The sequence below is a fragment of the Agrobacterium sp. LEGMi-208b genome, assembly GCF_059511785.1.
Genome location: NZ_CM183445.1, coordinates 2,676,945 through 2,732,366, shown reverse-complemented (window position 1 = coordinate 2,732,366; position 55,422 = coordinate 2,676,945). Strand labels below are relative to the sequence as shown.

56 protein-coding genes and 1 riboswitch (2 of these 57 running past the window's edge) are annotated in these 55,422 nt (G+C 60.8%); of the genes, 20 read left to right on the top strand and 36 right to left on the bottom strand.

Annotation, left to right across the window (positions count from 1 at the left end):
- Both AC5YUO_RS13350 and AC5YUO_RS13345 read right to left on the bottom strand, forming a co-directional pair.
- Positions 1-483, bottom strand: the 5' portion of a protein-coding gene (locus tag AC5YUO_RS13350; RefSeq protein ID WP_496153630.1) for an RNA methyltransferase. It extends 351 nt beyond the left edge of the window; only the first 483 of its 834 coding nucleotides appear in the window; its start codon is at positions 481-483; the stop codon falls past the left edge of the window.
- Between the two features lie 278 nt (positions 484-761).
- A complete protein-coding gene (locus AC5YUO_RS13345) occupies positions 762-1,292 on the bottom strand; it encodes a hypothetical protein (RefSeq protein ID WP_496153629.1) in 531 nt (176 codons plus the stop codon).
- 215 nt (positions 1,293-1,507) lie between these two features.
- On the opposite strand from AC5YUO_RS13345, the gene AC5YUO_RS13340 reads away from it, so the two are divergent.
- Positions 1,508-2,722, top strand: coding sequence for an NADP-dependent isocitrate dehydrogenase (locus AC5YUO_RS13340; RefSeq protein WP_400816867.1), 1,215 nt, complete (start codon positions 1,508-1,510; stop codon positions 2,720-2,722).
- A gap of 19 nt (positions 2,723-2,741) precedes the next feature.
- Here AC5YUO_RS13340 and AC5YUO_RS13335 read toward each other — a convergent pair whose 3' ends face one another.
- The gene (locus AC5YUO_RS13335; protein ID WP_496153628.1) at positions 2,742-3,365 is read right to left on the bottom strand and encodes a TetR/AcrR family transcriptional regulator; all 624 of its coding nucleotides are present in this window, start codon (positions 3,363-3,365) and stop codon (positions 2,742-2,744) included.
- Positions 3,366-3,445: 80 nt separating this feature from the next.
- Between AC5YUO_RS13335 and AC5YUO_RS13330 the strand changes: the two genes are divergently transcribed.
- Entirely contained in the window at positions 3,446-3,982 is a 537-nt protein-coding gene (locus AC5YUO_RS13330; RefSeq protein WP_496153627.1) for an anthrone oxygenase family protein, read from the top strand.
- 374 nt (positions 3,983-4,356) lie between these two features.
- On the top strand, positions 4,357-4,986 hold the full coding sequence (locus tag AC5YUO_RS13325) for a glutathione S-transferase family protein (RefSeq protein ID WP_496153626.1): 630 nt from the start codon (positions 4,357-4,359) through the stop codon (positions 4,984-4,986).
- Positions 4,987-5,007: 21 nt separating this feature from the next.
- Here AC5YUO_RS13325 and AC5YUO_RS13320 read toward each other — a convergent pair whose 3' ends face one another.
- The 3 genes from AC5YUO_RS13320 to recA all read right to left on the bottom strand — a co-directional run bounded on the left by AC5YUO_RS13320 (position 5,008) and on the right by recA (position 10,015).
- Positions 5,008-5,859: an AraC family transcriptional regulator gene (locus AC5YUO_RS13320; protein WP_496153625.1), complete on the bottom strand. Its 852-nt coding sequence runs from the start codon at positions 5,857-5,859 to the stop codon at positions 5,008-5,010.
- A 170-nt stretch (positions 5,860-6,029) separates the two neighbouring features.
- Positions 6,030-8,693: an alanine--tRNA ligase gene (alaS, locus tag AC5YUO_RS13315; protein ID WP_496153624.1), complete on the bottom strand. Its 2,664-nt coding sequence runs from the start codon at positions 8,691-8,693 to the stop codon at positions 6,030-6,032.
- A 230-nt stretch (positions 8,694-8,923) separates the two neighbouring features.
- The gene (gene recA, locus AC5YUO_RS13310; protein WP_269340932.1) at positions 8,924-10,015 is read right to left on the bottom strand and encodes a recombinase RecA; all 1,092 of its coding nucleotides are present in this window, start codon (positions 10,013-10,015) and stop codon (positions 8,924-8,926) included.
- Positions 10,016-10,261: 246 nt separating this feature from the next.
- Here recA and AC5YUO_RS13305 point away from each other — a divergent pair, with 246 nt between their 5' ends.
- A complete protein-coding gene (locus tag AC5YUO_RS13305) occupies positions 10,262-11,203 on the top strand; it encodes a carbohydrate kinase family protein (protein WP_496153623.1) in 942 nt (313 codons plus the stop codon).
- A 29-nt stretch (positions 11,204-11,232) separates the two neighbouring features.
- A complete protein-coding gene (locus AC5YUO_RS13300; protein WP_496153622.1) occupies positions 11,233-12,156 on the top strand; it encodes a pseudouridine-5'-phosphate glycosidase in 924 nt (307 codons plus the stop codon).
- Between the two features lie 287 nt (positions 12,157-12,443).
- On the opposite strand, the gene AC5YUO_RS13295 is transcribed toward AC5YUO_RS13300, so the two are convergent.
- Positions 12,444-14,714 carry an OmpA family protein gene (locus AC5YUO_RS13295; protein WP_496153621.1) on the bottom strand — a complete coding sequence of 757 codons (2,271 nt, stop codon included), beginning with the start codon at positions 14,712-14,714 and terminating at the stop codon, positions 12,444-12,446.
- A gap of 336 nt (positions 14,715-15,050) precedes the next feature.
- On the opposite strand from AC5YUO_RS13295, the gene AC5YUO_RS13290 reads away from it, so the two are divergent.
- The 5 genes from AC5YUO_RS13290 (at position 15,051) to AC5YUO_RS13270 (ending at position 18,911) form a co-directional block, all read left to right on the top strand.
- A complete protein-coding gene (locus AC5YUO_RS13290; protein ID WP_309591659.1) occupies positions 15,051-15,824 on the top strand; it encodes an ABC transporter substrate-binding protein in 774 nt (257 codons plus the stop codon).
- Between the two features lie 112 nt (positions 15,825-15,936).
- Positions 15,937-16,740 (top strand): ABC transporter permease, encoded by an 804-nt coding sequence (locus AC5YUO_RS13285; RefSeq protein WP_400816885.1) that lies wholly within the window; start codon positions 15,937-15,939, stop codon positions 16,738-16,740.
- Complete coding sequence (locus AC5YUO_RS13280; protein WP_400816887.1) at positions 16,737-17,567, top strand: ABC transporter permease; 831 nt, start codon at positions 16,737-16,739, stop codon at positions 17,565-17,567. Before AC5YUO_RS13285 ends, AC5YUO_RS13280 begins: the two co-directional genes overlap by 4 nt.
- 168 nt (positions 17,568-17,735) lie before the next feature.
- Positions 17,736-18,002: an usg protein gene (locus tag AC5YUO_RS13275; RefSeq protein WP_400816959.1), complete on the top strand. Its 267-nt coding sequence runs from the start codon at positions 17,736-17,738 to the stop codon at positions 18,000-18,002.
- Positions 18,003-18,086: 84 nt separating this feature from the next.
- Complete coding sequence (locus AC5YUO_RS13270; RefSeq protein ID WP_496153620.1) at positions 18,087-18,911, top strand: class I SAM-dependent methyltransferase; 825 nt, start codon at positions 18,087-18,089, stop codon at positions 18,909-18,911.
- 244 nt (positions 18,912-19,155) lie between these two features.
- Here AC5YUO_RS13270 and AC5YUO_RS13265 read toward each other — a convergent pair whose 3' ends face one another.
- From AC5YUO_RS13265 to AC5YUO_RS13250, 4 genes are all read right to left on the bottom strand, one after another.
- Positions 19,156-20,121 (bottom strand): aliphatic sulfonate ABC transporter substrate-binding protein, encoded by a 966-nt coding sequence (locus AC5YUO_RS13265; RefSeq protein WP_496153619.1) that lies wholly within the window; start codon positions 20,119-20,121, stop codon positions 19,156-19,158.
- A 285-nt stretch (positions 20,122-20,406) separates the two neighbouring features.
- A complete protein-coding gene (locus tag AC5YUO_RS13260; protein ID WP_003507846.1) occupies positions 20,407-20,895 on the bottom strand; it encodes an Lrp/AsnC family transcriptional regulator in 489 nt (162 codons plus the stop codon).
- Between the two features lie 70 nt (positions 20,896-20,965).
- Entirely contained in the window at positions 20,966-21,619 is a 654-nt protein-coding gene (locus AC5YUO_RS13255) for a uracil-DNA glycosylase family protein (protein WP_496153618.1), read from the bottom strand.
- Positions 21,612-22,205 carry a thermonuclease family protein gene (locus AC5YUO_RS13250; RefSeq protein WP_496153617.1) on the bottom strand — a complete coding sequence of 198 codons (594 nt, stop codon included), beginning with the start codon at positions 22,203-22,205 and terminating at the stop codon, positions 21,612-21,614. Before AC5YUO_RS13250 ends, AC5YUO_RS13255 begins: the two co-directional genes overlap by 8 nt.
- 108 nt (positions 22,206-22,313) lie before the next feature.
- Here AC5YUO_RS13250 and pdhS2 point away from each other — a divergent pair, with 108 nt between their 5' ends.
- Positions 22,314-23,849, top strand: coding sequence for a two-component system sensor histidine kinase PdhS2 (gene pdhS2 / locus AC5YUO_RS13245; protein ID WP_496153616.1), 1,536 nt, complete (start codon positions 22,314-22,316; stop codon positions 23,847-23,849).
- Between the two features lie 60 nt (positions 23,850-23,909).
- On the opposite strand, the gene AC5YUO_RS13240 is transcribed toward pdhS2, so the two are convergent.
- Positions 23,910-24,314 (bottom strand): diacylglycerol kinase, encoded by a 405-nt coding sequence (locus AC5YUO_RS13240; RefSeq protein WP_496153615.1) that lies wholly within the window; start codon positions 24,312-24,314, stop codon positions 23,910-23,912.
- An 8-nt stretch (positions 24,315-24,322) separates the two neighbouring features.
- Positions 24,323-25,357, bottom strand: coding sequence for a nicotinate-nucleotide--dimethylbenzimidazole phosphoribosyltransferase (gene cobT / locus AC5YUO_RS13235; protein ID WP_400816900.1), 1,035 nt, complete (start codon positions 25,355-25,357; stop codon positions 24,323-24,325).
- Between the two features lie 152 nt (positions 25,358-25,509).
- Here cobT and AC5YUO_RS13230 point away from each other — a divergent pair, with 152 nt between their 5' ends.
- The 4 genes from AC5YUO_RS13230 (at position 25,510) to ribB (ending at position 28,284) form a co-directional block, all read left to right on the top strand.
- On the top strand, positions 25,510-26,295 hold the full coding sequence (locus tag AC5YUO_RS13230; protein WP_496153614.1) for an adenosylcobinamide-GDP ribazoletransferase: 786 nt from the start codon (positions 25,510-25,512) through the stop codon (positions 26,293-26,295).
- A gap of 19 nt (positions 26,296-26,314) precedes the next feature.
- Positions 26,315-26,506 (top strand): DUF1289 domain-containing protein, encoded by a 192-nt coding sequence (locus AC5YUO_RS13225; protein WP_496153613.1) that lies wholly within the window; start codon positions 26,315-26,317, stop codon positions 26,504-26,506.
- Positions 26,503-27,210 (top strand): TIGR02281 family clan AA aspartic protease, encoded by a 708-nt coding sequence (locus tag AC5YUO_RS13220; RefSeq protein WP_496153612.1) that lies wholly within the window; start codon positions 26,503-26,505, stop codon positions 27,208-27,210. The genes AC5YUO_RS13225 and AC5YUO_RS13220 overlap by 4 nt, the downstream gene beginning before the upstream one ends.
- A 161-nt stretch (positions 27,211-27,371) precedes the next feature.
- Positions 27,372-27,521, top strand: a riboswitch (FMN riboswitch).
- Positions 27,522-27,642: 121 nt separating this feature from the next.
- Positions 27,643-28,284, top strand: coding sequence for a 3,4-dihydroxy-2-butanone-4-phosphate synthase (ribB, locus tag AC5YUO_RS13215; protein WP_080816685.1), 642 nt, complete (start codon positions 27,643-27,645; stop codon positions 28,282-28,284).
- A gap of 274 nt (positions 28,285-28,558) precedes the next feature.
- Here the strand turns inward: ribB and AC5YUO_RS13210 are convergent, their stop codons facing one another.
- The 4 genes from AC5YUO_RS13210 to AC5YUO_RS13195 form a co-directional block, all read right to left on the bottom strand.
- Positions 28,559-29,347, bottom strand: coding sequence for an SDR family oxidoreductase (locus tag AC5YUO_RS13210; RefSeq protein ID WP_496153611.1), 789 nt, complete (start codon positions 29,345-29,347; stop codon positions 28,559-28,561).
- Between the two features lie 14 nt (positions 29,348-29,361).
- Positions 29,362-30,840 (bottom strand): sugar ABC transporter ATP-binding protein, encoded by a 1,479-nt coding sequence (locus AC5YUO_RS13205; protein WP_496153610.1) that lies wholly within the window; start codon positions 30,838-30,840, stop codon positions 29,362-29,364.
- A 117-nt stretch (positions 30,841-30,957) separates the two neighbouring features.
- Complete coding sequence (locus AC5YUO_RS13200; RefSeq protein WP_065115989.1) at positions 30,958-31,887, bottom strand: sugar ABC transporter substrate-binding protein; 930 nt, start codon at positions 31,885-31,887, stop codon at positions 30,958-30,960.
- Between the two features lie 132 nt (positions 31,888-32,019).
- Positions 32,020-33,000 carry an ABC transporter permease gene (locus AC5YUO_RS13195; protein WP_404498339.1) on the bottom strand — a complete coding sequence of 327 codons (981 nt, stop codon included), beginning with the start codon at positions 32,998-33,000 and terminating at the stop codon, positions 32,020-32,022.
- A gap of 440 nt (positions 33,001-33,440) precedes the next feature.
- Here AC5YUO_RS13195 and AC5YUO_RS13190 point away from each other — a divergent pair, with 440 nt between their 5' ends.
- The 5 genes from AC5YUO_RS13190 (at position 33,441) to AC5YUO_RS13170 (ending at position 38,580) form a co-directional block, all read left to right on the top strand.
- Positions 33,441-34,250 (top strand): transketolase, encoded by an 810-nt coding sequence (locus tag AC5YUO_RS13190; RefSeq protein WP_496153609.1) that lies wholly within the window; start codon positions 33,441-33,443, stop codon positions 34,248-34,250.
- Positions 34,250-35,206: a transketolase family protein gene (locus tag AC5YUO_RS13185; RefSeq protein ID WP_496153608.1), complete on the top strand. Its 957-nt coding sequence runs from the start codon at positions 34,250-34,252 to the stop codon at positions 35,204-35,206. Before AC5YUO_RS13190 ends, AC5YUO_RS13185 begins: the two co-directional genes overlap by 1 nt.
- A 115-nt stretch (positions 35,207-35,321) precedes the next feature.
- On the top strand, positions 35,322-36,791 hold the full coding sequence (locus AC5YUO_RS13180; protein ID WP_496153607.1) for an FGGY family carbohydrate kinase: 1,470 nt from the start codon (positions 35,322-35,324) through the stop codon (positions 36,789-36,791).
- A gap of 20 nt (positions 36,792-36,811) precedes the next feature.
- Positions 36,812-37,771 carry a sugar-binding transcriptional regulator gene (locus tag AC5YUO_RS13175; RefSeq protein WP_404498346.1) on the top strand — a complete coding sequence of 320 codons (960 nt, stop codon included), beginning with the start codon at positions 36,812-36,814 and terminating at the stop codon, positions 37,769-37,771.
- A gap of 23 nt (positions 37,772-37,794) precedes the next feature.
- The gene (locus AC5YUO_RS13170; protein ID WP_496153606.1) at positions 37,795-38,580 is read left to right on the top strand and encodes an SDR family oxidoreductase; all 786 of its coding nucleotides are present in this window, start codon (positions 37,795-37,797) and stop codon (positions 38,578-38,580) included.
- Between the two features lie 169 nt (positions 38,581-38,749).
- Here the strand turns inward: AC5YUO_RS13170 and AC5YUO_RS13165 are convergent, their stop codons facing one another.
- The 19 genes from AC5YUO_RS13165 to AC5YUO_RS13075 all read right to left on the bottom strand — a co-directional run.
- Positions 38,750-39,511, bottom strand: coding sequence for an ABC transporter permease (locus AC5YUO_RS13165; protein ID WP_496153605.1), 762 nt, complete (start codon positions 39,509-39,511; stop codon positions 38,750-38,752).
- A complete protein-coding gene (locus AC5YUO_RS13160) occupies positions 39,508-40,434 on the bottom strand; it encodes an ABC transporter ATP-binding protein (protein ID WP_496153604.1) in 927 nt (308 codons plus the stop codon). Before AC5YUO_RS13160 ends, AC5YUO_RS13165 begins: the two co-directional genes overlap by 4 nt.
- 104 nt (positions 40,435-40,538) lie before the next feature.
- Positions 40,539-41,360: a sulfite exporter TauE/SafE family protein gene (locus tag AC5YUO_RS13155; RefSeq protein WP_496153603.1), complete on the bottom strand. Its 822-nt coding sequence runs from the start codon at positions 41,358-41,360 to the stop codon at positions 40,539-40,541.
- A gap of 413 nt (positions 41,361-41,773) precedes the next feature.
- Entirely contained in the window at positions 41,774-42,286 is a 513-nt protein-coding gene (locus AC5YUO_RS13150) for a hypothetical protein (protein WP_496153602.1), read from the bottom strand.
- 82 nt (positions 42,287-42,368) lie between these two features.
- The gene (locus AC5YUO_RS13145) at positions 42,369-43,787 is read right to left on the bottom strand and encodes an SGNH/GDSL hydrolase family protein (protein WP_496153601.1); all 1,419 of its coding nucleotides are present in this window, start codon (positions 43,785-43,787) and stop codon (positions 42,369-42,371) included.
- A complete protein-coding gene (locus tag AC5YUO_RS13140) occupies positions 43,787-44,053 on the bottom strand; it encodes a hypothetical protein (RefSeq protein WP_496153600.1) in 267 nt (88 codons plus the stop codon). The genes AC5YUO_RS13145 and AC5YUO_RS13140 overlap by 1 nt, the downstream gene beginning before the upstream one ends.
- The gene (locus AC5YUO_RS13135; RefSeq protein WP_496153599.1) at positions 44,050-44,637 is read right to left on the bottom strand and encodes a DUF4376 domain-containing protein; all 588 of its coding nucleotides are present in this window, start codon (positions 44,635-44,637) and stop codon (positions 44,050-44,052) included. Before AC5YUO_RS13135 ends, AC5YUO_RS13140 begins: the two co-directional genes overlap by 4 nt.
- 9 nt (positions 44,638-44,646) lie before the next feature.
- Positions 44,647-46,194 (bottom strand): DUF2793 domain-containing protein, encoded by a 1,548-nt coding sequence (locus AC5YUO_RS13130; RefSeq protein WP_496153598.1) that lies wholly within the window; start codon positions 46,192-46,194, stop codon positions 44,647-44,649.
- The gene (locus tag AC5YUO_RS13125) at positions 46,194-46,790 is read right to left on the bottom strand and encodes a YmfQ family protein (protein WP_496153597.1); all 597 of its coding nucleotides are present in this window, start codon (positions 46,788-46,790) and stop codon (positions 46,194-46,196) included. Before AC5YUO_RS13125 ends, AC5YUO_RS13130 begins: the two co-directional genes overlap by 1 nt.
- Before the next feature lie 14 nt (positions 46,791-46,804).
- Positions 46,805-47,944 (bottom strand): baseplate J/gp47 family protein, encoded by a 1,140-nt coding sequence (locus tag AC5YUO_RS13120; protein WP_496153596.1) that lies wholly within the window; start codon positions 47,942-47,944, stop codon positions 46,805-46,807.
- Positions 47,944-48,408: a phage GP46 family protein gene (locus tag AC5YUO_RS13115; RefSeq protein ID WP_496153595.1), complete on the bottom strand. Its 465-nt coding sequence runs from the start codon at positions 48,406-48,408 to the stop codon at positions 47,944-47,946. Before AC5YUO_RS13115 ends, AC5YUO_RS13120 begins: the two co-directional genes overlap by 1 nt.
- 55 nt (positions 48,409-48,463) lie before the next feature.
- Positions 48,464-48,979 carry a phage baseplate assembly protein domain-containing protein gene (locus tag AC5YUO_RS13110; protein ID WP_496153594.1) on the bottom strand — a complete coding sequence of 172 codons (516 nt, stop codon included), beginning with the start codon at positions 48,977-48,979 and terminating at the stop codon, positions 48,464-48,466.
- Positions 48,976-50,175 (bottom strand): phage baseplate assembly protein, encoded by a 1,200-nt coding sequence (locus AC5YUO_RS13105; protein WP_496153593.1) that lies wholly within the window; start codon positions 50,173-50,175, stop codon positions 48,976-48,978. Before AC5YUO_RS13105 ends, AC5YUO_RS13110 begins: the two co-directional genes overlap by 4 nt.
- Entirely contained in the window at positions 50,175-51,419 is a 1,245-nt protein-coding gene (locus AC5YUO_RS13100) for a DNA circularization N-terminal domain-containing protein (RefSeq protein WP_496154860.1), read from the bottom strand. The genes AC5YUO_RS13105 and AC5YUO_RS13100 overlap by 1 nt, the downstream gene beginning before the upstream one ends.
- Positions 51,419-53,848 (bottom strand): phage tail tape measure protein, encoded by a 2,430-nt coding sequence (locus AC5YUO_RS13095; RefSeq protein WP_496153592.1) that lies wholly within the window; start codon positions 53,846-53,848, stop codon positions 51,419-51,421. Before AC5YUO_RS13095 ends, AC5YUO_RS13100 begins: the two co-directional genes overlap by 1 nt.
- Positions 53,849-53,929: 81 nt before the next feature.
- Entirely contained in the window at positions 53,930-54,064 is a 135-nt protein-coding gene (locus tag AC5YUO_RS13090; protein ID WP_496153591.1) for a hypothetical protein, read from the bottom strand.
- Entirely contained in the window at positions 54,064-54,522 is a 459-nt protein-coding gene (locus AC5YUO_RS13085; RefSeq protein ID WP_496153590.1) for a hypothetical protein, read from the bottom strand. Before AC5YUO_RS13085 ends, AC5YUO_RS13090 begins: the two co-directional genes overlap by 1 nt.
- Positions 54,522-54,884, bottom strand: coding sequence for a phage tail tube protein (locus tag AC5YUO_RS13080; RefSeq protein WP_496153589.1), 363 nt, complete (start codon positions 54,882-54,884; stop codon positions 54,522-54,524). The genes AC5YUO_RS13085 and AC5YUO_RS13080 overlap by 1 nt, the downstream gene beginning before the upstream one ends.
- A gap of 15 nt (positions 54,885-54,899) precedes the next feature.
- A protein-coding gene (locus AC5YUO_RS13075) for a phage tail protein (RefSeq protein WP_496153588.1) crosses the window boundary here: on the bottom strand, positions 54,900-55,422 show its 3' portion. 965 nt of this gene lie beyond the right edge of the window; 523 of the gene's 1,488 nt are visible here — the last part of the coding sequence; its start codon lies beyond the right edge, outside the window; its stop codon occupies positions 54,900-54,902.

Here is a 55,422-nt window from a genome sequence, read left to right as displayed (position 1 = left end):
CACGGCCTGGGCGATGTTGAGCGAGGCAAAGGCGGGATTGACCGGGAAAGTCACGATCTCGTCGGCCAGCGCCACTTCTTCATTGGTCAGCCCCCAGCGCTCACGTCCGAACAGGATGCCGGTTCTTTCGCCCGCTTTGAACCTGGCGCGCAGCGTCTCGGCGGCGGTGACGGGCGCCCGCACCGGCTTGAAACCGTAACGCTCGCGCGCGGTCGTCGCGTAAACGAAGTTCAGATCCTTGATCGCCTCTTCCAGTGTCCCGAACACCTTCGTGGCATCGATGACGTGATCGGCTTTGGAGGCAGCAGCCCGCGCCTTTTCGCTCGGCCAGCCATCGCGCGGGTTGACGAGGCGCAACTCGGCAAGACCGAAATTGGCCATGGCCCGCGCCACCATGCCGATATTTTCGCCGAGCTGCGGTTCGACCAGAATGATCGCCGGGCCTTCCGCCAGAAGTTCAAGCTCGCTGTTTGTGCCTGCCATCGTTGTTTGTCCGTTTTTTAAAGCGCGGCATCGATTTTTGAACCGATGCCCATAAAGCGCGCCTCACTGGCACAGATCAGCGCGAAAATCAAAGCCGGAGCGGGGGAATGCGGCCCCTCGAGACGGATGCCAACTCCAGACTCTTGCTCCGCGTCATCCTCGGGCTTGACCCGAGGATCCACAACCCGTTGAAATCAATGGACCCTCGGGTCGAGCCCGAGGATGACGCGGAGTGTGGCGAAAGCCTTGCCGGCACTCTCGTCTCACCAAAACCGCTGTCACTCCCCCTTGATGATCGTCGCCATCTCTTCGCGCAGCGAATCCCTGCCCTCATCGCCAACGCGATGAATATCGCTGATGACCGGCCGGCCGTCCTCCTCGACGACGTCGAAATGCACTTCGTCAACGGTCGCCTTCATCTCCGCCTCGTCCATGCAGGCCCAGAGCTTGAATTTCGCCGTCACGTCAGTCACGCCGTCCTTCGCAGCACCTGGCGTCACCGAAACATCGGCCAGCGGGCAGCCATCCTGGGAGTTCGTCACCACATCGTAACCGAAGGGATCACCCTTCTCGCCGCTTTCCGCCTCGTAAGCCGGCTTCTTGGATGCTTCGCGATATTGCGCGACGAAATCCTTGCTGAACAGGCTGGTCAGCATGTCCTCATCGAAAATATACTTCCAGTTCTCGGCATCGCCAGACCAGTTCTTGACGGTGATATCCATCACCTTCTGGACGGGATCGGCGGGCCCGGCCGCAAGGGCGCTGTGGGAAAAGAGGACGGCGGCAGTCAGAAGCAGAATATTCCGCATGATGTGATCCCGGGATAGGCCCGACGAGGGGGCGAAGCGATTCGCCTGACTGTATTCCGGCATTGTGGTTTGGCAATGCGCAAAGCGTTATTGCGCTGCGCCAAAAAAGCGCCCCCCATGGCTTTGCCTCAGGCGCGTGCGATGCTATAGCCGCACCGGATATTTTTCCGGATACCGGCGTCATCAGGCGCCACAGCTTCGAAGGTGAGGAATTCATGGCAAAGATCAAGGTAGCCAATCCGGTCGTCGATCTCGACGGCGACGAAATGACCCGTATCATCTGGCAGCTCATCAAGGACAAGCTGATCCTGCCTTACCTCGATCTCGACATCGAATATTACGACCTCTCGGTTGAAAACCGCGACGCCACCAACGACCAGGTGACCGTCGATGCGGCCCACGCCATCAAGAAGCACGGCGTCGGCATCAAGTGCGCGACCATCACCCCGGATGAAGCCCGCGTCGAGGAATTCGGCCTGAAGCAGATGTGGAAGAGCCCGAACGGCACGATCCGCAACATTCTGGGCGGCGTCATCTTCCGCGAGCCGATCATCTGCAAGAACGTTCCGCGCCTCGTTCCCGGCTGGACGAAGCCGATCGTCGTCGGCCGTCACGCCTTCGGCGACCAGTACAAGGCGACCGACTTCAAGTTCCCCGGCAAGGGCAAGCTGACGATCAAGTTCGTCGGTGAAGACGGTCAGGTCATCGAGAAGGACGTCTTCGACGCCCCGAGCGCCGGCGTGGCGCTTGCCATGTACAACCTCGACGAATCCATCCGCGAATTCGCCCGCGCCTCCATGAACTATGGCCTGATGCGCAAGTGGCCGGTTTACCTCTCCACGAAGAACACCATCCTCAAGGCCTATGACGGCCGCTTCAAGGATATCTTCGAAGAAGTCTACCAGACCGAATTCAAAAAGCAGTTCGATGAAGCCGGCATCACCTATGAGCACCGCCTGATCGACGACATGGTCGCTTCCGCGCTGAAGTGGTCCGGCGGCTACATCTGGGCCTGCAAGAACTACGATGGCGACGTGCAGTCCGACACGGTTGCTCAAGGCTTCGGCTCGCTCGGCCTGATGACCTCCGTTCTCCTGTCTCCCGATGGCCGCACGGTCGAAGCCGAAGCCGCACACGGCACGGTTACGCGCCACTACCGCCAGCACCAGAAGGGTCAGGAAACCTCGACCAACTCGATCGCCTCGATCTTCGCCTGGACCCGTGGCCTCGCTCACCGCGCCAAGCTGGACGACAATGCCGAACTCGCAAAGTTCGCGGCAACGCTCGAAACCGTCTGCGTCGATACCGTCGAAAGCGGTTACATGACCAAGGACCTCGCGCTCCTCATCGGACCGGACCAGCCCTGGCTCTCCACCACCGCCTTCCTCGACAAGATCGACGAAAACCTCAAGAAGGCAATGGCGGCTTAAACCGACCTTCTCAGCGACTTCAAAACCCGGCCTCAGCGCCGGGTTTTTCATTGACGCCATACAGACGAAATATGAGTTCCGCGGCGCGTGTCGAGCGTGCCTGCATTTCCTCTTCCGTCGGAAGGCCAATCGCCCCCGTCGCACGCCTGATCTGCAAATCCCCTGCCAGAAGCGACAGCCAGATTTCCGCAGGCTCTTCCGCTGTCGCCATCCCCATGACGCCCCGTTTCGCCAGCGCCTGAAAATACGTCGCAAGCTTCGGCATGACGTGCTCACGACCCTTTTGCGCCAGAAGCGTGCCGAGTGCAGCATCAACGCCGGCTTCCGCCGCGGCGACCCGATTGAGCAGAACCGCCCGCTCCCCCAGCAGCATCGACAATAGTTCAGCCCCGAAACGGGAAAGCTCCTTCACGCCGTCGGCCGCTTCCGCCGACGGCAATACCAGCCTTGCGGCATTTTCTTCGACCATCGCTTCGTAAAGCCCGGCCTTGCCGCCGAACCAGCCATAGAGCGTTTCCTTGGATGACCTGCTCACCTTCGCCAGCGCCTGCATGGAAAAGGCCGCATACCCATCCCGGGCAAGCATGGCGAAGGCATGTTCGACAATCTCCCGCCGACGCAATTCCCTGCTTTCGTTTCGCATCCACATTTCCTTGACAATAACCGTACATGTGCGTACGGATGTGCCGTACACATATGTACGGTTATTTGATGGAGATTTTCATGTCCAGCTCATTTCTGCACGAGATTAGAACAAGACATTTTCCTGCGCTGGCCGCGGTAAGAAAACCGGCAATCTCGACCTTGCGCATCGCCGCACCCTTGAGCCTCGGTATCATGGCCGGGTTCTTTTTTGCCTTCAGCAATCCCGTGATGATGGCTTTCCCGCAGCTTGATGCGGAAGTTTTTATTGCAGCGTTCAACAGCATAAATTTCAGTGTCCGAAATGGCATATTTTATGCCGCCTTCTTCTCTCCGCTGGCGATCCTTTTCGCCGCCGCACTGGTCGACAGGCACAACCGCCTGATATGGCTGTTGGCCTTGGTCATCTACGCTGTTGTCGTGATCCAGACGCGAATGGTCAATGTTCCCATCAACGAGTTCTTCAAAACCGTTTCAACCGAAATACCGCCGGACTGGCAGGAATTACGCGATCGCTGGGCGCTTTCCAATCTTATCCGCACCCTGCTGACCACTCTTGCCTTTTTCCTCGCACTGCTGGCCGCGACGCGGCAGGCGGGAAAGAGGACGGACGGCTAGACCGCGGCAAGGGCTACCTCAGGGCTGCGATATCAGACGATAACGATAGCCGGCTAGCTTCATGCGCCATCATGGGATGGAACCCGGCCGCAACGCCGGGTTTTCTTTTTTGTTCACAGTATCTTGATTAGCCGTTGTACTAGGCGCAGACTTCGATTCCGTGTGCCACGGCCAGTACAACAATAAGACAAAGCTGAAACAGCATCTACTTGCACATAACTTGCCCGGCACAGTCAAACGTTCATCGGAGCATCGGCGCGATCTTTAGGGAATACGCGAATGATGCTGCGAACTGTTAAAAAGCGAAGCGCGAGTGCGAAATCCCTACCGGTTTTCCCATGATGCTTCGCCGATTTTGCTTGGGGAGGCAAAGCATGAGTGAATTGATCTTCTACACCAACCCCATGTCGCGCGGACGTATCGCGCGATGGATGCTTGAGGAAGTGGGCGTTCCATACCGCACGGAAATACTGGGCTTCGAGACCTCGATGAAATCGCCCGCCTACCGGCTGATAAACCCGATGGCAAAGGTGCCCGCCATCAAACATGGCGATACCATCGTCACCGAGGCCGCGGCGATCTGTGCCTATCTCGCCGATGCCTTTCCCGGCGCGAACCTTGCGCCCACGCCCAAGGCACGCGGGCTCTATTACCGCTGGATGTTCTTTGCCGCGGGTCCGCTGGAAATGGCGGCGAGCATGAAGGCCATGGGTTTCGAAGTGCCCAAGGAGAAGTTGCGCATGGCCGGCTGCGGCAGCTATGCGGATGTGATGAACACGCTTGAACGGGCCGTCAGCGAAAACCGCTTCATCGCCGGCGATCTCTTCACGGCGGCGGATGTCTATGTCGGCGCCCATGTCGGCTGGGGCCTGCATTTCGGCACCATCGAAAAACGCCCGGCCTTTCTTGACTACATGGCGCATCTCACCGACCGCCCGGCCTACAAGCGGGCCGCCCAGCTCGATGAAGAAGCGGCGAAGGACTTGCAGGTGGCGGAAAGCTGACCGGCCTGCAGGATCCTTTCCTCATGCCAGCGGCAGGTAAATATCCGTCAGCAGTTCGGTAGGCGGCGTGTCCCTGGGGCTGTTCAGATACTCCTCGAACATCGCGCCATCGCCGATCTGTCGTCCGGAGGCGGGAAGCCATTCAGCGTAAAGCCATCGGTAAGCCCGGTGCATATCCGCATAGGGACCTTTATGGCGCAGCACGGCATATTCGCCGCCTGCGATGGGCTGCCGCTGCAACGGCTCGCTCTCCATCGGCATCACGACACCGGTGACGCAGGCGATGGAGCGAAGGTCGTCGGCAGGCACGATATCAGGATCGTCAAGATAAACCCCGATCATGCGCATGTCCGGTCCGGCCAGTCCACGCGCATACAGCGTCCCGAACAGGGTTTCGAACGCCTTGCTGATCAGCATGTAGGAGCCGCGATGCGGCACGCCGGTCAGCGTCATGGGAGAAACGGTTTTCACAGCAATATCGAACATATCGGTCGCCTTTTCCAAAGGAACTGCGTTGAACAGGCTGTGGCTTCCCTCTTTCCGGTAACGCGCCGGCGGCATTCCGTAGGCCGTTTTGAAAATGCGGTTGAAGGACTGGAGGTTCGGGTAGCCCGATCGTTTTGCAATGTCGCCGATGGCAAGATCGCCGCGGACGATCTCGCCCGCCGCGCGGTGCAACCGCAGCCTCTTGACGGTCATCGCCGCCGTTTCGCCATGGATTGCCCGATAAATCCTGTGCCAGTGATAGCTTGACATGCAGGCGATTTCCGCCAGCCGGCCCATATCCAGTTCTTCGTCAAGATGGTCATGAATATAGGCTGAAACCCGCCTCAGACGCGTTTCATAGATTGCCCAAGCCGTGTCACCGTTCATATCGAGCCTCTTTGCAAATCCGATGGCCAATAGAACCATAACCCGATTTGACAAATCCTGCTCAGTTGGGTGCCCGGCAAATGAGGCCGGCAGCCGACCGCCCTCACCTCATTGGTGAAAACGGAAACGGTTGGCCCGGAAAACCGGACCAACCCTGTGGTTTTGGGGGATCAGGCGGCCAGCGCCGCCGCCACCGCTTCGATCGCGTCCTGCGCCTTTGCGCCATCCGGGCCGCCGGCCTGCGCCATGTCAGGACGGCCGCCGCCGCCCTTGCCGCCAAGGGCTGCGGAAGCGGTGCGGACGATATCGACGGCGCTGAAACGGGCGGTCAGATCTTCGGTCACGGCAGCGACAGCACTTGCCTTGCCGTCTTCGGAAACGGCGATCAGCAGCACAACGCCCGAGCCGAGATTGGCCTTGGCCTCATCGGCAAGACCCTTGAGGTCCTTTGCATCGATGCCGGACATGGATTTCGCCAGGAAATTGACGCCGGCCACCTGCTTGACGTCGCTTGCGCCGGCATCCGCCGAACCGCCGCCCATGGCAAGCTTCCGGCGCGCATCCGCAAGTTCGCGCTCCAGCTTCTTGCGCTCATCGAGCAGCCCTTCGACACGCGACAGCACATCGCCCGGCTGAACCTTCAGCGACGAGGCAAGCGCCTTCACCCGCTCATCCTGTTCGGAGAGATAGGCAAGCGCGCCCTGCCCCGTTACGGCTTCAAGGCGGCGCACGCCGGCACCAACGGCGCTTTCGCCGAGAATGCGGATGAGGCCGATCTGGCCGGTGGCCGCCACATGCGTGCCGCCGCAAAGCTCGACGGAATAAGGGCGGTTGGCTTTTGCGCCATGCAGGCCGGTGCCCATGGAGACGACACGAACTTCGTCACCGTATTTTTCGCCGAACAGCGCCATGGCGCCCTCGGCAATGGCATCGTCGACGCTCATCAGGCGGGTCACGACCGGCGAGTTCTGCAGCACGATTTCGTTGGCCATCTCTTCGACGACCTTCAGCTCCTCGGCCGACATCGGCTTCGGATGCGAAACGTCGAAGCGCAGGCGCTCGGGCGCAACCAGCGAACCCTTCTGGGCGACGTGCGTGCCGAGCACTTCGCGCAGCGCCTCATGCAGAAGATGGGTGGCGGAGTGGTTCGCACGCAGGCGCGAGCGGCGGTCATGATCGACCGTCAGCTGAACGGCATCGCCAACCTTGAGACCACCCTTGGAGACCGTGCCCAAATGCACGAACAGGCCTTCACCCCTCTTCTGGGTATCGGAAACGGCAAAGGCGCCATTGTCGCCGGAGATCACGCCGGTATCGCCCATCTGGCCACCGGACTCGCCATAAAACGGCGTCTGGTTGACGACGACCTGCACGGTCTCGCCATCGGCAGCGCTCTCGACGGCCTTGCCGTCCTTGACGATCGCCTGGATGACGCCCTCGGCGGTTTCGGTGTCGTAACCGAGGAACTCGGTCGCGCCGAGTTTTTCCTTGAGCTCGAACCAGATCGTCTCGGTCGCCTTGTCGCCGGAGCCGGCCCAGTGCGAGCGGGCTTCGGCCTTCTGGCGCTCCATCGCATCGGTGAAGCCGGAAATATCGACGCCAATTTCGCGGGCACGCAGCGCGTCCTGCGTCAGGTCGAGCGGGAAGCCATAGGTGTCGTAAAGCTTGAAAGCGGTTTCGCCATCCAGCATGTCGCCCTTGTGCAGGGTCGAGGTGGCATCGGACAGCAGCGACAGGCCGCGTTCCAGCGTCTTGCGGAAACGGGTTTCCTCAAGCTTCAGCGTCTCGGAAATCAGCGCCTCGGCGCGCACGAGTTCCGGATAGGCGCGGCCCATCTGCTGCACCAGTGCCGGCAGCAGCTTGTAGATCAGCGGCTCGCGCGCGCCGAGAAGCTCGGCATGGCGCATGGCACGGCGCATGATGCGGCGCAGAACGTAACCACGGCCTTCATTCGACGGCAGGACGCCATCGGCGATCAGGAAGGCGGACGAGCGCAGATGGTCGGCGATGACCCGGTGGCTGGCGCGCTTTTCGCCTTCGGCCGGAACGCCGGTCGCTTCCACGGAAGCCGCAATCAGCGCGCGGAACAGGTCCGTATCGTAATTGTCATGTTTGCCCTGCAGCAGCGCGGAAATGCGCTCCAGACCCATGCCGGTATCGATCGACGGACGCGGCAGGTCGATGCGCTCTTCCTTCGTCAACTGCTCATATTGCATGAAGACGAGGTTCCAGATTTCGATGAAACGATCGCCATCCTCTTCCGGCGAACCGGGCGGTCCACCCCAGATGTGATCGCCATGATCGTAGAATATCTCCGAACAGGGACCGCAGGGACCGGTATCGCCCATCGCCCAGAAATTGTCGCTGGTCGGAATGCGGATGATGCGGTCGTCGGAGAAACCGGCAATCTTCTTCCAGAGGTTAAAGGCCTCGTCATCGGTGTGATAGACCGTAACCAGTAGACGGTTGCGGTCGATGCCGAACTCTTTGGTGATCAGGTTCCAGGCATGGGTGATCGCCTCTTCCTTGAAATAATCGCCGAAGGAGAAATTGCCGAGCATTTCGAAGAAGGTGTGGTGACGGGCGGTATAACCGACATTGTCGAGGTCGTTATGCTTGCCGCCAGCGCGCACGCATTTCTGCGCCGAAGCGGCCGTGGAATAGGGACGGCTTTCAAGACCGGTAAAGACGTTCTTGAACTGCACCATACCTGCATTGGTGAACATCAGTGTCGGATCGTTGCGCGGCACCAGCGGGCTGGAGGGCACGATCTCGTGTCCGTTCTTCTTGAAGTAGTCGAGAAAGGTCGACCGAATTTCATTCACACCGCTCATGCCCACACACCGCTCACAGCTGGAGTCCATCACCGCCACCCCGAAGGATGGCTATATTGCAAAATCACTGGCTTTTATCGTCCGCACCCGGCCCTGTCCAGCCATGGAGGCGAAGCAAGACATATAGGCAAGGAAAAAGGGTCGCGCGAAGAAAAATCGCACGACCCTTTTGATCCATATCGGCTCGGCAAAGTCTCCGGGCGGCGATGCCCGGACCTTCGCGGAAGGTATCAGCCCTCGTCGCTGCCGTCGTCGCCTTCGCCGGCGTCCGGGCCGCCATTCTGCAGGAAGCGGTCGGCAATCAGACCGGCATTCTGGCGCAGCGCCAGTTCGATCTCATTGGCCGTATCCGGATTGTCGCGCAGGAAGGTCTTGGCGTTTTCACGCCCCTGCCCCAGACGCTGGCTGTTATAGGAGAACCACGCGCCGGACTTCTCGACGATACCGGCCTTCACGCCGAGATCGACCAGCTCGCCGGTCTTGGAAACGCCTTCGCCATACATGATGTCGAATTCCACCTGCTTGAAGGGCGGCGCCATCTTGTTCTTGACGACCTTGACGCGCGTCTGGTTGCCGACAACCTCTTCGCGCTCCTTGACGGCGCCGATACGGCGGATGTCGAGGCGCACGGAGGCGTAGAACTTGAGAGCGTTACCACCCGTCGTCGTTTCCGGCGAACCGAACATGACGCCGATCTTCATGCGGATCTGGTTGATGAAGATCACCATGCACTTCGACTTGGAGATCGATGCGGTCAGCTTGCGCAGCGCCTGGCTCATCAGACGCGCCTGAAGACCCGGCAGGCTGTCGCCCATTTCGCCTTCGATTTCCGCCCGCGGCGTCAGTGCCGCAACGGAGTCGACCACGAGCACGTCCACCGCGCCGGAACGCACCAGCGTATCGGTGATCTCAAGCGCCTGCTCGCCCGTATCCGGCTGCGAGATCAAAAGGCCCTGCAGATCCACACCGAGCTTGCGGGCATAGACCGGATCGAGCGCATGTTCGGCGTCGACGAAGGCGCAGATGCCGCCCTTCTTCTGGGCTTCCGCAATCGTCTGCAGCGCCAGCGTCGTTTTACCGGAGCTTTCCGGACCGTAAATCTCAATGATACGCCCCTTCGGCAGACCGCCGATTCCGAGCGCGATATCCAGGCTGAGCGAACCCGTCGAAACGGTTTCCACTTCCACCACATTTTCATTGGAACCGAGCTTCATGATCGATCCCTTGCCGAACGACCGTTCGATCTGGGAGAGCGCCGCTTCCAGTGCCTTGCTTTTATCCACCGATTTATCCTCTACGAGACGCAAAGAATTTTGTGCCATCCGAACCACCTTTAGGTTATTGAAGCCGCACAGGCAATGAAGCAGTATGGAAACGGTATGTACTCTATTTGTTCTCATTTCGCAAGGCTGAGCCAGCACATTGAAAACAAATAGCGATAAGTCGTTTGTTCTGCTTTCGTTTTTCCGTGCCGGGCCCATAGCCGCAAACCGGATGCGAGGTCAGGAAGACATCAGTTTAGGCCGAATCGTCCGGTCTTTCCATCCGCCAGAGAGGGAAATACACGCGTGAAGAAAATACTCGTTCTGGGCGGTGCGCATATCGACAGGCGCGGCATGATCGAGACCGAGACGGCGCCCGGCGCGAGCAACCCCGGCTCCTGGATGGAAGAGGCAGGCGGCGGCGGTTTCAACGCCGCGCGCAATCTCTCCCGCCTCGGTTTTCAGGTCCGCATCATCGCCCCGCGCGGCGGCGACGTGACCGGTGAGGCGGTTGCGGAGGCCGCAAGGCAGGCAGGCGTTGAAGATACGCCCTTCACCTTCCTCGACCGCCGCACGCCAAGCTACACCGCCATTCTGGAGCGTGACGGCAATCTGGTCATCGCGCTGGCCGATATGGACCTCTACAAGCTCTTCACGCCGCGCCGCCTGAAGGTGCGGGCGGTGCGCGAGGCGATCACGGCGAGCGATATCCTGCTCTGCGACGCCAATCTGCCCGATGATACGCTGACGGCGCTCGGCCTCGTCGCCCGCGCCTGCGAAAAGCCGCTCGCGGCCATCGCCATTTCGCCCGCCAAAGCGGTGAGGCTGAAAGCGGCGCTCGGCGATATCGACATCCTCTTCATGAACGAGGCGGAAGCCCGCGCGCTGACCGGCGAAACGGCGGTCAATGTGCGCGACTGGCCCGACATCCTGCGCAAGGCCGGGCTTGCCGGCGGCGTCGTCACCCGCGGCGCAAGCGAAGTCGTGGCCTTCAACGGCACGGAAAAAGCCATCCTCCATCCGCCCCTCATCCGCGAGGTAAAGGATGTGACGGGGGCGGGCGACGCCATGGCGTCGGGTTATCTCGCCGCCATCGCCGAGGGAAAGACGATTGGGGAAGCGTTGAGGCAGGGCGCGGCGGCAGCGGCCATTACCGTGCAGTCCCCCTTCGCCACCTCCCAGGACCTATCAAAAGACAGTGTCGACGCCATGTTGGGGCTTGTTCCCCAGGCGGAAATGCTGGCATGAACCCGCTTTTAAAAACTGGAACAGATGAAATGACCCGCCCCATCTCCCCGCTCCTGCCCATCGTCTATTCTGAGGAAGTCGCCGCCGCCAAGCAGCGCGGTGCGCCGATCGTCGCGCTTGAATCGACCATCATCACCCACGGCATGCCCTATCCCGGCAATATCGAGATGGCGGAAAGCGTCGAACAGATCATCCGCGATCAGGGTGCGGTTCCGGCAACCATCGCCGTCATTCACGGCACGCTGCATATCGGCCTTGAGAAAGACCAGCTCGACGCGCTGGCCCAGACCACCGACGCCATGAAGGTCTCGCGCGCCGATATCGCCTTTGCGATCGCCGAGCGCCGCACCGGCGCCACCACGGTGGCCGCCACCATGATCGCCGCCGCCCGCGCCGGCATCCGCGTTTTCGCCACCGGCGGCATCGGCGGCGTGCACAAGGGCGCTGAAGAGACCTTCGACATCTCCGCCGATTTGACCGAGCTTGCGAAAACCGGCGTCATCGTCGTCTGCGCCGGCGCCAAGGCGATCCTCGATCTTCCGAAGACGCTTGAAGTTCTCGAAACCAATGGCGTACCGGTCGTCACTTTCGGCTCGGAAGAATTCCCGGCTTTCTGGTCGCGCTCCTCCGGCCTGCCGAGCCCGCTCTCGCTGAACAGCCCGGCGGCAATCGCCAATTTCCAGGCGACCCGCGAACAGCTGGGCATCGATGGCGGCATGCTGGTGGCCAATCCCGTGCCGGAAGAGGACGAAATTCCGCGCGAGGAGATGGAAATCTACATCAACCGTGCAATCTCCCACGCCGAGCGCGACGAAGTCACCGGCAAGGCGGTCACGCCCTATCTGCTCGGCGATATCTTCCGCCTGACGGATGGAAGGAGCCTTGAGACCAATATCGCGCTGGTGCGTAACAATGCGCAGCTTGCGGCTGAGATCGCGGTCGCGCTGAACTAACCGCCGGGATTGGGATCATTCTCAAATTTGCGGGCGATGGCAGGGTTCGAAAACCTCTCCTCCGTCATGCCGGACTAGATCCGGCATCCAGCCACGGCGCGTCTGCGCCGTGAAAGAGTCTTTCGTGATCAAGGACTTGATCACGCTGGACCCCGGATCTGGTCCGGGGTGACGGATTGCGGATGATCCAACTTCGTCAAACGCTTCGGCGCTGGGGACATCGTAATCAACAAAAAAGGCCCGGAAAGCTTGCGCTTCCGGGCCTTCGTTTTTCCTGCCGAACCCGATCAGTTCTGCGCGACCGGCTTCACCAGCGGCGTCACGCGGCGGATGGTGACGCGGCGGTTCTGTTGTTCCGGGCCGAGCGTCTGGACCTTCAGGTAACGCTCACCATAACCCTGCGTCGCGAGATTTTCCGGCGGGATGCCATAAACATCGGTCAGCACGTTGGCGACGGAGGCGGCACGCTCGTCGGAAAGAACGAGGTTGCTTTCATCCGAACCGACGGCATCGGTATGGCCTTCGATCAGGAAGGTTTCCGCCGGGTTCTTTTGCAGCGCCTTGTTGATCGCGTCGGCCACCTTGCGCAGCGAACGGGCCTGCGCCATCGGAATTTCGGCGCTGCCGGTCGCAAAGGTGATCGTATCGAGGTCGATACGGCGCACCTTGTCACGGATACGGGCCGAATAACGCACTTCATCCAGCGAGTAGACGCGCTCCACCGGCTCGACCGGCGGCTGCTCCAGGAAGCGATAATAATCGCGGTCCGGATCGCTCGACGTGTCGATGATGTAGTCCGTCACGGGAATGCGCAGACGCATCGGCGGCAGGTCGAGGCCCGGATCGCGATAGACGTAATCGCGATCAGGATCATCCATCAGTTCCGGCGCATAGAACAGCACATATTCGCGGCCCCGATCGTCGATGCGCGAGCGCTGGATCACGTCGCCATAACGGTTGCGGATGGTCACCACCTGCGTGCCGTCACGGCGCTCCACGGTTTCGCGGACACGGCCGCCGGGCAGACGCTCGTAATAGGGCTCGCCGCCATCGCGGATGAAGCGCTGATTGTCGTCGCCGCGTACCACGACGCGGTCGCCGAACTGCAGGATGATCGGCGCATCGCGGTCACGGTCACGCGGACGACCTTCGCGCGGCTGCCACTCGCGCACGCCTTCCGGCCGCTCATATTGCGGGCGACGGTCGACACGCTCGCCCTGCTGGGAGGTGATGGCCTCCATCTTGACGGGCGGCGGCGGGGCCTTGCCTTCGGCGGCGCCGGCACGCTGCGCCTCGGCATCGGAGGTCGGGACCTTGACGTCACCGGCCTGCTCGCGCTCGCGGCGACGTTCCTCACGGGTCTGGCGGTTGCCGGAGCGTTCCACTTCCTTGTCGCTGTCGAGAACGGCGGCGCCCTTGTCGACCGGCAGAATGACGGTATCGGCGGTCTTGGACGGGTCCTTGGCGATTGCCTTGGCCTTGTCCAGTTCCTCCTTGCTCATCGGCGGTGCTTCCGTCTGGGGAACGGCGACCTGATTGGGAACGGGCTCGCCGGCCGGCGCCTGTCCGGTCGTCGTACCGCTCGGCGGCGGTGTCGGCGCACCTGGCAGCGGCGCTGCGGGCTCGGTTCTGCCCTGACCCTCTACCGGCGGCTGTTCCGAAGGCTGGCGGCCCGGTGCAGGGTTGGGCTGGGCTTCAGGTGCCGGCGGACGCGCGGGCGTTGGCGCTTCGGTCGGAACCGGTGCTTCCTTCGCGGCGGGCTCGGGGGCGGCCGGCTTTTTCTCCGGAACGGCTTTTTCGGCCGGCTCGGCTTTCTGTTCCGGGGCCTTTTCCTCTACCTGTGGCTTCTTGCCGGGTGCCGGTTCGCGGGGCTTGGCCGGCTCACCGGCATTTTCAGGCCGTGCTGCGGGCTCCTGTTCAGCGGCAGGTTCCTTGGCGCGCTCCTTGCGCGGACGCTGCTCGCCCTCACCTGCGGGCTGCTCGGCCCGTTCCGGCTTGCGCGGACGTTCCTTCGGCTGCTCTTCGGCAGGCGCGGCTTCGGGCGCGGCCTCCCGCTGGCGTGCCGGGCGCTGTTCGCCCTCGCCCTGCGGCTCCTGAGCGCGTTCGGGTTTGCGGGGACGCTCCTGCGGCTGCTCGGCCGGCGCGGGCTCCGGGCGAGCCTCACGCTGCTGCTGCGGTTCCCGCTGGGGTTCGGGCTGCGGCTCACGCTGGGGTTCCCGTTGCGGCTCAGGGCGCGGTTCGGGGGGTGCGGCTTCGCGCTTGGGCTCCGGTTCAGGCGGCGGCTCCGGCGCACGCTCCTGTCTCTGCGGCTCGGCCTGCGGCTGCGCCTCTTCGGCCTGCTTGCGCCGCTTGCGCAGTTCCTCTTCCGGGTTCGGTTCTTCCGGCTGCGCCTGCGCCAATATAACCCGACCGGTCGCAGCATCGCCGGGAAGCGCCTGCGACACGGGCGTCTGCGTCCGCGCAGCGCCGGCAAAACCGGCCGCGGCCGGCTCCACCGCAATCGCCAGCGACATGAGGGGGAAAACCACCCCCGTCAGCAATGTGTTCTTCTTCAGCATCGGTGTTTCCTCATCTGCCATTATTGGTCGCCAGTCTTGCGACATCTTGAGCCCGGCTGCGCGTGCGGGCGCTGGTCAACGCCCCGCACACGCTTCGGTTCCCATGATGGACAAAGCCTTGTGTACCGGAAATGAACAGATCAAGGCGTTTTCGTGGAAGCTCTGCGGCACAATCGCGGTGACTAATATTGCAGTTGCATTTTTTGACCAACCGGATGAATAATCGCATCCGCGCTGAAGGCGACAGGCGGTATCATCCGCTGCGCCCTGCGCCCATGGCGTCCGCACTGAAAACAACAACAGACTGCGGATGAACGACCAAAAGAGAGGATCGAAATGCCTATTTCCACCCGTCTGCTCGCAGCCGTATCGATTGCCGCCATCTCGCTGTTTTCAGGCGCAGCCCTTGCGCAGGACAAGATCGTCATCGGCACCGAAGGCGCCTATCCGCCCTTCAACAATCTCGAAGCCGACGGCACGCTGACCGGCTTCGACATCGACATCGCCAAGGCGCTATGCGAACAAATGAAGGCCGAGTGCACCTTCGTCACCAATGACTGGGACGGCATCATTCCCGCCCTTCAGGCCAAGAAGTTCGACGCCATCATCGCGTCCATGTCGATCACGCCCGAGCGTCTCGAGAAGGTCGACTTCTCCAAGAAATATTACAACACGCCGCCGGCGATTGCCGTGCCGAAGGATTCGCCGATCAAGTCCCTCGACGATCTCAAGGGCAAGTCGCTCGGCGCGCAGGGTTCCACCACCCACTCCAACTATGCCGAAAAGCACTTCCCGGATGCCGACGTGAAGATGTATCCGACCGCCGACGAATATAAGCTCGATATCGCCAATGGCCGCATCGACGCCGTCATCGACGATATCGTCGTGCTTTCGGAATGGCTGAAGACCGATGCCGGCGCCTGCTGCAAGATCCTGACGCCGCTCAAGGTCGATGTCGAGATCAACGGCAATGGCGCGGGCGTTGCCGTCCGCAAGGGTGACACGGCGCTGGCCGACAAGTTCACGGCCGCCATCGCCGGCATCCGCGCCAGCGGCAAGTATCAGGAGATCAACAAAAAATACTTCGATTTCGACGTTTACGGCGAGTAAGCCCGTTCGATCTGTTGAAATCTGGTGGCGGAAGGCTTGCCCTTCCGCCATTTTTGTTTGAAAACGTCAGCATAACAATCACGGCGGCTTAAGACCGCGGGGGAAAACTGGCATGAGCGGAGCATTTTCCGCCATAGGTGCGTTCTGGACCTATGTCTCGACACTTCTCGATCCCTTCTGCGGACCGGTCGGACTCTTCTCGCTTTTCGGAAACGGCACCCTGGTCGCCTGCGGCGATGCGGGCTGGGGCGATGAAATCGCCTTCGGCGTCAAGGTCACCATCTCGCTGGCGCTCGCCACCCTGCCCGTCGGGCTGCTGATCGGCTTCCTCATCGCGCTTGCCGCGCAATCGGAAGAAAAATCGCTGCGGCTGGCGACCGGTATCTATACCACCATCTTCCGTGGCCTGCCGGAACTCCTGACGCTCTTCATCGTCTATTACGGCATCCAGATGCTGCTGCAATCGGTGGCCGGTTATGTCGGCATTACCGGCCCCGTCGAGATCAACGCCTTCGTGGCGGGCATGGTGGCGCTGTCAGTGGTGTTTTCGTCCTATGCGTCTGAAGTGCTGCTCTCCGCCTTCAAGGCCATACCCAAGGGGCAATATGAGGCGGGCGCGGCCCTTGGGCTTTCGCGGGGCCGCACCATGGTGCTCATCATCATTCCGCAGCTGGTCAGGATCGCCCTGCCCGGCATGACCAATCTCTGGGTCATCCTGCTGAAAGACACGTCCTACGTCTCGATCATCGGCCTTGCCGATATCATCCGCCAGACCGGCATCGCCGCCCGTGTCAGCAAGGAAGCCTTCTTCTTCTACAGCATCGCCTGCCTGCTCTACCTCATCCTGGCGCTGCTTTCGTCGATCGGGATCGGCTTCATCGATCGCTGGTCGCGCAAGTCGGAGGTGAGCCGATGAGCCATATTCAGGAACTCATCCCACCCCGCCCCGCCCCCGCCGTCGCGGACAAGCCGCTCAATATTTCGCGCATCGTCGGCATCGCCGTCATCACGCTCTGGGCGCTGCTCGCCGCCGCGCTGATCTTCGCCATGATCGAGGGCTGGGACTGGGACAAATTCCAGCGTTACGGGCCGCGCTATATCGATGGTCTCATCACCACCATCACCCTCGTCGGCAGTTCGATCATTCTCGGCGCCATTCTTTCCGTGCCGATCGCCTTTGCCCGCATGTCGGAAAATCGCGTCCTCGGCGCGCTGGCCTATGCCTATGTCTATGTCTTCCGCAGCACGCCGCTTTTAGCGCAGCTTTTCCTGATCTATTACGGCCTCGGCAGCTTCCGCCAAGGGCTGGAAACCGTTGGCCTGTGGTGGTTCTTCCGCGAGGCCTGGTATTGCGGCCTCCTGTCGCTCACCCTCAACACCGCCGCCTATCAGGCGGAAATCCTGCGCGGCGCAATCCGCAGCGTGCCGCGCGGCCAGCATGAGGGCGCCGCCTCGCTCGGTATTTCGAAATTCATCACCTTCCGCAAGATCATCCTGCCGCAGGCGCTCATCGTGGCGCTGCGTCCCTATGGCAACGAGATTATCCTGATGATCAAGGGTTCGGCGGTGGTCTCCATCGTCACGGTCTTCGATCTGATGGGCCAGACCCGTTACGCCTTCTCCCGCACCTTCGATTATCAGGCCTATCTCTGGGCTGCGATCTTCTACCTGACGATCGTCGAAACGCTGCGGCATGTCTGGGCCTGGCTGGAAGCCCGCCTGACCCGGCATCTCAAGCGCTAGTCGCAAAGTTGGCAGCACTCATCAATGAAGGCTGCCAACATTTTGAAAAATATAAATATTTTGTGACACACCATGTCTTTGGCAAGCTTGGATTAACCATGACGTGTTCCCATATTCGATACAGCGGTAACGCTGTGATCGGCAATCATGGAAACGGGAACCGCCGTCATGAACAAGGACATGGAAATGATGCTGAGAGGCTACGGCCTCACCACCGCCCAGATATTGTATCGCCTGCCGGATCATCCGCTGGTTCTCCAGACCTATGTCTGGCAGGACTATGATCTTGCCCCGGATTTCCCCGAAATGCATGGCTTCCTCAAATTCTGGCAGGAAAAGCTCGACGGACCGCTGCATTCCGTCCGCTACGTGCATCGTCAGGTGATCTCGGCGCAGGAATGGCGCGCGCTCAAGGGGGAGTTCATCATCCACTGAGCCATCGCACCACATAAACATTGCGCCCGTCTCCGATGCGGCTTACAGCAAACGTCAACTGATGACGCTGACGGATAAGGCACGATGACGAAGAACCAGAAAATCGACGAAGAGGCGCTTGCCGAGGCCTATAACCGTGCGCTCGCGCTTGAAAAAGCCGGCGATGTGGACGCGGCGGTAAAGGCCTATGAGGAGGTTCTCGCCATCGATCCGGACGATCACGGCGGTGCGGCCGTTCGCATCGCCGCCATGGGCCGGGGCGAAACCCCGCCGAAGGCGCCGGACGCCTATGTCGAAACCCTGTTCGACCAGCATGCCGAAGCCTTCGAGGATATTCTTGTCGAACAGCTCGGTTACGCCGTGCCGATGATGGTGCGCCAGCGGCTGCAGACGCTGAACCTCGGCCCCTTCAAGCGCCTGCTCGATCTCGGCTGCGGCACCGGCCTTACCGGCGAAGCGCTGCGCGATATGGCCGACGACATTACCGGCATCGACATTTCCGAAAACATGGTCGAGATCGCCCATGAGAAGGACCTTTACGAGACGCTCTACGTCGCCGAAGCCGAGGACTTCCTTGAGGATAATGACGACGAGCCCTTCGACATCATCACCGCCACCGATGTGCTGCCCTATCTCGGCGCGCTGGAGCCGCTGTTTTTCGGCGCCGCCGAAAACCTCAATGCCGGCGGCCTGCTGATCTTCTCGTCGGAAACCCTGCCTGAAGCGACCCTGGCCGGACGTCCATATATGGTCGGCCCGCACCAGCGTTTCGCCCATGCCGAAACCTATGTGCGGGAACGACTGGCCGCCACCGGTTTCGAAATCATCGAAGTCACTGACATCAATGTGCGCATGCAGGATGGTAATCCGACGCCCGGTCATCTGGTGATTGCCAAGCTCAAGGGCTGAGCCTCCGTCATTGCGGCAGATTTCTTCTCCCCGCCGGGGAGAAGGTGGCCCGAAGGGTCGGATGAGGGGGCAAGCGCAGAGATATCCGGAGAGCTTGCCCCCTCATCCCGCTGCCGCGGACTTCTCCCCGGCGGGGAGAAGAAACAAGCGGCATCCACTCGCCCTGCATTTGAAAAACATGGCTGAATCAACCTCTCAGCAACACCCGCCAGCGGGTTGAAGAGACTCACCTTTTCCCGCCCGCTCAACTCGCCTTCGGCCGCCAGACGATATCCGCCACCTTGAGTTTCTTCGGCACGATCTTCAGATCGTAGAATTCATCCGCAAGCGCCTGCTGATAGGCGACGGCTTCATCCGGAACCAGCGACACTCGCCCGAGATCGGCACCCGGTCGCGTCAGCGAAACCTTGGTGACATCCTCCGGAACACCGGTGATCGCCGCCAGAGACTTCGCGGTCGCATCGATATTGGCCTGCGCTCCTGCGCCGACATTTGCGAGCTCCTTGAGGATCAGCGGCACGAGATCGGGATTGGCCTCGACGAAATCGCCATTGCCGAGAAAATAGCTCCACGGATCGACAATGCCTTCGGCGGTCGAGAGAACCCGCGTCGTCGGCTCCTTTTCCGCCACGGCAAAATAGGGATCCCAGATCGACCAGGCATCGATGCTGCCGCTGCGAAAGGCAGCTGCGGCATCCGGTGGGGCAAGGTCGACGGGCGTGATATCGCTCAACGTCAGCCCCGCCTTTCGCAACGCCTTGACGGTGACATTATGGGCGCTGGAGCCGCGCTTGAAGGCGACCTTTTTGCCTTTCAGGTCTTCCAGCGTCTTCAGCGGTGAATCCTTCTGCACGAGGATGGCCGATCCGCCGGCCGCCGCCTTGTAGGTGCCGACGTAACGCAGATTGCCGCCAGCGGCCTGCGCGAAAAGCGGCGGCACATCGCCGGTCGGCCCGATATCCAGCGCGCCGGCACCCAGCGCTTCGAGAAGGGGCGGTCCGGAGGAAAATTCCGACCATTTGACCTCGATGCCGCGATCCTTCAGCAGCGCCTCGAGCGCACCCTGGCTTTTCGCCAGCGCAATCACGCCATTCTTCTGCCAGCCAATCCGCAACGTCGTGGTTGCGGCACCCGCCCGCCGGATATGCGGCAGAAACACCGCCCCGGTCGCACCTGCAATCAGTCCCAATGTTCCGCGTCGTGTGAGCATATGGATATCCCTCGCTATTCCATCCTTCGACAGTAAAAGCGTATATATTCGAGCGATTTTATCAAAATCACCCTTTGCGCGGAGACAGTGCCGGGAGAACTGAATGTGCGAATTTGCCGGTATGGGCGGAATAAGATTGTCATGCCTTGGCCGCGCAACCGGATGGACCTTCCGGCAGGATCAGCCCCTGGCGGGCCGGATCAATGGGGAAAGACAAGCCCCAAATAAAAATGCCCTCCCCGGCAGCCGGAAAGGGCATTGATCGAAAACCTGATCCGCAGCGGATCACTCTTCGCCGGATTTGGGATTATCCAGCAGCATGTAATCGAGCGGCAGTTCCGTCGTATATTTGATCTGCTCCATCGCGAAGGCGGAGGACACATCGCGGATTTCGATCTTGGCGATCATCCGCTTGTAGAAGGCGTCATAGGCCGCGATATCAGGCACGACGACGCGCAGCAGATAGTCGACATCGCCGCTCATGCGGTAAAATTCGACAACTTCCGGAAACTCGGAAACCACCTCGGAGAAACGCTTCAGCCATTCGATGGAATGCGAGGCGGTACGGATGGAGACGAAAACCGTGACCTTGGTATTGACCTTGACCGGATCGAGCAGCGCCACGCGCCGGCGGATGACGCCATCCTCCTCCATCTTCTGGATACGCCGCCAACAGGGCGTCGTGGAAAGGCCGACCTTTTTCGCCAGATCGGCGACGGCCAGCGTGGAATCCTCTTGCAGAATGCGCAAAATCTTACGGTCTAGGCGATCCAATGCGTCTATCCTCCTGAATTAATTTCCTTTCAATACACTAATTTTTGCAGAAAAACAGAAAATTGTTTCACTAAATCCGCATTTCCACATGTTGTCGCAGAACCGGAAGCAGCTCCTCCGTAAACCATGGGTTCTTTTTCAGCCAGCCGGTGTTGCGCCAGCTCGGATGCGGCAGGGGCAAAACGCCGGGGCCGGAATTGCCATGGAGATAGCTGCGCCAGTTTTGCACCGTTTCAGTCATGGTTTTGCGGCGCCGGTCCCCCAGATGAAAGGCCTGCGCATATTGGCCGATCGCGAGGATCAGTTCCACCTGCGGCATCGCCGTCATCACCCGCTCACGCCATAAAGGCGCACATTCCCGCCGTGGCGGCAGGTCGCTGCCCTTCTCGTCATAACCGGGAAAACAGAAGCCCATGGGCACGATGGCGAAACGGTCCGGGTCGTAGAACGTCCCCCGGTCAACATCGAGCCATTGCCGCAGCCTGTCGCCGGAGGCATCGTTGAAAGGTATCCCCGTTTCGTGCACACGCAGCCCCGGAGCCTGCCCGGCGATCAGAATCCTCGCCTTCGTCGAGATCACGACCACCGGCCGCGGCTCATGCGGCAGGCGATCGGCCATTCCCTTCAGCGGCGCGTCGCGACAGAGACGACAGCGGGCGATTTCGCCGCGCAACCCATCCAGCCCGTCATCCCGCAACAATGGGGACCGCTCCGCCTCAGCCATGATCCCACCCCAGAAAATGGCGGATGACGGTCAAAAAGCCCGCTGCCGGCGTTTCCAGATCCGCCGCCCGATGCTCACGTCGCCACTCGGAAGGTTTTTCGAAATCCCCCGCCCAGATGCCCCGCCCCTCCTGCCGTGCCCTCGCCTGCTCGCCGGAAAACTGGAAATAGCCTGATGCAACGGCAAACCCCGCCGAGACCATTTCCGAAGAGACATCCTTGCCATCCGCCGTGCAATAAACGAGCTGTCGCCCGTAACGGTCCCTGGAGCTGCCGGCACAGGAAAAATCCCGCGCCGTCGCCAGACGCTGCAACGCGCCACGCGCCTCCACCCCGCACGGCCAGCTCTCGCCGCCGCGCAGGCATGTCTGCGCAAGCTCCGGCGCATCGATGCCGAGCAGCCGGAAGCGCTCGTCTCCCTTGGAAAGGGTGTCCCCATCGATCACGAAAAAACGGCCGACATGGGTTTCGCTGTTGATCTGGTCGAGCTTGGCGGCGATGAGAATGCCGAGAAAAACCGTGGCGAGAAAAAGCCCGCCATCGCGAAATGCCGAAAAACGTCCGCGCTTGCCTCCATTTCGTCTCATGTAACAACAAACCCTTGTCAGAAATGGCAAACAAATCCTTTCACGGCAGCATCTTCTTAAGATTTTGCGCGTAGTCTGCAAGGGTTCATGTCACCCCGCGTTGTAACAATGAGTAAAAGCGTCAGCACGTCCACCGACAAGATCATCGTCGACCGCTCGAAAAAGCACCGCAACAAGGCGGTCTTCGACACGGTGAAGACGACGCGTGACCGTCTGCAGCAGGGGGCAGGCGCAAGCGACGCCTATGAACGTGAAATGCTGACCATGCACATCGCCGAGACCCTGCAGGGCGCGATGATCATGCCGCTTTTCATCGTGCTCGCCTCCATCATCGGCCTTTATATAACCCGCGACATCAGCCTGATCATCTGGTCGCTGATTGCGCTGAGCTTCCACGCCTTTTCTCTGCTGCTTGCCAAGCGGGCGGCAAAACAGGAAATCACCGCCGAAAATATTCAGCACTGGAAGAGCCTCTTCCTCGGCATGCAGATCCTCATCGGCTGCGCCTGGGCCATGTTCGCGCTGGCCGAACCGGTGCGCAACGACCCGACGCTCGTTCTTTTCTTCAAGGGCGCAACGCTCTTGATCGCGCTTTCCTTGACCGCCATGGCCAATTTCATGTTGCGGCGCGCGACCTTCATGACCTTCCTGCCCGTGCTGGCGGCGCTGTGCATGACCTCGGCGATTTCGCGCAATCCCTTCGATGTCGGTCTGGCGCTGATGTTCGGCATGGCGATCCTCTTCTGTCATCGCATCACCAGCCGTCTTTATCAGACGAGCATCAAGCTCCTCTCCTCGCAGACGGAAAAGGACGACCTGATCGCCGAACTCGAAGTCGCCAATTCCGTGTCGGACGAGGCAAGGCGCCGCGCGGAAGAAGCCAATCTGGCGAAATCCCGCTTTCTCGCCTCCATGTCGCACGAGCTGCGCACCCCGCTCAACGCCATCCTCGGCTTCTCCGAGGTCATGTCGTCAGAGGTGCTCGGCCCGCTCAACAATCCGCTCTACAAGGAATATTCCGGCGATATCCATCGCTCCGGCCAGCATCTGCTCGACCTCATCAACGAAATCCTCGACCTGTCGCGCATCGAGGCCGGCCGTTACGATCTCAACGAGGAATCCATCTCCATGCTGGAAATCGCCGAGGATTGCATCGGCATGATCCAGCTTCGCGCCCGCGCCAAGAATATCAGGATTTCCCAGCAGTTCGAAAACAGCCTGCCGCAGGTCTGGGCGGATGAAAAATCCATCCGCCAGGTCATCCTCAACCTCCTGTCCAACGCGGTGAAATTCACGCCGCAGGGCGGCGAGATTCTCGTGAAAGCGGGCTGGACGGCGGGCGGCGGGCAATATGTGTCGATCAGGGATAACGGCCCCGGCATTCCCGAAGAGGAAATTCCCGTGGTGCTGTCAGCCTTCGGTCAGGGGTCGATCGCGATCAAAAGCGCCGAACAGGGAACCGGCCTTGGCCTGCCCATCGTTCAGGCGATTCTCGCCAAGCATGATGGTCAATTCATCCTGAAATCGAAACTGCGCGAGGGCACCGAAGGCATCGCCATCCTGCCGGCAAAACGCGTGCTGCAGAGCCTGCCGGCCGTGGAGGAAACCCACGCCATCCAGCCGCGCCGGCGGTCCTTCGCGTAAGCATTTCCAGGAAAAGTGGACGCCGGTTTTCCGTTCGGAAATGCCTTAAGGCTAATAACCTCAGAAGAACAGCGCCGTCACCAGCGAATAAAGCACGAAAAATCCATTCGCCATCAACAGGCAGAAGACGGCAAAGGAGCCGAGGTCCTTGGCGTGCCGCCCGACCGAGGAGATTTCCGGCGAAATGCGGTCCACCAGCTCCTCGATGGCGGTATTCAGCGCCTCGACCGAAAACAGCAACAGCATCAGCACGGTAAAGACGAGAAGATGCGCAAATGGCGCGCCCACAATCAGAAGCAGGGCAAGCCCGACGCCGAAGGCGAGAACCTCATGCCGGAACGCCGCTTCCTGCCACAGCCGGCCAAGCCCCTGCACGGAATAACGCGCGGCGGCCAAAAGATGCCGCCAGCCTTTTTCCTTGCGAAAGGCGGGTTCCGGTTGCTTCTTTTGCGGCGTCGCGTCCATCTTCGGCCTCAATGGTCGGTGCGGGAGCTGATGCGGGTGTCCACACCCGCCGCTTCAAACGTCGCCATACCGGAATGGCAGGCAGCGGCAGCCTTGACGATACCGGCGGCAAGTGCTGCCCCCGTGCCCTCGCCGAGCCGCATGCCAAGCGCCAGAAGCGGCGTCTTGCCAAGCTTTTCGATGGCGGCCAGATGGCCCGGCTCACCCGACACATGGCCGATTAGGCAATGGTCCAGCGCCGAAGGATTGGCGGCCTTCAGAAGAGCGGCGGCAGCCGTCGCCACATAACCGTCGATCAGCACCGGAATGCGCTGCACGCGGGCAGCGAGGATCGCGCCGGCAATCGCCGCGATTTCGCGTCCGCCGAGACGGCGCATGATTTCGAGCGGGTCGGACAGATGGTCCTTGTGAAACTCGACAGCAGCCTTCACCGCCGCGATCTTGCGGGCCATGACCTCGCCTTCCGAACCGGTGCCCGGACCGGTCCATTCTTCCGCCGTGCCGCCGTAAAGCGCGAGATTGATCGCCGCCGCAATGGTAGTGTTGCCGATGCCCATTTCACCGACGCAGAGAAGATCGGTGCCGCCGGCAATCGCTTCCATGCCGAAGGCCATGGTGGCGGCGCAGTCGCGCTCCGAGAGCGCCGGCTCGCAGGTGATGTCGCCGGTCGGATAATCGAGCGCCAGATCGAAGATTTTCAGGCCGAGGTCGTTGGCGACACAGATCTGGTTGATCGCCGCACCGCCGGCCGCGAAATTTTCCACCATCTGCTGCGTCACGGATGTCGGATAAGGCGTAATGCCGTGGCGGGTAACCCCATGATTGCCGGCGAAGATCGCCACCAGCGGACGGGTGACGGCCGGAGAACGGCCGGACCACGCGGCCAGCCACATGGCGATTTCTTCGAGACGGCCGAGCGAACCCGCGGGTTTCGTCAGCTGCGCATTGCGCTCCTTGGCCGCCACAAGCGCATGCGTATCCGGGCCGGGAAGCTCGCGCAACAGCGCACGAAAATCGTCGAAGGGCAATCCGCTCATGCTCATGGTGTCGGTCTCTTTCGTAGCCGGGTTGGCTGTCGCATCGGCTTATGCGTCCGGAACTTGTGTTTTCCGGCAAATCGGTCTTTGTTGCGCCTCTCATAATCGCGGATGCGCCGCGGAACAACCGGAAATGCAGCGACTGCAACGGAGAGAGCATGAAGGCCGGGGATTTTATAACAGATGTCATGCATTCCGTTGCCTTTCTCAGCCGCCTGCCCGTTCCCTCGCGGTTTTTCGCTGATGCCGACGGCGTGTCGATGCGCCGCACCGCCCGCGCCTTTCCCGCCGCCGGCCTACTGATCGCCCTGCCCGCCGCTTTCCTTGTGGTGGTTTTCGCAGCCTTCGACGCCTCTCCGCAGCTCACGGGCTGGCTCGTCATCGGCCTGACGGCGCTTATCACGGGTGCGCTGCATGAAGACGGCCTGGCCGACATGGCCGACGGTTTCGGCAGCGGCAAGGACAGGGCCCGCATGCTCGAAATCATGAAGGACAGCCGCATTGGCAGCTATGGCACGATCGCCATGGTGCTGTCCTTTGCGCTCCGCGCCACCGCGCTCGCCTCGCTGATCGAGGCGCTGCCGGCAAAAACCGCCGCCGCCGCCCTGATCGCCGCGCTTGTCCTGAGCCGCGCCCTGATGGTGTGGCACTGGCAGTCGCTACCCGCCGCAAAAACCTCCGGCATCGCCGCCGGCGCCGGCCAGCCGGGCACAAGCGAGCGCAACATCGCGCTTGTGATCGGGCTGCTGCTTTTCATACTCTTCACGCTGCACGCCCTGCCGCTCCTGTCGATTACACTCGTGCTGGCGGCAGCCTTTCTGGCGGCCGTGCTTTTCGGCAGGCTCTGCGACAGGAAGATCGGCGGCCATACCGGCGACACCATCGGCGCCTGCCAGCAGATCACGGAGATCGTTACTCTCGTCGCCCTTGCCCTTGCGGCCTGACGGCCTGATATAGATCCCTATGGAAACACCCTGCATCCATATCTGCCGCCTCGACGCGACCAACAGCCTCTGCATCGGCTGCGGCCGCACGCTGGATGAAATCGGCGGCTGGGCAGGCTATAGCGACGAAAAGCGCCGCAAGATCATGCGGCTGCTCCCACAAAGACTGGCAAATATGAGCGAGACCGCCAAGGAGACGCATACCGCATGAACAGGCTGACCATCGTTCTTCTCCTGCTGGCCGTGGGTCTTGGCCTGCTTCTCATCAATCACGACGGCGGCCGCACGCTCGGCATCGACAATGATCAATTCGCCCAGGTCCTTTATCTTGTTCCCATTGCCGGTCTCCTGTCGGCAGGCATTCTGGCGGGAAGACGCGGCAGTTTCGGCACCGTCATCCGCCAGCTCGCCGTCTGGCTCGTCATCATCCTCGGCCTCGTGTCGCTTTATCTCTATCGCTACGACCTGCAAGCCTTCGGCGACCGGCTGCTCGGCGGCCTGATGCCCGGTCGCGCCGTGGTGGTGACGACATCAGGCGGTGAACAGGAAATCGTGCTGCATAAATCGATGAGTGGCCATTTCGAGGCGAATGTCACCATCGAGGGCAAGACGATCCATATGCTGGTCGATACCGGCGCAAGCTCGGTGGTGCTCGCCAATGCGGATGCGGCCGTAATCGGCATCGACACCACAAACCTCCGCTATACCGTACCTGTCATGACCGCAAATGGCCGCACGGCGGCGGCCCCCGTTACGCTCTCCGAAATCGGCATCGGCCCCATCGCCCGGCGCAACATCCCCGCCCTCGTCGCCCAGGACGGCCAATTGGGCCAGAGCCTGCTCGGCATGAGCTTCCTGTCGACCCTCGGTTCGCTGCAGATGCAGACCGATGAATTGCGGTTGCGCGACCGGTAAGCTCGGGCCTTTGAGATTCATTCGCCGGCTTTCGGCACCAACCATTGGCGCCGGAAAGGAAATACCTCATCGCGGCGGCAATCGGGATATTCTTTTCGCGCAAAGGGGTGACGGCAGGCCATTGCCCCCTTGATTCCTTCCCATTTGATAATTTATGTTGGTCTTGTTCTCAGGGCGGGGTGCAATTCCCCACCGGCGGTATCGGGATCTTCCCGGAGCCCGCGAGCGCTTCCGGTCTCCAAAGCCGGAAGGTCAGCAGATCCGGTGAGAGGCCGGAGCCGACGGTATAGTCCGGATGGAAGAGGACAAGGCATAAGACGCCCGCGCGTGAGCGGGCTTCGCATTGCATTGTTCGCCCAAGGGATATTTGGCGCTTCTTGAAGCGCGAAAATGCCGCAAAACGGCATAACCCCTTGAAAGGCTTGAAATAGAATGACCATTGCTAAAATTGAAGACGCGATCGACGCCATTTCCCGTGGCGAGATGGTGATTGTGGTTGACGATGAAGACCGCGAAAACGAAGGCGATATCATCGCCGCTTCCGACAGCATCACTCCCCAGCAGATCGCTTTCATGATGAACCATGCCCGCGGGCTGGTCTGCGTCGCCATGCCGGGTGAGCGTCTGGACGCGCTCGACATTCCGCTGATGGTGTCGCGCAACACCGAATCCCTCAAGACGGCCTTCACCGTCTCGGTGGACTATATTCCGGGCACCACGACAGGCATTTCCGCCGCCGACCGGGCAGAGACAGTGCGCGCGCTGGTGTCGGAGGGTTCGCGCCCGGAAGACTTCGCCCGTCCCGGCCACATCTTCCCGCTGCGCGCCAATCCGCAAGGCGTTCTCGGCCGCACCGGCCACACGGAAGCCGCCGTGGACCTCTGCCGCCTTGCCGGGAAGTTTCCGTCCGGCACCATCTGCGAAGTTGCCAATGACGACGGCACCATGGCCCGCCTGCCCCAGCTCGAAGTCTTCGCCGAACGCCATGGCCTGCTCGTCGTAACAATCAAGGACCTCGTTGCTTACCTCAAGGGCGAGGTTGTCGAAGACGTGGTGCAGAAGCAGGTTGCCTGATCTGCCGCTCGTGTCGTGAATACAAAAACGCCCGGCGCGAGCCGGGCGTGATACTTGTGAAACCGTCTGGCTTCTCCTCTTCCGTCATGCCGGACTTGATCCGGCATCCAGCCACGGCGCGTCTGCGCCGTGAGAAGAGTCTTTTGTGATCAAAGACTTGATCGCACTGGACCCCGGATCAAGTCCGGGGTGACGGAGGGAAAAAGCCGCGTCAACCTGACCCATAGGTCTGGTGCGCCCTATCATCCACCTCAGCGCTAACGCGTCGAAAACCCTACCAGCAGCAGAAACCGCCATCCACCAGCAGATCCACGCCCGTCACGAAGCTCGCCGCATCTGACAGCAGGAAGATCGCCGGACCAACCATCTCATCCACGCCCGCCATGCGCTGCATCGGCGTCTGTTCTTCGAAGAGCTTGGTCTGATGCACCATTTCCGGCCGCGTATTCATCGGCGTTGCCGTATAACCCGGTGAGATGGTGTTGACGCGAATGCCGCGCCCCACCCACTCCATCGCCATGGATTTCGACATGTGGATGACGCCGGCCTTCGAGGCGTTGTAATGGCACTGCATCAGCCCGCGATTGACGATGACGCCGGACATGGAGGCGATGTTGACGATTGCACCACGACCGTTCTTCAGCATGGCACTGGCTTCCGCCTGACAGGACAGGAAAACGCCCTTCAGGTTGATGTCCATCATCGTCTGGAACTGGCTTTCCTCCATCTCCTCGGCCGGATTGGCATTGGCGATACCAGCCGCATTGACGGCGAGTGAAAGCGGGCCAAGCTCGGCCTCAGTACGCGCAACCGCTTCAGTCAACGCCTGCTTGCTGGTGACGTCAGCCGCAATCTGGATCGACTTGCGCCCGGCCTTGGCGATAAACTCGGCGGTCTGCGCCAGACCGTCATCGGTGCGGCGATCAAGCAGCGCGACATTGGCGCCGGACTGGGCAAGCCCCATGGCGATGCGCTGGCCGATGCCGGAGCCGGCACCGGTGACAAGTGCCACCTGGCCGGAAAGATCGAACAGTTTCGGCGCGTTGAGCGTGATGGTGGACATCGGTATTTCCTTCTTCAAATAGTAGCCAGTTCCATGACCGAAACGTCGTTTGCTTCGTCACGGTTGAGGATGCCGGCCTGTTTTCCCTGCGCGAGCACGAGGATGCGGTTCGATACGCCCAGCACTTCCTCGAGATCGGAACTGACGACGATGACGGCCACGCCGCTTTTGGCCAATCCGACGATAATATCGTAAATGCCCGCGCGTGCGCCGACATCGATGCCACGGGTCGGCTCGTCCAGCACCACCACGCGTGGATTGCGGGCAAGCCATTTGGCAATGACCACCTTCTGCTGGTTGCCACCGGAAAGATCCGACGCTGGCTGTTCGCTACGGCCCTTCACCCCGAATTTGGCGATGGCTTCCCTGGTAAAGGCGCGCTTGATGCGCGGCGTGATCCAGCCGGTGCCGACGCGGTCGAGATTGGCATAGATCAGGTTTTCACCGATCTCGTGCTCCACCACCAGCCCCTGCAATTTGCGGTCTTCCGGCACCATGACGATGCCCTTGGCTATGGCGTCCGCCGGGCTTTTCAGCGTCAGCACATTGCCATCCAGCAGCACCTCACCCGCACTCGTCGGGTCGGCACCGGATATCGCCCGCACCAGCTCGGTGCGTCCCGCGCCGATAAGACCGGCGATACCAAGGATTTCGCCGGCGCGAACGCCGAAGCTGATGTCACGGAAGGCATTGGTCGCGCCGGTCAGCCCCTTGACCTCCAGCACCACCTTGTCCTGCGGTTCCGGCAACGCCGGGAACAGGCGCTCCAGCGAGCGGCCGACCATGCTTTCAACAATGGTACGCACCGGCGTCGCGCTATCGGCAAATTCATGCACCCGCTCGCCGTCGCGCAACACGACGATGCGGTCGGTGATCTGTTTGATCTCTTCCATGCGGTGGGAAATATAGATGATGCCGACACCCTCGGCGCGCAGCTTGCGCACCTGCTCGAACAGAGCCTGCGTTTCCGCGCCGCCAAGCGCCGCCGTCGGCTCATCGAGGATCAGAAGTTTCGCATCCAGCGCCAGCGCCTTGGCGATTTCGATCAGCTGCTGGTTGGCGGTGGAAAGGCCGGCCACCTTGCGGGTGGCTGGAATGTGGAGATTGAGGCGCGCCAGCTGCTGCTGGGCTCTGCGCACCATCTCGGCGCGGTCGATAACGCCGTTCTTCATCAGCCATCGGCCGATGAACACGTTCTCGGCAATGGAAAGCTCCGGCAGAAGCTTCAGCTCCTGGTGGATGAGCACAATACCCTTGTCGATCGCCTCGCGCGGCGATGCAGGCGCGTAAGGCTGCCCAAGCCATGTCATCTTGCCCTCGGACGGCTCACGCGAACCGGCGATGATACCTGACAGCGTGGATTTGCCCGCGCCGTTTTCACCCAGCAACGCCACCACTTCGCCCGGATAGACATCGAGATCGACGGCTTTCAGGACCTCAAGCGGACCATAACGTTTGCTGATGCCACGGAGCGAAAGAACCGGCTCGCGCATGACGGGACCTCCCAGGACACATAAGCAGCGGGAATGCCCAAGCCTTGCGTCCGAAATAACCTAAAGACAAACCAATGAATGCCCCGCGCATCCCATGGGTCGCGCGGGGCAGCAGGATCAGGGATGGTTGGCGATGAAGCCTTCGACATTTTCCTTCGTCGTCAGCGTCGCATCGGAGAGCTGCACGGCCGGAACCTTCTCACCGCCGACGATCTTGACGGCCATTTCCACAGCCATGCGGCCCATCTTCTGGGTCTGCTGCGTTGCGGTCACATCGAAGACGCCGTTCTTCAGCGCCTCAAGGGCTGCCGTATCACCGTCGAAGCCGCCAACGACGATCTTCTGCGAAGGGTTGGCAACCTTGATTGCCTGCGCCGCGCCGAGCGCCAGACCGTCGGCCTGGGCAAAGACGATGGAAACATCCGGATTGGCCTGCAGCATGTTCTGCATGATCTGGAAGCCTTCATCCTGGCTCCACATGTTGGACCACTGTTCGGCAACGATCTTCACGCCGGAATTGGCGTTAACCGATTCCATGCAGCCCTTGGTACGGTCCACTTCCGGTGTCGTGCCCTTCTGGCCATGGATGATGACCATCTTGCCCGAACCGCCGGCCTGCTTGATGATGTAATCGCAGACCGCCTTGGCGGAGGCGACGGAATCGGTGGCGAGGAAGGTATCGCCCGGCGCGCCATCGGCATTGCGGTCGATGTTGATGACCGGAACCCCGGCGGCCTTGGCAAGCTTTACCGGAACGGTCGCGGCGGCGGCGCCGGCCGGAATATAGATCAGCGCATCGATGTTCTGGGTCAGCAGATCCTGTATCTGGTTCACCTGCGTCGGGCCATCGCCCTTGGCGTCGACGGTGACGACGGCAATGCCGCGCGTCTTGGCTTCGGCTTCAACGGCCTGCTTGATCTGGTTGAAGAAGTTCGCCTGCAGATTGGCGACGGCAAGGCCGATCTTCTTGACTTCGGCGGCATTGGCCTGGCCGAGCGACATGGCGAGAAGGGCGGCGGATGTCAGCAGAATGCGTGAAAATTTCATGATTATTCCTCCATTTGTTGATTGTTGACCTTCGGGCAGATCAAACCTCCTCCCCTCCGGCCGTTTTTCACGCCTCCCATACCGGGAGGGTCGTTTATTGCGCGGACGGCTCTTCGCCGTCCGCAGGCAAATTCAGCTTCTGCGGCGACGCAAGGTTTCAGCACCCACGGCCAGTACGATGACCACGCCGATGATGACCTGCTGCAAAAAGGGAGAAACGTTGAGCAGATTGAGGCCGTTGCGCAGCACGCCGATGATCAGCACGCCGATCAGGGTGCCGCCAATACCGCCCGCACCGCCCGAAAGCGAGGTTCCGCCGATGACGACAGCCGCAATCGTATCCAGCTCGTAACCGAAGCCGCTGGAGGGCTGCACCGAGTCGAGACGTGCCGCAAGAACGATGCCGGCAAGACCGGCCAGAACCGCGCAGGCGACATAAACGCAGATCGTCACCAGCGGCACGTTGATGCCGGCAAGACGCGCCACTTCCGGATTGCCGCCCACCGCATAGACGGTGCGGCCTTCGGAACGAAAACGCAGGAACGCCCAGGAAATCAGCACCACGACCAGCATCAGCAGCACGGTTGCCGTCAGCACGCCGAAATGACGCTCAATCGCCAGCATCATGAACCAGTCGGGAAAACCGACGATCTGCTGCCCATCGGTGATCATGTTGGCGAGACCGCGCGCCACCGACATCATAGCCAGCGTGGCAATGAAGGCCGGCACCCGGAAGGCGGTGACGAGAATGCCGACCACGAGCCCGCAGGCGGCAGAGGCGACGAGCGCCAGCACGATGGCCATGCCCATCGGCATGCCCGCGACATTGGCCGTCCAGCCCATGATCATCATCGACAGCGCCAGCACCGAGCCGACCGACAGATCGATGCCGCCGAGCAGGATCACGAAGGTCATGCCGACGGCCATGATACCGAGAACGGTGATCTGATCGAGAATGTTGAGGCCGTTCCTGAGCGACAGGAAGTTCTCGCTGGCGAAGGTCAGAAACACGCAGAGCAGCAGCAGGCCCAGAAGAGGTCCGGTCGCGCCGCTCAGCCAGGCAAGCGGGCTCCTGGCGTGCGTGACCCCCTCGTTGCGTTCAATCGCGGACATGGCTCCTCCCGGTGACTGTCTTGCATTTTTTAAACCGATTAGAATAATTATTCATCATCGGTGAAACATGCATAGGCCAGTTTTGAGAAGCTTGTCAATAGGGCGTTAATGGCGGAAAGGACCCTGCGGAGGATAGGATGGCTGGCGACTTACGTTCTCACCCTCATTCCTGTGCTTGTCACAGGAATCCAGCAGACGCGCGTCTGCGCGGCGGAAAGACTCCTTTCAGCCCAATGACTTGGGCTGACTGGATCCCTGTGACAAGCACAGGGATGAGGACGCCGCGAATACCCTTCCCCATGAAAAATTCTGCGGCACCGGAACAGAGCGGCTTGGGCCGAAACAAGAGAATCCGCAATTCCATCTTGACAGACACGCCATCTCTGCAATTATATAAATAGCTGTATAAATATTCACACGCATGTTTTGAAGAGGATTCCATGCAGCCCACAGAGCTAGAGCGCATTGCGCGCCAGATTCGCCTTCGCGACGTACAGGCTGTTTTCGAAGCGGGTGCGGGCCATGTCGGCGGCGAAATGTCCGCGATCGACATCATGACGGCCCTTTATTTCCGTGTCCTGCGCATCTGGCCGGATGATCCGAAGAACCCTGCCCGCGACCGTTTCGTGCTTTCCAAGGGCCATACGGCCTGCGCGCTTTATGTGACGCTGGCCAAGCGCGGTTTCATCCCGGAAGAGGAAATATCGACCTTCCTGCAGCCGAATTCGCGCCTCAACGGCCATCCCAACTGTAACAAGGTGCCGGGTGTGGAAACCAATACCGGCCCGCTCGGCCATGGATTGCCCGTCGCCGTCGGCATGGCCAAGGCGGCCAAGCTTTCCGGTGCGGACTACCACACCTATGTCATGACCGGTGACGGCGAGATGCAGGAAGGCTCCAACTGGGAAGCCATCATGTCCGCCGCGCAATTCGGCCTCAACAATCTGACGCTGATCGTCGATCACAACCGCTTCCAGCAGGGTGCGGCGCTTTCGGAAACCAATGATGTCGCGCCGCTTCGCCCGAAGCTCGAGGCTTTCGGCTGGGAAGTCAGCGAAATCAACGGCAACGCCATGGCGGACGTCGTGCCGGCGCTGGAGCATCGCGGCGACCGCCCGCATTGCATCGTCGCCCACACCAACAAGGGTCACGGCATTTCCTTCATGCAGGACCGCGTCGACTGGCATCATAAGGTTCCGAGCCGGGAACAATATGAAATCGCCGTCAAAGAACTTTCGGAGACATTGTGATGAACGCGCCCGTAACCGCCGCAAAATTGTATGACTGCCGCGATGCCTTCGCCGAGACGCTGGAGGCGCTGGCCGCCAACAATGACAAGGTCGTCGCCGTCTGCAACGATTCCGTCGGCTCATCGAAACTCGGCGGCTTCAAGTCGAAATTCCCCGAGCGCCTCGTGAATGTCGGCATCGCCGAACAGAACATGGTCGGCGTCGGCGCCGGTCTCGCCAATGGCGGCCAGTTGCCCTTCGTCTGCGGCGCATCGTGCTTCCTCACCGGCCGCGCACTGGAGCAGATCAAGGCCGACCTTGCTTATTCCAACGCCAATGTGAAGCTGATCGGCATTTCGTCGGGCATGGCCTATGGCGAACTCGGCCCTACGCATCATTCCATCGAAGATTTCGCCTGGACCCGCGTTCTGCCGAACCTGCCGGTCATCGCTCCCTGCGACCGCATCGAAACGGCCGCCGCCGTCAAATGGGCGGCGGATTATGCCGGCCCATGCTTCCTGCGGCTGTCGCGCGTCGGCGTGCCGGATCTGCTGCCGGAAGGCCATGTCTTCGACCTCGGCCGCGCCAATCTGCTGCGTGAAGGTTCCGATCTGACGCTGATCGCCAATGGCACGCTGACCCACCGCATCGTCAAGGCCGCCGATATTCTCGCCAGCCGTGGCGTCAAGGCGCGGGTGCTGAACATGGCGACCGTGCGACCCATCGACGAGGCGGCCATCGTCACTGCTGCGAAGGAAACCGGCGCGATCCTGACGGCCGAAGAACATTCGATCTTCGGCGGCCTTGGTTCGGCCATTGCCGAAGTCGTGGTCGAACAGGCCCCGGTGCCGATGAAACGTCTCGGCGTTCCCGGTGTCTTTGCCCACACCGGTTCGGCCGAATGGCTGCTGGATGAATTCGGCATGGCGCCGGCCGCCATTGCCGATGCGGCCGAAGCGCTGATCAAGAGAAAATAAGGTCTCCTCCCAGAGTCGTCGCGTGTCTTCGGATGCGCGGCGACACCCTTTTTGCAATATCGTCGTTTAAGCGCCGCAAGGCGGAACGAAAACTGCCGACGAAAGACCCCCCGTCATGCGCGCCATTTTGTCCATCGATCAGGGCACCACCAATTCCAAGGCCATTCTCGTCTCGGAAAGCGGAGAGTTGCTGGCGCGCGGCTCATCACCCGTCGGCATTACCTATCCGCAGCCCGGCTGGGTGGAACAGGATCCGAACCGCATCTGGGCCTCGGTCCGTGAAGCGATCTCCGCCTGCCTCGCCGCCGCCCCCTCTGCCGTCGATGTCGCGGCCATCGCCATTTCCAACCAGCGCGAATCCGTGACCATATGGGATGGCGAGACCGGCGAGCCGCTCGGCCCGGTGCTCAGCTGGCAGTGCCGAAGAACGGCGCAGGACTGCGCTGAACTGATCGAGAAAGGCCATTCCGAACGCGTCATGGCGCTGACCGGCCTGCCGATCGACCCGATGTTTCCCGGCGCAAAAATGCGCTGGCTGCTGGAGCGTGCCCCGAAGGGGCATAGGCTCCGCATCGGCACCATCGATAGCTGGCTGATCCATTGCTTTACCGGCGGTAAAGTCCATGCCTGCGACGCCTCCAACGCCGCCCGCAGCCAGGTGCTCGATCTCAACCGGCAGGTCTGGAGCGAGGAGCTTTGCGAGCTCTTCGGCATCGATATCAACGCCCTGCCCGATCTGCGCGACAGCAGCGGCGATTTCGGCACCACATCGGGCGTTCCCGGTATCAAGGACGGCACACCGATCCTCGCGGCAATAGGCGACAGCCACGCAGCCCTCTTCGGCCACGGCGCCTTCAACCCCGGCGACGGCAAGGTGACCTTCGGCACCGGTTCCTCGGTCATGACGACGCTGCCGCATTTCATCGCGCCTGAACGCGGCATCACCACCACGGTCGCATGGCGGCTCGGCGGCAAGCCGACCTTCGCTTTTGAGGGCAATATTCTCGTTTCGGCAGCCTCCCTGCCCTGGATGACGGAGATTCTCGGCCTGCCGGATGTCGCCGCGCTGGTGGAACTCGCCGCCACTGCCGAGCCAAACGGTCCCGGTTTCGTGCCGGCCTTCGTTGGCCTTGGAGCACCCTATTGGGATACCAATGCGCGCGCCCTGTTCTCGCAGATCAATTTCAGCACCACGCGTGCCCAGATGGCCCGCGCCGTCACCGACTCGATTGCCTTTCAGGTCCATGACGTCTTCGCCGCCATGCGCGCGCAGTCGCCTTCGGGTTTTGGACGGCTGTTCGTGGATGGCGGGCCGAGCCAGAACCGTTTCCTGATGCAATGCGTTGCCGACATGCTGCAACACCCCATCATCCAGCGTGACGCGCCGGAAGCCTCGGCACTGGGTGCCGCCTATCTCGCCGGCCTTGCCCTCGGTGTCTGGAGCGATCTCGATGCCATCGCGGCGTTGAACAGCAACGGCAACACCATCGCGCCGTCCGCGAGCGAAAACAGCCATCGGCTCAGCGTCTGGCGCGATGCGATTGCCCGCTCGACCTTGCCTGTAACCTCGGGTAATGGTGAATAAAAATTCACCCTGGAGGGCTTATGGGCAGGCTAAACGAACTTCGAATGATATCCCGCGTGGCGCAGATGTATTTCAGCGAGCACAAAAGGCAGGCGGAAATCGCCCAGCATCTCAACCTGTCGCAGGCCACCGTCTCGCGCATGCTGAAGCGTGCCGAGGCGGAAGGCATCGTCCGCACCAGCATCATTCCGCCGCCCGGCACCTATAGCGATCTGGAAGCGCAGCTGCGCGAACGTTTCGACCTGCCGGAGGCCATCGTTGTCGATTGCAGCGAGGATCGCGACGGCGCGATCATGGCCCGCATCGGCGAGGCAGCGGCGCATTTTCTCGAGGTGACGCTGTCGCAGAACGAGATCATCGGCGTTTCCAGCTGGAGCCAGACGATCTTCAAGATGGTGGAAAACATCCACCCGCTGAAAGGGTCGAAGGCGCGCTACATCGTGCAGACACTGGGCGGCATGGGCGATCCTTCCGTGCAGACGCATGCAACCCAGATCACCACCCGGCTGGCGCGGCTGACCGAGGCCGAACCGAAACTGCTGCCGGTGCCGGGCGTCGCCACCTCGCGGGAAGCGAAGCTCCTGATGCTCGCCGATCCCTTCGTGCGCGAAACCATCGATCTCTTCGGGTCCATCACGCTCGCCATCGTCGGCGTCGGTGCGGTCGAGCCATCGGAACTTCTCGCCCGTTCCGGCAACATCTTTTCCGCCAAGGAACTGGCCGATCTCGCCCAGGCGGGTGCGGTGGGCGACATATCGCTGCGGTTCTTCGACAGGCAAGGCAAACCGGTGAAGACGCCGCTCGACGACCGGGTCATCGGCCTGCCGCTGGAAAACCTCTCCAATGTCGACCGCGTCATTGCGCTCGCCGGCGGCTCGAAAAAGACCGAGGCCATTGCCGGTGCGCTCAGAACCGGCGTGATCGACGTGCTCGTCACCGATAAATTCACTGCCGAACGACTGGTCGGCCAGGAAACATAGCCATATCCCATAAAGGAGGAGACATGAGGCGCTTTGAAGGTCAATCCGTATTCGTGACCGGAGGCAACAAGGGCATCGGTTACGGCATAGCCCGCCGTTTTGCCGAGGAAGGCGCAAAAGTCGCCATCGCCTCAGTCGACAGGGACACGCAGGACGCCGCCCAAAAACTGGCCGACGAAACCGGCGCTGTCACCCATGGCGTCATCCTCGATGTGCGCGACGCGGCAGCGGTGCGCGAGGCCTATGGCGCTGCCGAGGAGGCGATCGGTCCGCTCTCCATCTCCGTCCAGAACGCCGGCGTCATCACCATTTCCAAGATCGAGGAGCTGACGCAGGAACAGTGGGATTTCAATCTCGACGTCAACACCAAGGGCGCGTTCCTCTGCTGCCAGGAGGCGATCCGCCGCTTCCGCGAAAGCGGCACCAAAGGCCGCCTCGTCAACACCGCTTCCGGCCAGGCGCGTCAGGGCTTCATCTATACCCCGCATTACGCCGCCTCGAAATTCGGCGTTATCGGCCTGACCCAAAGCCTTGCCAAGGAACTGGCGCCTGAGGGCATCACCGTCAACGCCATTTGCCCGGGCATCATCCACACCGAAATGTGGGACTATAACGACCGCGTCTGGGGCCAGATGCTGGGCGACTACAAGCCGGGCGAACTAATGGCCGAATGGGTACGCAACATCCCCATGCGCCGCGCCGGAACGCCCGCCGAAGTGGCGGCATTGGTGGCGTTTCTGGCCTCCGAGGATGCGGCATACATCACCGGCCAGACGATCAATGTCGATGGCGGCTTGATCATGTCGTAAGGCTTGTTTGGAAACTGGGCAGCACGCCCCGATCTCCCTCATCCCTGTGCCTGTCACAGGGATCCAGCCAGCCCAAGTCCTTGGGCTGAAAGGAGTCTTTCCGCCGCGCAGACGCGCGTCGGCTGGATTCCTGTGACAAGCACAGGAATGAGGGAGGTGACCCCCGCGATCAGTTGCGCAGCCGATACCCCGTCTTGAACATCCAGCCCACAACGCCAAGGCAGAGCGCCAGAAACAGCGTGATCATCGCAAGGCTGATGACGGGATTGACGTCGGCGATCTCATAAAAACTCCAGCGGAAACCGCTGATGAGATAAAGCACCGGGTTGAAATGGCTGACCGTCTGCCAGAAGGGCGGCAGCATGTCGATGGAGTAAAAGCTGCCGCCAAGGAAGGTCAAAGGCGGCACCACCAGCATGGGAATGAGGTTCAGCTGCTCGAAATTCGTCGCCCAGATGCCGATGATGAAACCGAACAGGCTGAAACTCACGGCCGTCAGCACGAAGAACAGGATCATCATGAATGGATGGGCAATGGTGATATCCACGAAGAACGACGCCGTTATCAGGATGATCGTGCCGATCATCAGCCCCTTGGTCGCCGCCGCCCCGACATAACCGGCGAGAATTTCCGTCATCGCCACCGGGGCGGAGAGGATTTCATAGACCGTACCGGTGAATTTCGGGAAATAGATGCCGAAGGAGCCGTTGCCGATACATTGCGTCAGAAGTGTCAGCATGATGAGGCCGGGCGTTATGAAAGCGCCATAGGAAACCCCGCCAACCTCCTGAATCCGCGAACCGATGGCGGTTCCGAACACGATGAAATAAAGCGATGTGGAAATGACCGGCGACACCACGCTCTGCAGCAGGGTGCGACGCGTGCGCGCCATTTCGAACAGATAGATGGACTTGATGGCTTCGAAATTCATTTCTGGCCTCCGACCAGCGAAACGAAGATATCCTCAAGCGAGCTTTGCCGCGTGGAAATATCCTTGAAATGGATGTTGGCGGCGAAAAGGGCATTCAGAACATCGGCAATGCGGCTCTGCTCGCCATTATCCTCGATTTCATAAGTAATGGTGCAGCCGTCCTCGGAAAGGCTAAGGCCGAAGGGCGCGAGGCTTTCCGGCAATGCCTGCACTGGCTGGGAAAGCTCGAGGAAAAGCTGCTTGCGGCCGAGTTTCTTCATCAGCGCCGTCTTTTCTTCCACCAGAAGCAATTCGCCGCCATTGATGACGCCCACCCGGTCGGCGATCTCTTCCGCCTCTTCGATATAATGCGTCGTGAGAATGATGGTGACGCCCTTGGCGCGCAGCTCGGAGACGACATTCCACATGTCACGGCGCAGGGTCACATCCACACCGGCGGTCGGCTCGTCGAGGAAGAGCACCTTTGGCTCATGCGCCAGCGCCTTGGCAATCAGCACACGCCGTTTCATGCCGCCGGAAAGCTCCCGCAGCATATTGTCCTTTTTGTTCCACAGCGACAGGGATTTGAGGATGCGCTCGATCAGTTCCGGGTTCTTTTTCTGTCCGTGCAGGCCGCGCGAAAAGCTGACGGTGTTCCACACCGTCTCGAACTGGTCGGTCGTCAGCTCCTGCGGCACGAGGCCGATCAGGGCGCGGGTCTGGCGAAAATCCTTCACCACGTCGTGCCCGCCGACGAGCACCGAACCTTCACCCGGATTGACGAGACCGCAGACGATGGAAATCAGCGTCGTCTTGCCGGCGCCATTCGGACCCAGAAGGGCGAGGATTTCCCCTTCCCTGATATCGAGGCTGACACCTCTGAGCGCCTGAAAGCCATTTGCGTAGGATTTTGTCAGATTCCGTATCGAAACAATGGCATTCATGGCGAATCTTTCGAAAAACCGAGTAAGATGCACGCCATATAGGCCGTAGAATGCGCAAATGCCAGTCCGACGGGCTGAACACTGCGTTCGGCGATTAAGGAAAATCAGCCGTAGACGCTATAGAAAAACTGCGCCGCGACGAAGACCAGAAACAGCCCGAAAGCCCGCTCCAGCTGCTTCTTGCTGAGCGCGTGCGCCAGCCGTGCCCCATAGGGCGCGACCACGAGGGTAAGGGGGATCAGCAGCACCACGGCGATCCAGTTGATAAAGCCGGTGGAAAAAGGCGGCAGGCCCGGTTCACCCCAGCCGGCCCAGATGTAACCCAGAAGGCCCGGCAGCGAAATCAGCACGCCGACACCGGAAGAGGTTGCGACCGCCTGATGGATGGTGCGTCCGTAGAGCGTCATGAAGGTATTGTTCATCACCCCACCGCCCACGCCCATCAGGCCGGAAAAGAGCCCAATGCCGGTGCCGACCAGAAAACGGCCCGGATTTTTCGGCAGGTCGGAACCGAGATGCCAACTCGCGCGGTTGAAGATCATCCGGAAGGCGAGCGCCAGTGCGATGAAGGCGAAGATCAGACGGAGCGCGACGCTGGAAGCATAGGCGGCGACGACGGAGGCGAGGATGGTGCCGAGCGGCACGGCGACGATCCAGCCCTTCAGCAGATCGACATCGACCGCGCCTTTCTGGCGATGCGTCAGGAACGAGCGGATGGAGGTGGGCACGATGATTGCAAGCGACGTGCCGAGCGAAAGATGCATGCGCACCGCGTCGGGCACATCCAGAAGCCCGAAGACCTGGTAGAAGACGGGCACCAGCACCGCGCCGCCGCCAATGCCGAACAGCCCCGCCAAAAGGCCTGCAACCACACCCGCCGCCGCAAGCGCCGCAGCAAAGATCATCAGCTCTGAAACAGGGGGCATGAAAGCAGGCTCCCGGGGGCCGTTGTCACAAACATGTGACGCTCATAGCGTATCAGAAGAGCGCGGCAAGCCATGTTGGCCGCAGGTCAGTACGGCGCGATGTCTTTTGCCGCTATCCGCGCCGGATGGACCACTCCGTGGGATCGTTTTCCCATTGCATGCCCTTGCAAAGACGCCGATATCCCCCCGATAAGGCAGTCTTTTTCACCGGCCTTCGGGCCGGTCTTTTTTTGTGCGCATGTGACGCGTCGGATTATGGGTTGTATCCATAACTCCGTCATTCCGGCCTTGATGTAGCGCGCAAAATCGAATGGCGCGGAGCGCAACAACATTTGGCAACAAATTCGCAGATCAATGGAATGCAAAGGTGATCTTGTAAGGCTGGCTAAAGGGCTTATCAAAAGGGCCTAAATTCATTTGTCAGGAAACGTGCCAAAGAGCCTCAGGCAAACGGTAGAGACCGTCGCAACGGTCCCGGCATTAACAAAAGTTTGGCCTCTACCTTTTGTGGTCGTTGCTAGATCGACCCATGCTTCGTAGGGGCCGGCATTCATCGCGGCGAGAATGCGGTTCTCGCTGTCTAAGAAAACAAAATCACCGGAAACGCGGACCGCTTCTGAACTTCGGTTGGCGATCGAATAAGTGGTCTCCATCTGGATCATACCAGAGAGAGTGTCCTTTACCTCTCTGACTGAAAAATTGTTGACGATAAAGCCATTCTCATCGACGGAATATTTTTGGAGCTCGAGCATCGGCAAACAGATGGCGGATGCTGGCGTAGCCTGCACTGCATGGATTGCGGCATCATCTGCCGCTGCGCCCAGCGGTACCGCAACAACGGCCAAGAGCAGCCAACTGCGTCTCTTAAAAGGCAGCAACATAAAACCGCAGGCCAATATCCAGATGAACATGAGAAAGAGCGTCATTTTGTACCCCACCAGCGCTGACAACTACGCGGTTGTAGCGAGTTCGGGATATCCCGTACAGAGGGCGAAGCTTCCCGTCATATCAAACGGCCGGCCTCACCAGCCCCAGACGTGGTACAAGCCCCTCAATGATCACACACCGCTGAAGCCATGCGGGTTCCACCGTTGCCGGCGCGGTGGCACCGAAGCCGGGGGCCACTCCGTAGCTGGAGTTGGCGTCATTGTTGGCTGGATCGCATGGAACACCCGCGTGAACGATTGGCATCCACCCGCCTGCCTGGGGTGCACCCCACATCAACCCACCGCCTGCGAATGTGCGAAGAAATCCGTTCGACATGGTAACGAGGCTGTTATATGGCGTCCTTTGCAGCGGGTTTGCCTTCACAAGCATGATGGCAGTGATGTTTTTAGCCGCCATTGACCCTCGCTCGGTAGCGTCGAAGCTGTTCTGGATTTTTGAAAACTGACCATTCGAAGCGGCAGGTGCCAGTTTGGCCGACCAAGCCGCCCCCGCGCCCGGGAAAATGTTGCCTGCATCGATGTCCTTCGTGGTGATGTTGCCCGCGACATTCTGGAAATTGACCGGCACGCTTCCAGTCCAGTTAGACAGATCGCCGTTGACGAACAGATTGGTTCCGATCGGCAATTCCATCCAGCTTACAGTTTCAAAAGCGACCTTTCGGGCCTTTCTGTATTCTGCCATTAGCGCATCCGCTACCAGTTGCGCACCTGCCGAATTGGCCTGCGTGTCGGAAGGATGAACAACTGGCGTCGCTTCGCCGGTTCGGTAGAGGCTTGCGGGTTTTCCGGCATCAATGAAGAGCTTGTGGCTATTCACAATAGTGAGGCTCGGGAATGCCGACGAAACGCCCATAATGGCGTTGTAAACGTTCGCGTAGCCAGCGTTATCGCGCCATGGGTTCTGTGTTGTCAGGACTTGCGGAACGCCTTTCCACTGCCAGCTAATGAGACCGATTATCGACCAGAACAGGCCGCGACCATAAGCGAGGTCATTGCCGGGCGTCTCAAACGAGGACATGTTGTGGCCATGGTGGGTTATAGCCAGATCGGGTTTCGGGATGGCGTCGATCGCTGCCGCTTTGCGCGATGTTTCGAACATACAGCCGGCAACCTGTCCAGGGAGAGAGGCAAGCCAGAAATCGATTGTTTGAGACGTGCCACTTCGAAGGACAACCGGCGCGGCGTACTCCTTCGGACCATTGGCAGAAGAGCCACCCCATTCCGCCCACCGGTGCATGATGACCGTCGCATTGTGGAGATCGCCAAGAGCGAGCGCGAACTTGTAGTAGGGGCCGTATTCGGAATGGCCGGTACTGTCGGTGTTGGCGAAAATGTTGACGTTGTAGCCGCCTTCCAGCCTCGTTTTTAGAGGGCCGAAAGCCGAGCTGACCTTATCAACCGAGAAAAAGTCGCGCTCATTGGCCGGTAGGGCTAAAGGGCCGCTCTGTGGCAGGACAAGGGGCAGGCTCGCCGACTGCATCAGCTGTTGTCCCAAACAGTTAGCGTCTTGCTGGCGGGGTTGTTACGAGCGACCAGGCGTAGGCTCGGCAGCTTGGCGATCCGGACAATCGGCGTGGACGTGCGGTGCAGGGTGGCGACGGTTACCCAACCCGCATCGGCAGAAACACGCGCCTGAACGTCCACGGTGGTCTGGTCGCTGGTTGCAGCGATCTGAAGGTAAGTCTCGTCTGCCGGCGTCCAGGCGTTACTTTCGATGGTTGTGTCGGTGGTGGTAAGCCTGATCATGCGTTGCCTCCTTCAGGCCAGACAATGGATGTAACGGCCTCGGCCGTCGTCGCGGCCAGAACGCTTACGGTCAGCTCAGCGAGCAGCGTCTGGCACCTGACGACATGCGCTTTACCATCTCGCCCAGCCTGCTGGATTTGGGCCGCGCTGTGCATTTTCCAAGTCCAAACGCCGGCCTCGTCGCTGACCCAGAAAGGCGTCTGCCAGTCGGACGGCGGGTTGGGCAGCAAGCTGTCCGACACAGAACCCATCATATTGATCTGGTCTTTGATTTTGGACGGGTAGGTGTGAGCCGCGCCGAGAGCGTCTGATCGATAGCCGCCCACGATCGCTGTTTCGCAGGCGACGGTGAGTTCAGCTATCCTGTTACTCTTTGCATGGGCTAAAAGTTCGGCTTCAGTCGGTGGCGACGGTGGCGAAAGATGCCCATCAAGTACGGAATAGCCCTCTGTCGCCAAGCAGGCCAGCCACTCGGCGTCCGTAATTTCAATGGTGTCCAAGCCATCAGGAACCGGACTGTCGATGCTGTCGTAAAACCCAACGATTTTCCCGGCTTCATCATAAGCTGCGTATTTCTGTCCCATGATCAATCCTCAATTGCCTATAGCGAACCAGCCGAATGACGGGAAAGACGACCCACTATCGTACCACCCGAACCCGGAAGAACCCCAGTTGAATGACAGTGAGTATGTGGCGGAGTTCGTTGCCGATCGGCTCCCAAACACGCCCCTGCACCCGTTCGGAAACGCAATGGGGAATGACCCAGAACCGCTTGATTGCGATCCGGTGTTGGTGACAAATCCCCATTGAAATATCTGCCCCGTGGGCAGTTTCTGATATCCCGTCGGTCCGAAAGCAGAAGAAAAGCCGGCTGCAGTAGACACCAGGCTCAAAATGCTGACGGACCCCATGGGTTGAACCATTGACGGGGGAGACGCCCACTGACCCGGCGTGGTTTGCGTAATGAGGGCATACCCCACTACTCGGTAGGGACTGTTGGCGACCGGGGCGGCGGAATAAACGACGTTGGCCGAATTTGCACCGCCACCAATTGCGGAAGAAGATATCACCCCGGTTTCGTCCAGGTTCAGGCTTCCTGTCGTCGTGGCGTGGACAATCCCAAGAGTGGGGTTCCCGCCATTATAGAGGACAAGAATCAGAACCTGGGAAATGACGCCGCTGACTGTTCCAAGAGTAGCGCCCGCCGGAACTGTGAGAGACAGCGGGTTGGCACTTACAGACGATACTGAGCCGTTTGCGGCAGACGCTGACCGGAACGAAAGATTACCACCAGCCCATCCTAACGTCAGCGCGTTTGCCGCGACGGAGGCGGACACCTGATGCAGTTGTTGGGGGATGACCCCTGTCGCGGGGTTCTTCAAAATCCACACGTTGGAGGACAGATCGTAAGTCAAATCCATCCAGTAGCCGGCCGAAACATCACCGGGGGCCAGATTTAGATTTGCGCCCTTTTTGATGGGGGCCGCAGCGATAAGACCCGAGTTGGGCGTAAATGTAGGGATTGTTGTCGCGTTGGCTGCTGACGCGCGGACCCGCACACTCAGACCATCGACCAACAACAGGATAGCGGGGGAGAAGGACGCGGTTATGGCATCGGCCGTTCCTCCGGCAACGGCGGACCTCCACTTGCCGGACTGCGTATCGATCGCCAGCTTTTCCACGTAGGTGCCAGCGATCCTCTCGAACACCCGACCGTCTGGCAGACTGACGCCATGACCGTCTGTCGGGGTCAAGTAAGTCCAGCCAGAACCGAACCACACGGCGATCTTGCCGACATTTCCCGCCCAGATGCCCGTGGCACCTACAGGCACGAGATATGCATCACCCACTGTAGGCGCGCCCGGTGCACTCGAAAGCGTCATCGAGTTGACAGCAAGCCAGCGCCGGCCTCGATCGGGTGCGAGGCCCAAGATTTGAAGTGCCTGCCAGAGCTGCGTCCAATCGCCTTCACTGGGGGCAAGGCCGGCCTCAGTGATAACTTTCAGGATTTCTTCCTGCGTCATATTGAGAAAGAGAGCGGTCACCTCCGTGCCAGATGCGCCGGCAACGAGGTTTTCATCGCGGAAGCCGCGACGACCGCCGCCGATATCGATAGTGTCAGCGCCGTTGATGCGATCCATCAGGCTTCTCCGTACTTGAAAACGAGTTGAGTGTGAGCCGGCTTGTAGCGCCGCAGAACGCATTCGATCGCCGAGACCTCGAATGAGCCGAGCCGATGACCGGCACGGCTTGCGCCCGCCTTGAAATTGGTGACTGTGATCAGGCCGGGGATGTTGACGCGCCAGACGAACTGCGACCCTTCCGGACGAAGGCGCTGGCCGGCGCGCAGCACGCCCGCCCTCGATGGCCAGAATTCCTCCACCGTGATGGTGACACCAAGGGCGGCGGCAACCGAAACGAAATATGGGATCGACTGGCCACCTCGGGCGGTCCAGCGCTGGAACGCCAGCTGGCGGCGCTGCTGTACGGTCAGGCCGTCTTTGTCGCGGCCGCAGGGATCAGGCCCAAGGCAGCGCTCGAAATCCGAAAGTAACTTGTCCGCCAGGCGCGGGTCCGTTTCGTTCATCATCGCCTGGGCCGCTGCCTCGGCGTCTGCAATGGCCTCGGCGATCGCGCCGAGGATCACGCGCATCACACCGTCGCGATACCATAACGCCCAGCCGATCGGCAGTTTCGCAAACAGGCTTTGAAGGATCGTTGAAGAGGTCCTGGACATGTCTCAAGGCCTCCTTAATTCAGCCAGGTGATGGCGGTGGCGACGGGGCAAGCCTTGATGTCAAGCGTGTATCGAGCGGCGGGGACGGTCAGATCATGAGAATATTCGCCGTCTGCGGCCGAGATCGCTTCCGAAATTCGTGACGGCTCGATGGTGGCGCCGATCGGGCCTTCGTTCTCGATGTCGTCCTCGTCGCCGATCGTGGCGATGAAGCGATCATAGGCGGCCTGCACTGCCGCCCTGGTCATTGCGCCATCCGGACGAAGGCGAACGCTTGCCGGCACTTCCACCAGCTCGGCCGCCAAGGGTATGATGCGGGCCGTGACGGGCCGGACGCCAGTCTGGCTACCCTGAGCGCCGATATAGCTGCCGATCGCGGTCAGCTCCAGTTCTGTCGGAACTCGGGGCGTGCCGTCATCATTCTTCAGAGCGATGACGAGGCCCACGGAACCGCGACCGATCCAGTCTTCCACGACCTTGACCGCGTAGACGCTAGCGACGTTGCCGACCCATGCCTTGTAGTCTGCGGAAGAGCCACCCATGGGCGGTTCGCGGATGCGCTGAAGATATCGCACCTGTACTTCTTCCGGCGTCTCATCGTCAGCGCCACCTGCGAAGGCGGTGGCAACCGTGATTTTCGAAATCTCGGGATAGGCGGCAACCGTGGCAAGCTGCACACCGCTTTCCAGATTGCCGGCGCTGCCGGCCGTGACCGCCTCGGCCGTGACAATGACTGTGCCTCCGGGGGCGATCGTGCCGCCCGACGTGGTCACATACGTGTTGGTCGCCGTCGATGTCAGTACGATGCCGGATGCCAGCACGGTTCCAGCGACACCTTCGACCGTGACCGCTCCGACCGCCTTTGTGGCCGCGCGTGGTTCAACGCCCCAGATCGAGGCGTGCCGCAGGATCATTGTTTCGTCGTCGGCGCTATCGGGCATCCATTGCCGCGCCCACCATGCGACATGATCATGGGTTTCGCGGACCTCTGGGGCAACGGCGCTCCAGATCACGGCAAACATGCCGCGCGCAGAACGGACGGCACGCGAAATCGCCTTCACGTCTCCCTGCGGATAGATACCGAGCAGGATTACTTCCGAGGCGGCAGCGAGGCGGGAAAAGATGGTTTTCGCAGCAGGGACAGGCCAGACCATTACGCCACCTTCCGCGTCAGTTCGAGCGTGACATCCTCGACCAGGACACGATAGGCAAGCACGCCGGCACGCAGCCACCAGACTTCGATTTCCGCTGGCGTGCCGGTTTCCGTCTCCGCCCAGGCAAGCCCCTCGGCAAGGTAATATTCAGCGAGCTGGCGTGTGATCTCGGTTTCCTTGGCGCGCTCCAGAAGCCAGAGCTTGCAACCGGACATGTCGCCGGCAGCATTGAGGCCGTCAAGCAACGCGCCACGGCGTTCGGAAAAGGAGGCGGGCGCAAGGAACTGAGAGCGGCCTTCCGGCAGCTCGTCATCCGGAGAGGCGCGACGATCGACGCCGACAGAAAGCAGGATCGGGGTGATCGGAGTTTCGTCGACCACGAGATTGAATTCGTCATCGAGCACCAGATCGCAGCAGCGCCGCGTGGCGTCATAGGTCAGGGCAAGGTCGAGAAATCCTGTCATGGGCGCGAAATTATCGCGCGCGCGCAAGCCTGATCAGGCCCGCCGTGGCGGGCGGTCAGTCGCCAACAGGCGCGTCACTGATGCCGCCGCCTGGCACAACACCCGTGTGCTTGTGCGTCTTGTCGATCACGACGCCGTCATGCTTGATGCTGCCGCCTTCGACGCTCAACCCGGAGGCGTCGAGTATCATCGTCACGCCGCCGACTTTAAAAGTGATGGAACTGGCGGCCTGCACGTTGATGCCGCCGCTGGCTTTGATGATCATGCGATCGCCGAACTTGTTGGCGATACCGACATCACCTTTACTGAGACCACCCATGCGTTGCGAGGGGTTGGCGAGCGGCAGGATCACCATGTCGCCCTCGTCGCCGCCGATCGCCAGCGCTACGCCAACTGCGCCGTCATCATCCGGAACAGACAGGAGGCCGTAAGGCAGCATCACTTCGAGATCGTTGCGCCAAACGCCTTCCGCGACCTCGGCCGAGGCCGTCTGCATCTGGCCATCATCCTTGATGTCTTTCACAGTGACGCGGCGGACGAGGCCGCGCAGCTTGTTGACGATCTCGCTCATAGTGCCTCGGCCTTTCCATCGAGCGGCCCGGTAGTCTTTTTGGCCTTGCTCTTACCGGTCTTATTGGTCCGGCGTTTGCCGACCGGCTCCTTGTCGAATGCCTCGGCCGAGCAGACGGAGATATCCGTGGTGATTTTGTCAGCCTCCGCATAACGCACGGCCGAGATCAGCAGATCGCGCTCGATGTCGAGGAAAGCATCCGACACGGCAACCACCTGGTTGACCGTCCAAAGCTCACCGTTCGCTTCGTGGCCTTTGACCGTGTAGGTCTGCTCGTCACCTCCAGCACGGGACGTGCGATTGCGCCAGTCGGCTTCGTCCTGGGCGCTGTCCGCCCCAGCCTTGCTCCTGGCAAGATGGACTTTGGGCCGGTAGCGCTTGATTTCGCTGTCCTCGGCGCGGCCGGTTGCAACGGTTCCCTTGCGCTCCCGCTCGCGGGCTGAGCCATCGCCATCACTGCGGCTGTCTGTGCCGATCGGTTCGGCTGTTGTGTCCAGGGAGGCGGCGCTACGGGCCTTGCCGGATCGCTCGGACTGGCCGCGCACGACAGTTTTGCTGTGGCGCTTTGCCGTGCTGAAGGATGCGCTGACAGCCATGACGTTACCCGGCAGGCTAATCCCATCGGGTGCGCGCGTCTTGCCCGTTCGGGTGATGACGATATTGCCAACGCCATCCGAAAGGATGAGCACACTGCGTTGCCTCGATCCTTTCTCGATCGCGGAAAAGGCGGTCTCGCCAAGGTCGATCGAATACCGGTCGAAGGTGTCACCGGTGTCCACCTCAGTGCGGACCTTGAGGCCGAACGGCTCGGCGATCTTGGCAGCAGCGTCCTCCAGCTTGACGCCTTTCAGCTCGGCCGGACCTTCCGCCAGTGCGGAGCAGTCGATCAGATCGCCAGTCTTGTCGCGGCCTGAGATCGTCACCTCGGCGTTCCCGTAGCCGACATCGTAGGCGATTTGCTCGACGTAGCCGACAAGCACCGTGCGCTTGCCGATCATGATCTTCGCCAGCATCTGATTGCGCAGGCGGGGAAGCTTCTTGCCTACGGTATAAGGCAATGTGGCGGCCGATGCGTAGCCATCACGGAACGTGAAGCTGAAGCTTCCGGAAAAGTCCTTCAGGTCGCGGGTGACCTCTCCCGAGGTCCACTGGTCATAGGCCACGCCATCGAGAAAGAGCTTGATGCTTTTCGCCATCAGCTACGCTCCAGAAACTCGACATCGCCGGCAGGCAGTTGCGCAGGGTGTGACGGATCATTGCGCGCGACGAGGTCGGCATAGACCGCTTCTAGGCGTGCCGGCGTATCGCCCGACAGATGCTGTGCGATGAGCCATGCGTCGGTATCGCGGGTTACGGACAGGCGGCGTACGGATGGCAGGCGTCCGATGACCTCGTTGAGATCGGAGACGATCGCAGCAATCAACGATCGTGCGGATGAAGAAGCGGCCGAACTGGCGGCCTGCGTGGTCGCCGGTGCTTGCTGTTCGACCTGGTCGATGAATGAGACCAGAACCGAGGTCATGGCGGCGCGATAACGGAGCGCCTCCTGTCGGGATACAAAGTCAGCATAGGAGGACTGCCCGGCCGACGCCGCTATGAACTGGCCGGCAGCACCAGCCAGCAACAAGGCGTCAATTGCAGACGGTGCCTTGCCCGCTTCCTTCAGCAATCCTGTTGCGATGGAAAGGCCGGCGCTCATCAGCGCCTGGGCGCTCGCCTTTGTGGTGGCGATCGTGGTCGCAGGGGCGACGGCTGGCACGTCGATCGTCTGCGCGATGACTGACGCGGCCGAGCTGGCCCACGCGTTCAACGCAATGGGCGAGGACGGCGAAGATGCAGCCAGCGCTGAACGTATCTGACTGACGGCCGAGCGGGCATCCGGACGCGCCGCAATCGAATCGGCCATCGACGCGATGACACGACGGCTACGAATGGACGCCGAGGTGCGGACGGTTGAGATAACCGCCGAACCGATCAAGATGGCAAGCGATGTCACGGCGCTGGTGAAGCTCGACAGCGCCGAGGGCAACACGCTTCCAGAAAAGCCGGACACCGACGATGCCGGCGCGCGCTTGAACCGCGCCGAAACCCGGAATACCCGCAACTCCCGTTCAGAAAAACGGATTTGCGCCGGTTCTTCCCAGATGACCTGCATCGGGCCAAGCCACGGGTGAATAAGAAGCGCTGATCCAGGCGTTTCAAAGGCCTTGGACAACAGCTTCGCACGCACACGATAATCGTCACCGACATAAAGCGCTTCAATACTGATGCCTGATGGACCAACGCCGAAATCGTCATAGTCGGCTGGATCGACGCCGGGATAAAGGTATTCGAGAACCCGCCGTCCGTGGTCGCTGGACACATCGATAATGGAGATAGGAATACCGCGAAAAACGCCCGGCAGTAGCCCTTCAGCGGCGTTGAGACTGTCGAGCAGCATCAATCCCTCCCGACCGCAACGCCAGTGTTGATGTTCGACGACGGTGACGTGACGGTCGTGGTCTGACCCGTCACCTTGCCGGGGCCTTCGACAACAACCTTGGCCTCGGTTTTGACGTTGAGCTGTTGCGGCACGGCCGGTGCGGTCGGCGATGCCTGTGCTGGCAGTGCGGCGTTCTGGTTGGCGGGCAGCATGCTGTTGCGGCCAAAACGGGTCATGTTACGCTGACCTGAGACCCCAAGTGCGTTTGAAACACCTTCAACGCTAAGGGCGGCTTTCACACGCTCAAGCGCCGAAGCAACACTATTCCAGGCATCGGCGATGCCGTCCGGCATCAGCGCTTTCCAGTCGATACCACGATTGATGGCTTCGACCAGCGACGCGATACCCTTCACTACCCACTCGATGGCCTTCGCAAAGTTTTCCAGAGCCAAGAATGCCGCGAGAACCGTCTTGCCAGCAAGGTCTCCGAGGAAGCCCATGATGCCCTGTAGCCTGCCGCCTTCGCCGAGGCCGACAAGATCACGGATTGCTGCCGCGAGACGCAGGAACCCTGTGGCAATGCCGCCGATCGATCTCACTGCCCCGCCGGCAGCCTTTCCGATCGGCTCCAGCCATGGCGCAAAACCTGCGCCAAAATCCTTCAGCCCTTGCCACGCTTTGGCAATGCCATCGAGCGCAATGTCGAGACCACGGAAGGCGGCGAGTTTGGCATCGTCGATCGTCAGGCCGGATAGATCGATCTTCAGATCGAGGCCCTCGGCAAATCCGGACATGAGCTTCTTCAGGTTCTGCCAGCCGGCCGCCACGTCATCGAGCGCAGTACCAAGACCGGCGCGGATAATGGGACCGTAGCGACCAGCCAGATCGCGGGCAACACCCATGACCTGATTACCGATATTGCGCAGGTGCGGGACTGCTTGCGAGGCTTTCTGGCGAATGGTTCCCCAGGCATCGCCAAGCCGATCCCACATGCGAGAAAGACGAGGCGCGTAGCTTGACCAGTTTTGATAGATATACGCACCAGCCGCTGCGATGCCTGCCAGCGCGATACCGACCGGGCTGAACAGTGCAGCCAGAACCGACAGGCCCGCGCCGATCGCTGGCAATACAACGCCGAGAACGCCAAGGCCGGCCGTCGCAAGCACAGCAACGCCCGCAAAGGCGAGACCCTGTTTGACCATGCCGCCCGTCGCGGCATCAAACTCGCGAACCCACTTGAGGCCGTCCATCAGATAACCGTTGATCGTCGGCATCCAGGTACCGAAGGCAAGGCCGACTTCGCGGGATGCCTGCGTGCCGATCTCGCGGAAGATGTTGAGCTGGCGATTGAGGCCCATCATCTGGGTTTCGAAGTCGGCATCGATGGCGCTCCCCGTCGCCTTGGCGACTTCATCCTTGATCGACTTGTATTCGTCGATGTTGCCGAGCATCGGGATCAGGAAGTCCATCACCTGCATGTCGGAGAACAGTTCGCCGAGCTTGCCAGCGCCGTAAATCTTTTCGAGCTGCTCGCGCACGGTCGCCAGGGCATCCGCATCGGACATGCCTGCGGCCTTCGCCTTGCCCATCAGCCCCTGAATTTCCTTGCTGGAAACGCCGGTCAGCTTGGTGATCTTCTGCACAACGGCTTCGATCGGGTTGATGCCCTTCGTCACCGCGTCCTGCATCACGCCCTGGATATCGACGCCCATATCAGCAAAGTTCTTGACCGTGGTCGGGGCCAGTACTTTCGACAGGAAGTTTTTCAGGTTGTTGGCGGCCTCGGCCGGGTCGGATGTACCCTTGCGGGCGACCTGAAGGGCAGCGCCGAGGAAGTTGACCGCCTCGCGGCCGGTCACACCGAACTTTGCCATCTGGCCGGTCAGCGTCGGGAAGTAGCGCGACATGTCCTTCAGCTCGAAGGAACCGAGCTTGCCGGCCGTGACGAGTGCGCCCATAGCATCGTCCAGCTGCTCGGCAGGCAGCTTCAGTGTGGTGAGCAACGACGTGGCAACGGACGCCATGTCGTTCATCTCGGCATTGGCGGCGGTTGCGGCGCGGCTGATCGAACCGATCGAGCGGTCTACCAGCCCGTTATCGACACCGGCCGCGATCATCTGCCCCGCGCCTCGGGCGACGGTATCGGAGAGCTGGCCGACATCGAGGGCGAGCTGCTCAAATTTCGCCTTGGACTGATCGACAAAGGCAAAGGCCGCCTGTCCCGTCAGATTTGACGTTCCGGCTATGTCGATCAGTTGCTGCTGAAAAGCTGCGGCCTCCTGCATGGGGCCGAGAAAAGAGATGCCGGCAATGGCGGCACCCACGATGCCGATCTTGCGGGCGGCATTCGAAATGCCTTCGAGAGCGCCCTTAAGGCCGCGTAAAGGCCCACTCAAGAGGTCCTTGAGCCGAACGATGACATCAAGGTTCATGTTCCGGTTGGCCATGCGCGCGCCGCTCCAATCTGGCGGCAACGTACGCGCATGCGCGCGCGAGGTTCAGGCCCGCCTTAGCGGGCGGGGCCTGAACTAGCCTTGGGCAAGGTCATTCACATGTTTTCGGTAGGACATGATGCAGTTCCACCAGAACCGCACCTGATTGATCGTCATGTCGTCGATCTCGGCCGCGCTGAAGCCGGAGCCGTCAGCGAGGCCGCCAATCATTACCGGCCAGTCTTGCGGCCACTCGTCAAAAAATGGTTGAGCACCCGGCCGGCGTCTGTGATGTCTTCCAGGTCGAGCTTTTCATAAAGCTTGTCCATGACCATCTGCGAAAGGCGCGTCGAGCAGGCAAGGGCTACGGCAACCTGCTTTTCGTCGGAGACGCTCGCAATGCGCTGTTGGTCAGCGCCGCGCAGGCGATGGAAGGTGAGGCTTTCAAATTTATCCTCCCAGGTCTTGCCGTCCTTCTTGCGGCCAATCACTTGAGGATACAACAGCGGGAGCGTAACCGAGCCGTCATCGTTCTGGACGGACCGCTCCGGAAGCCTGTCGCGGGGATCGGCATCTTCATCGACGAAATCAGCGCGAGGCGCAGCACCCGTCACATTGCCGGCAGGCGCAGGGGTTTCCGCACCGGTAGGATTATCTTCGTCGAGATCGACCTTGATTGTAGTACCCATCAGAGAAGTTCCTCGGGCGAAGATGCGGCCCATTTGAGTTCGATCTTGCCTCCTTCACCGCCCGTGACCTCGGACCGATCATCGACAAGGAACGCGTCGTTGAACACGTAAGTCTGGCCGGTGTCGCAACGCACCTGCAGTTCCCCTTCGCCGGGGTCCAACAGGTTGCCGAGGCTCTGGCCGCGTTCGAGGTTGGTGGTGGCGGTGATCTGCGACCCTTGATACTCCTGGGCACGGCCAACCTTCCGGCCATAGGTAACCGCGTTGTTCTTGATGCCGCCGATGCGCAGCTTTGCGCCTTTCTCGACGGGGATGTTTCGCCCCCGCCAGATGATATCGACGAGACCCAATACTTGTGTCATCGCTTAAAGCTCCTGTTAGACCTGAAATTCGAGACGGCCGGCAAAGACCATGAGATTGCCGACGATGACCACCTGCTGGCGGCTTTCCAGCCGGTTGCGATCGTCCGTGGAACGCTGGAAGACGCTTTCCTTGAGCGTGCGCTGCACGTTCTCGATCCAGACCTTCTCACCGTAAAGCTTGCATCGCGCCGCCCAGGAGCCGGCCATGCGCTTGGGCGTCACCACAGCTGTGCCAGGGTCCTGGTCATCATCCTGGCGGGTGGCGAAGGACGCATCGCTGTCGTCATCCACGAGCTTGGAGCGCGGGTACATCAGGTTGACGTAGACCGACCAGTCATAACGGATGCGGCTCATGGTGACCGGCACCATGATGTCGAGCCAGGCGCGATCGGCAACATCGAGCGTCGTCTTCTTGTAGGTCGTGATCATGCGCGAGATCGTGACCGCACCGTCCGACAGGCAGTCGAATGTGGAAATGCCGTTGCGCAAGAGCAGATCGTTTTCCTCGTCCAGGAACTGATCCACCTCGGCCGGCGCT

Excerpts from the sequence above, each read along its gene's own strand:
- AC5YUO_RS13345 (WP_496153629.1), bottom strand. The coding sequence starts at position 1,292 with ATGCGGAATATTCTGCTTCTGACTGCCGCCGTCCTCTTTTCCCACAGC.
- AC5YUO_RS13340 (WP_400816867.1), top strand. The coding sequence starts at position 1,508 with ATGGCAAAGATCAAGGTAGCCAATCCGGTCGTCGATCTCGACGGCGAC.
- AC5YUO_RS13335 (WP_496153628.1), bottom strand. The coding sequence starts at position 3,365 with ATGCGAAACGAAAGCAGGGAATTGCGTCGGCGGGAGATTGTCGAACAT.
- AC5YUO_RS13330 (WP_496153627.1), top strand. The coding sequence starts at position 3,446 with ATGTCCAGCTCATTTCTGCACGAGATTAGAACAAGACATTTTCCTGCG.
- AC5YUO_RS13325 (WP_496153626.1), top strand. The coding sequence starts at position 4,357 with ATGAGTGAATTGATCTTCTACACCAACCCCATGTCGCGCGGACGTATC.
- AC5YUO_RS13320 (WP_496153625.1), bottom strand. The coding sequence starts at position 5,859 with ATGAACGGTGACACGGCTTGGGCAATCTATGAAACGCGTCTGAGGCGG.
- alaS (WP_496153624.1), bottom strand. The coding sequence starts at position 8,693 with ATGAGCGGTGTGAATGAAATTCGGTCGACCTTTCTCGACTACTTCAAG.
- recA (WP_269340932.1), bottom strand. The coding sequence starts at position 10,015 with ATGGCACAAAATTCTTTGCGTCTCGTAGAGGATAAATCGGTGGATAAA.
- AC5YUO_RS13300 (WP_496153622.1), top strand. The coding sequence starts at position 11,233 with ATGACCCGCCCCATCTCCCCGCTCCTGCCCATCGTCTATTCTGAGGAA.
- AC5YUO_RS13295 (WP_496153621.1), bottom strand. The coding sequence starts at position 14,714 with ATGCTGAAGAAGAACACATTGCTGACGGGGGTGGTTTTCCCCCTCATG.
- AC5YUO_RS13290 (WP_309591659.1), top strand. The coding sequence starts at position 15,051 with ATGCCTATTTCCACCCGTCTGCTCGCAGCCGTATCGATTGCCGCCATC.
- AC5YUO_RS13285 (WP_400816885.1), top strand. The coding sequence starts at position 15,937 with ATGAGCGGAGCATTTTCCGCCATAGGTGCGTTCTGGACCTATGTCTCG.
- AC5YUO_RS13280 (WP_400816887.1), top strand. The coding sequence starts at position 16,737 with ATGAGCCATATTCAGGAACTCATCCCACCCCGCCCCGCCCCCGCCGTC.
- AC5YUO_RS13275 (WP_400816959.1), top strand. The coding sequence starts at position 17,736 with ATGAACAAGGACATGGAAATGATGCTGAGAGGCTACGGCCTCACCACC.
- AC5YUO_RS13270 (WP_496153620.1), top strand. The coding sequence starts at position 18,087 with ATGACGAAGAACCAGAAAATCGACGAAGAGGCGCTTGCCGAGGCCTAT.
- AC5YUO_RS13265 (WP_496153619.1), bottom strand. The coding sequence starts at position 20,121 with ATGCTCACACGACGCGGAACATTGGGACTGATTGCAGGTGCGACCGGG.
- AC5YUO_RS13255 (WP_496153618.1), bottom strand. The coding sequence starts at position 21,619 with ATGGCTGAGGCGGAGCGGTCCCCATTGTTGCGGGATGACGGGCTGGAT.
- AC5YUO_RS13250 (WP_496153617.1), bottom strand. The coding sequence starts at position 22,205 with ATGAGACGAAATGGAGGCAAGCGCGGACGTTTTTCGGCATTTCGCGAT.
- pdhS2 (WP_496153616.1), top strand. The coding sequence starts at position 22,314 with ATGAGTAAAAGCGTCAGCACGTCCACCGACAAGATCATCGTCGACCGC.
- AC5YUO_RS13240 (WP_496153615.1), bottom strand. The coding sequence starts at position 24,314 with ATGGACGCGACGCCGCAAAAGAAGCAACCGGAACCCGCCTTTCGCAAG.
- cobT (WP_400816900.1), bottom strand. The coding sequence starts at position 25,357 with ATGAGCATGAGCGGATTGCCCTTCGACGATTTTCGTGCGCTGTTGCGC.
- AC5YUO_RS13230 (WP_496153614.1), top strand. The coding sequence starts at position 25,510 with ATGAAGGCCGGGGATTTTATAACAGATGTCATGCATTCCGTTGCCTTT.
- AC5YUO_RS13225 (WP_496153613.1), top strand. The coding sequence starts at position 26,315 with ATGGAAACACCCTGCATCCATATCTGCCGCCTCGACGCGACCAACAGC.
- AC5YUO_RS13220 (WP_496153612.1), top strand. The coding sequence starts at position 26,503 with ATGAACAGGCTGACCATCGTTCTTCTCCTGCTGGCCGTGGGTCTTGGC.
- ribB (WP_080816685.1), top strand. The coding sequence starts at position 27,643 with ATGACCATTGCTAAAATTGAAGACGCGATCGACGCCATTTCCCGTGGC.
- AC5YUO_RS13210 (WP_496153611.1), bottom strand. The coding sequence starts at position 29,347 with ATGTCCACCATCACGCTCAACGCGCCGAAACTGTTCGATCTTTCCGGC.
- AC5YUO_RS13205 (WP_496153610.1), bottom strand. The coding sequence starts at position 30,840 with ATGCGCGAGCCGGTTCTTTCGCTCCGTGGCATCAGCAAACGTTATGGT.
- AC5YUO_RS13200 (WP_065115989.1), bottom strand. The coding sequence starts at position 31,887 with ATGAAATTTTCACGCATTCTGCTGACATCCGCCGCCCTTCTCGCCATG.
- AC5YUO_RS13195 (WP_404498339.1), bottom strand. The coding sequence starts at position 33,000 with ATGTCCGCGATTGAACGCAACGAGGGGGTCACGCACGCCAGGAGCCCG.
- AC5YUO_RS13190 (WP_496153609.1), top strand. The coding sequence starts at position 33,441 with ATGCAGCCCACAGAGCTAGAGCGCATTGCGCGCCAGATTCGCCTTCGC.
- AC5YUO_RS13185 (WP_496153608.1), top strand. The coding sequence starts at position 34,250 with ATGAACGCGCCCGTAACCGCCGCAAAATTGTATGACTGCCGCGATGCC.
- AC5YUO_RS13180 (WP_496153607.1), top strand. The coding sequence starts at position 35,322 with ATGCGCGCCATTTTGTCCATCGATCAGGGCACCACCAATTCCAAGGCC.
- AC5YUO_RS13175 (WP_404498346.1), top strand. The coding sequence starts at position 36,812 with ATGGGCAGGCTAAACGAACTTCGAATGATATCCCGCGTGGCGCAGATG.
- AC5YUO_RS13170 (WP_496153606.1), top strand. The coding sequence starts at position 37,795 with ATGAGGCGCTTTGAAGGTCAATCCGTATTCGTGACCGGAGGCAACAAG.
- AC5YUO_RS13165 (WP_496153605.1), bottom strand. The coding sequence starts at position 39,511 with ATGAATTTCGAAGCCATCAAGTCCATCTATCTGTTCGAAATGGCGCGC.
- AC5YUO_RS13160 (WP_496153604.1), bottom strand. The coding sequence starts at position 40,434 with ATGAATGCCATTGTTTCGATACGGAATCTGACAAAATCCTACGCAAAT.
- AC5YUO_RS13155 (WP_496153603.1), bottom strand. The coding sequence starts at position 41,360 with ATGCCCCCTGTTTCAGAGCTGATGATCTTTGCTGCGGCGCTTGCGGCG.
- AC5YUO_RS13150 (WP_496153602.1), bottom strand. The coding sequence starts at position 42,286 with ATGACGCTCTTTCTCATGTTCATCTGGATATTGGCCTGCGGTTTTATG.
- AC5YUO_RS13145 (WP_496153601.1), bottom strand. The coding sequence starts at position 43,787 with ATGCAGTCGGCGAGCCTGCCCCTTGTCCTGCCACAGAGCGGCCCTTTA.
- AC5YUO_RS13140 (WP_496153600.1), bottom strand. The coding sequence starts at position 44,053 with ATGATCAGGCTTACCACCACCGACACAACCATCGAAAGTAACGCCTGG.
- AC5YUO_RS13135 (WP_496153599.1), bottom strand. The coding sequence starts at position 44,637 with ATGGGACAGAAATACGCAGCTTATGATGAAGCCGGGAAAATCGTTGGG.
- AC5YUO_RS13130 (WP_496153598.1), bottom strand. The coding sequence starts at position 46,194 with ATGGATCGCATCAACGGCGCTGACACTATCGATATCGGCGGCGGTCGT.
- AC5YUO_RS13125 (WP_496153597.1), bottom strand. The coding sequence starts at position 46,790 with ATGTCCAGGACCTCTTCAACGATCCTTCAAAGCCTGTTTGCGAAACTG.
- AC5YUO_RS13120 (WP_496153596.1), bottom strand. The coding sequence starts at position 47,944 with ATGGTCTGGCCTGTCCCTGCTGCGAAAACCATCTTTTCCCGCCTCGCT.
- AC5YUO_RS13115 (WP_496153595.1), bottom strand. The coding sequence starts at position 48,408 with ATGACAGGATTTCTCGACCTTGCCCTGACCTATGACGCCACGCGGCGC.
- AC5YUO_RS13110 (WP_496153594.1), bottom strand. The coding sequence starts at position 48,979 with ATGAGCGAGATCGTCAACAAGCTGCGCGGCCTCGTCCGCCGCGTCACT.
- AC5YUO_RS13105 (WP_496153593.1), bottom strand. The coding sequence starts at position 50,175 with ATGGCGAAAAGCATCAAGCTCTTTCTCGATGGCGTGGCCTATGACCAG.
- AC5YUO_RS13100 (WP_496154860.1), bottom strand. The coding sequence starts at position 51,419 with ATGCTGCTCGACAGTCTCAACGCCGCTGAAGGGCTACTGCCGGGCGTT.
- AC5YUO_RS13095 (WP_496153592.1), bottom strand. The coding sequence starts at position 53,848 with ATGGCCAACCGGAACATGAACCTTGATGTCATCGTTCGGCTCAAGGAC.
- AC5YUO_RS13090 (WP_496153591.1), bottom strand. The coding sequence starts at position 54,064 with ATGATTGGCGGCCTCGCTGACGGCTCCGGCTTCAGCGCGGCCGAGATC.
- AC5YUO_RS13085 (WP_496153590.1), bottom strand. The coding sequence starts at position 54,522 with ATGGGTACTACAATCAAGGTCGATCTCGACGAAGATAATCCTACCGGT.
- AC5YUO_RS13080 (WP_496153589.1), bottom strand. The coding sequence starts at position 54,884 with ATGACACAAGTATTGGGTCTCGTCGATATCATCTGGCGGGGGCGAAAC.